Source organism: Salinihabitans flavidus (assembly GCF_900110425.1).
GTDB lineage: Bacteria > Pseudomonadota > Alphaproteobacteria > Rhodobacterales > Rhodobacteraceae > Salinihabitans > Salinihabitans flavidus.
Map to the genome: position 1 here is coordinate 1 of NZ_FODS01000025.1, position 47,906 is coordinate 47,906.

Sequence of the window (47,906 nt, forward strand, 5' to 3'; positions counted from 1 at the left end):
AGACCGCGTGAGATGCGGGATCGTCGGTTGTAGAGCGTAAAGACAGTCGTCCAGCGGCAGCAATGTGTGCCGCCGGAACGCGACGATCATTGCCTCCTCTTCCTCGCTGAGAACGGTTGAACGCGTGGCTCTCGGGCCGGTCTTCTGATCCTCCACCGTCGCACGCTTGCGCCACTTCGCAACGGTCTTGGGGTTGATGCCCAGCTCCTTGCTCAGCTGCGCGAGCGAAGCTTGCGATCGCTGTATTGCAGCTCTGACAGCGTGCGTGGTCGTGGCGCTCCCGTGACGAACTTGTCCCATAATGCTTCCTTCCATTCCCGAGAAAGGATCGCACCATCAAACCATGGGATCAAACACCTAGTGTTCGTACTACAAGACAGCCGGAGAAGATTGTTCATGCGCTTTGTAATCACGTTGACGAGCATCCCATCGCGCTTCGATCTGCTTGCTTCGACCCTTCACCGACTATTGCGTCAGAAAGTGAAGGCGGATCGTATCATCGTCTACATACCGTATACCTATGATCGCTTTCCCGATTGGGACGGGCAATTGCCCGAGGTGCCGGAGGGCGTCGAAATTCGCCGGGTGGAAGAGGATTTCGGCCCGGCGACCAAGCTTCTTCCGGCCCTGCGGGAGTTTGCCGGTACACAGACCGAGATTCTCTATTGTGACGACGACATGGACTATCGTCCGAATTGGACATCAGTGTTTCAAAAGACCCGCAAGAAGCGGCCTGATGACTGTATCGCCATATCCGGCGTTCCACTGGGCATCTTTACCAAAAGCGACGGACCCAGAGAGCATCAACCGCGAACCGTGCGAAGCTGGCGGGTGACAGACGTCGAGTTTCATCTGCGGACACTTTTTTCCGGAGTACGGTCACGCCTGACCGGCGTTCCGACGCGGCTGATCGGGCGGCGGGTCTATCTGCGCTCGGGATATGCCGATGTCTTCGAGGGATTTGGCGGGGTCTTGGTGCGCCCGGAATTTTTTCACAAGGATGTTTTCGAGATTCCCGAGAAGATCCGCCCTGTGGATGACATCTGGCTGTCGGGGATGGCGGCCGCGAACGGATATGGAGTCTGGGCTCCCGCACGGGTGCTGGAGCCGTCACCAGGACCGGCCTGGAAGCGCGACGCGCTGCATGAAGCTGAATTCGACGGCATGAAGCGCAATGCCGCGAACCTTTACGCAATTGAGTATTTGCGGAAGCACTATGGCATCTGGCCCTGATCGCCGCTCAGCCCCTTCAGAATCGGGCAATCGGGGCGGTGATCGCCGGCGCAGGCGGCGATCAGGTCGGTGAGCGTGTCGCGCATGGCGTTGAGATCGGCGATCTTGGCCTCGATCCGGGCCAGATGCTCGCGGGCGATGGCCTTGACGTCGGCACTGGCGCGGCTGTCGTCCTCGTAGAGCGCCAGAAGGGTACGGCAATCCTCTATCGTGAAGCCGAGCGCGCGGGCGCGGCCCAGAAACACCAGCTTGTGCAGATCGCTGTCGCGGAATGCGCGGTATCCGTTGGGATCGCGCCGGGGGGCGACGAGGCCGATCTCCTCGTAGTAGCGGATGGTCTTGGGCGGCAGGCCGGAGCGGGTGGCGACATCACCGATATTCATGGGCGTTCCTCTTGCTATTCGGCCGGGGCGGGCTGCGCGGCGGTCGCCTTGCGGACGGCGGCGGGGCCGGGATCGCCCTTCAGGGCCGGGCGCAGCCTGCGCAGGCGCAGCGCGTTGGCCAGCACGAAGACAGACGACAGTGCCATCGCGCCCGCCGCCAGCATCGGCGACAGCAGCGGCCCGCCGAACGGGTAGAGCGCGCCCGCCGCCACCGGGATCAGCAGCGTGTTGTAGCCAAAGGCCCAGAGCAGGTTCTGTCGGATGTTGCGCATGGTGTGACGCGAGATGCTGAAGGCGTTGACCACGCCGCGCAGGTCGCCGGAGATCAGCACAACGTCGGCGGCCTCGATCGCGACATCGGTGCCGCTTCCGATGGCGATGCCGATATCCGCCTGTGCCAGCGCGGGCGCGTCGTTGATGCCGTCGCCCACAAAGGCGATCTTGCCATGTTCGCTTTGCAGATCCTTGAGACGCGCCACCTTGTCGGCGGGCAGAAGCCCCGCCTCCACCCGGTCGATGCCGAGCTGCCGGGCGATGGCCCGCGCCGTTTCCGGCGTGTCTCCGGTGAGCATGGCCACGCTCAGCCCCATGTCGTGCAGGGCGCGAATCGCCTCGGGCGTGCCGTCCTTGATCGGATCGGCGACCGCGAGAATCGCCGCCGGCTGTCCGTCGATGGCGACGAACAGCGGGGTCTTGCCCTCGGAGGCAAGCGCACCGGCGTCGGCGGAGAAATCTTCCGGCGCGACCGCGTTGTCGCGCATCAGGGCGGCGTTCCCGATCAGAAGGGTGCGGCCCTCCACCCGCGCGGTGAGGCCCTTGCCGGGGATCGCGTCGAACGCCTCGGCGCGCGGCAGATCGAGGCCGCGCCGTTCGGCCTCTGACGCGATAGCGCGGGCGATGGGATGCTCGGAGCCCGCCTCGGCCCCCGCCACAAGGCGCAGAATCGTTGCTTCCTGCGACTTGTCGCAGGGCAGAAGATCGGTCAGCGCGGGACGCCCTTCGGTCAGTGTGCCGGTCTTGTCGAGTGCGACAAGTCGTGCCTCCTGAAGCGTTTGCAGCGCGTCGCCCTTGTGGAACAACACGCCCAGTTCCGCCGCGCGCCCGGTGCCGACCATGATCGAGGTCGGCGTGGCCAGACCCATCGCGCAGGGGCAGGCGATGATCAGCACCGCGACCCCGGCGACAAGCGCCAGCGGCAGCGCGGGCGCAGGCCCGAAGATCAGCCACGCGCCGACCGTCAGGACAGCGGCGGCGATCACGGCCGGCACGAACCAGGCGGTAATGCGGTCCACCACCCCCTGCACGGGCAGTTTCGCGCCCTGTGCCTGTTCCACCAGCTTGATGATCTGCGAGAGCACCGTGTCGGCGCCCACGCGCGTGGCGCGCATTGTCAGGCTCCCGGTGCCGTTGACCGTGCCGCCGACAAGCTCCGCGCCGTCGGTCTTTTCCACCGGCACCGGCTCTCCGGAAATCATGCTTTCGTCGACATAGGAGCGGCCGGACAGCACTGTGCCATCCACGGCGACCTTTTCGCCGGGCCTGATCTGCAGGGTGTCGCCAACTTCAACCTCGGATATGGGCAGCTCCTGCATCTCGCCGCCGCGTTCGACCCGGGCCGTGCGCGGACGCAGCCCGACAAGCCGGGCGATTGCGGCGCCGGTGCGCCCTTTGGCGCGGGCCTCCAGCCAGCGGCCGAGCAGGATCAGCACGACGATCACCGCCGCCGCCTCGAAGTAGACATGCGCCGTGCCTTCGGGCAGAAGCCCGGGCGCGAAGGTCGAGACTGTCGAAAAGCCATAGGCGGCAGAGGTGCCAAGCGCCACCAGCGCGTTCATGTCGGGCTGCCCCTTGAACAGAGACGGGAAGCCGCGAAGATAGAACATGCGCCCCGGCCCGGCCAATACCAGCGTCGTCAGCACGAATTGCAGAAGGCGGCTCGTCTCGTGCCCGAGGGTCGCCATGACCCATTCATGCATTCCGGGGATGAGGTGGCTGCCCATCTCGATCACGAAGACCGGAAGCGCCAGAAGCGCGGCCAGCATCGTCTTGCGTGCCAGAGCGGTGGTTTCGGCGGCCTTGCGATCGGCCACTGTGTCCGGCGCTTCGGCCGGGCTGGCGCGGTAGCCCGCGTTGGTGGAGGCGGCGGCGATCTCCTCGGGCGTGACCGCGCCGGAGAGATAGCGCACATGCGCGCTTTCGCCCGCGAAATTCACCTCTGCCGCGATCACGCCGGGCAGCGCGCCGAGCGCCTTTTCCACCCGCGCCACGCAGGAGGCGCAGCTCATTCCCTCGATCTGGAGGGTGATGTCGTCGCTCTGCGCGGGATAGCCCGCGCCGTCGAGCGCATCGGCGAGCGCACTGACAGGGAGCGTACTGTCATGCGTCACCTGCGCGGTGCCGGAGGCGAGGTTGACCGACACATCCGCCACCCCGTCAAGGCGGGTCAGGGCCTTTTCCACCCGTCCCACGCAGGAGGCGCAGTTCATGCCCGTAATGGCGAGTGTGGTGGTCTTTCTCATGGCGTGTTCCATTTCTGAGGAGTCGCAGGTGTGGCCTTGACCCTCAGATAGGGGTTCCAGTTGCGGGAAGGTCAAGGGGGCGCCGCCTTTTTTCCAGCGTCGCCGGCGTCAGAGCAGCAGCAGGATCGTCACGCCCGTGCCCCAGAGGGCCAGCAACAGATGCGTCGCCAGCGCATTGAAATGGCAGTACCAGTAGCAGAAGTAGTTCCCTCCGGCGAGGAAGGCCGCCCACGTCAGCGTGAAGGCCAGCGTGCCCAGAAGCGCCACGACGCGCGCTGTTTGTGCGTCCGTGACGGCGCAAAGCGTCAGCACAAGCAGCACCGTGCCCGCCAGCAGAAGCAGCGCGGCAAGGGTTTCCCACGCGACCAGCAGAAAAAACAGCGCCCGGATCGTGCGGGGGTTGTCGATCCGGCGGTGTTTCATAAGGGCGTATTCCTCTGGAAATTCGACCCGCATGGCCTCAAGCCCCACCACGGTCGCCATGGCGGATTCGTTCAGCGAGGGATGGCGCCAGTTGTCCAGAACGGCGGTGATCATCCACAGCGCCAGCGCGCCGGTCAGCGTCGTTTGCGCCAGTGTCAGGGCCAGATCGGTCATGCGGTGCCGCCGTCCTGGGGGCGTTTCGCGAGGTCGCGCATCAGGGCGTTGAACCCTTCGGCGACGGCGGCGATGTCGCGGCGCCCGGCCTCGGCGGTGGCGGCGGCGGCGTTGCCGACCGCGCCATCGGGATTGAGGTCGCGCGCCATCCAGGCGATGTTCGCCGCCGCGCCGTGGTAGCCGATTTTTCGCGCCTTTTCAGACAGTTCCGTATGCGCGCTGGGGAAATCACGCGCCTTGCCCATGTCCACCAGATCGGGCCGCAGCGCCAGCATGAGGGAGGTTTCCGCCAGCCCGGCGTGGATGTCGATCATCGGGCCATCGCCATAATCGTAGATCTCCTGCCAGCGGCCAAGGCGGCCCCAACTTGTGGTGAGCACGCGCATTCCGTGGCGAGCGCGCAACTCGCGGGCGGTAATCTCCATTGCCGGAAGGTTACCGCCGTGGCTCGTGACCATCACGAGGGTGCGGGGACCGGCGCGCAGGACGCTTTCGCCGATGGCGATCCATGAGGCGATCACCTCCTTCCATCCGAGGGACAATGTGCCGGGAAAATCGTTGTGTTCCGTGGACTTGCACACCTGCTGCACCGGCAGGAAGGTGACCGGCAGATCGTCGTCGAGCACCTGTTCCGCGGCCTCTGCCATCCCTTCGGCGATGATCGCGTCGACGCCGACGGGCAGGTGCGGGCCGTGCTGCTCGATCGCGGCGAGGGGCAGCACCGCGATCCAGTCGCGGGCCCGCTCCGGGCCGAAGGCATGGCTTGGCATGTCGCGCCAGCGGCGTTTGGGCAGGGAGGCGGTCATGGCGTAACCCTTTGTCTCATTGTTATTTTCCGGCACGGGCGCGCATCTCGGAAAGCCCATCGGCATCGGTCATGGACGAACATATGCTGGTGAGCCGTCGCGGCTGATCATAGGGCCAGGGTGTGCCGCGATGCAAAACCGCGCGTTGGTCCCAGAGCATCACATCACCCACATCCCATTGATGGGAATAGACATATTCCGGCGCGGTGCACTCGGCGATCAGCGCATCGACCAGCGCCATGCCGGCCGCGTCGTCCATGCCGACAACCCCCCGCACATGCGAGGCGACATAGACCGATTCCCGCCCGTTGACGGGGTTGCGCAGCACGGCGGGCCAGACCTGTTCGGGCCATTTGTGGAACATGGGAAGGTCTGCCAGTTCCGGGGAAATGCGCCGGCGCGATTGCGAATAATGGTGGCGAAACAGCAGATTACGCAGGCGTTCCCGGCGGGCCTCGGGCATGTCCGCAAAGGCTGCGCGGGTGCATGCCAGCTCTGTCGCGCCGCCTTCGGTGGTGACGGTTTTCGCGGTCAGGATATTGCACAGCGCGGGCACCGGCATGAAGGTGGAATCGGAATGCCAGAGCATGTTCGATTGCAGGTTGAGCGTGTGAAGATCCATCTCCGTGGTCAGGGTTCCGTCGCCGGTGACATTGGAAACCTCTGGAATTTCAAAGGCTTCTCCCGGTTTCCGCTCATCGGCCTTGCGGTCTTCGATGGGCCCGAACAGCCCGGCGAGCCGCAAGTGCGCGTCGGGCGTGAGGGACTGGCGGCGGAACAGAAGGGCGGAATGGTTCTCGAACAGGGCGCGAAGTTGTGGGAAGAGATGGTCGGCGGTGACGGTGTTGAGGTCCAGCCCAGACACCTCCACGCCGAAGGCCGGGGTCAGGGGCCGGGTTTCCAGATCGGACATTTGTCGTTCCTTTCCAAGACGTTGACCGGGCGGGAGGACGCCGCGATCCGGGTGGATCTGCCCGCCGCGCGGGCCGGAAAGGGAGGGGGATACACTCCGGCCGCCCACGCCGCAGGCGCATGTGCCGGCCCTGAAATCTGTGCCAGAGATAGTTCAGGTTTAGGCAAGCCGGGGCCGCGAGGCAATATCAAACCTTAACGCGGCGCACGGCGGCGGCGCGGCCGGCGGGGCCGAATCGGGGCTAAGGTGCTGGTTAACGGCGAAAAAGCCCATGCTGTAAAACGTCGGTATTACGTCGGTATCGCGTCGGTGGCGGGGTCTGTGAACGGCCCCGTTAACAGGGCGGTCTTCAGGCCGCGTTTACATTTATGAAGATCGGGTTGACGGTCGCCGGACGGATCGGGCGGCGGATGAAGGGTCGGGTTGCACCGTTTGTGGAGGACAAGGCCCGACACGGGGAGCCACATTTCGGGCGGCGGGGCGCGGCCGACCGGGTGGGCGCGAACGCGCCCGCCGTGGGGCGGGCGGACGCGTTCCGTCGCTGGCGCGACGGGAGGTGCTTCGCCGCCGCCCCTACACGTCCAGTTCCGACACGAAGCGGGCATTCTCCTGGATATATTCGAACCGCTTTTCCGGCTTCTTGCCCATGAGCCGCTCGACAAGATCCCGGGTCTCATTGGGTTCGTCGTCGTCTATCGTCACGCGGATGAGCTTGCGGGTGGCCGGGTCCATCGTGGTTTCCTTCAGATCCTTGGCGTCCATCTCGCCCAGACCCTTGAAGCGGCTGAACTCGATCTTGCCTTTGCCGCCCAGACCCTTTTCCAGCCACATGTCGCGTTCCGCCTCGTCGATGCAATAGACCCGTTTGGCCCCCTGCGTCAGCCGGTAAAGCGGCGGGCAGGCCAGATACAAATGCCCCGAGTCGATCAGCGGGCGCATCTGGGTGAAGAAGAAGGTCATCAGCAGCGCCGCGATATGCGCGCCGTCCACGTCGGCGTCGGTCATGATGATGATCCGGTCATAGCGCAGATCGTCGATGTTGAACCTTGGGCCCAGCCCGACGCCGAGCGCCTGCGTCAGATCGCTGATCTCCTGATTGGAGCCCAGTTTCGAGGAGGCCGCGCCCAGCACGTTGAGGATCTTGCCGCGCAGGGGCAGAAGCGCCTGTGTCTTGCGGTCGCGGCCCATCTTGGCCGAGCCGCCGGCCGAGTCGCCCTCCACGATGAAAAGCTCCGTGCCGTCGCGCACGTTGGAGGAACAGTCCACCAGCTTGCCGGGCAGGCGCAGTTTCTTCGTGGCGGTCTTGCGCTGGGTCTCTTTCTCCTGCCGGCGGCGCAGGCGTTCCTCGGCGCGCAGGATCAGGAAATCAAGGATGGCACCGGCCGATTTGGTGTCGGCGGCCAGCCAGTTGTCGAAATGGTCGCGCACCGCGCCCTCGACCAGTTTCGCGGCCTCGGCGGTGGCGAGACGGTCCTTGGTCTGGCCGACGAATTCCGGCTCGCGGATGAAGCAGGACACCAGCGCGCAGCCGCCCGTCATCAGATCCTCGCGGGTGATGTCGCGGGCCTTGCGGTTGCCCGCCAGTTCGCCATACGCCTTGACCCCCTTGAGGATCGCGGCCCAGAAGCCGGCCACATGGGTGCCGCCCTCGGGCGTGGGCACGGTGTTGCAGTACGATTGCAGAAAGCCGTCGCGCGCGGGGGTCCAGTTGATCGCCCATTCCACCTTGCCCGGTGTGCCGAAGCGTTCCTGAAATTCCACCGTGCCGGAGAAGGGGCGGTCGGCATAGGTGGAGGCCCCGCCCAGCGTCTCGCGCAGGTAATCGGAGAGGCCGCCGGGAAAGTGGAAGGTCGCCTCCGTCGGGGTCTCGCCGTCGTCGATGGCCGATTTCCAGCGGATTTCCACGCCGGAGAAGAGATACGCCTTGGAGCGGATGGATTTGAACAGCCGCGCGGGTTTGAACTGGTGGGCGCCGAAAATCTCGGCGTCGGGGTGGAAGGTGAAGGTGGTGCCGCGCCGGTTGGGGGCGGCGCCGATCACCTCGATCGGCCCCTGCGGCACCCCGCGCGAGAATCGCTGCTCGTAAAGCTGGCGGTCGCGGGCGACCTGCACCACCAGCCTATCGGACAGCGCGTTGACCACCGAGGCGCCGACACCGTGCAGCCCGCCGCTGGTCTGATAGGATTTGCCCGAAAACTTGCCGCCCGAATGCAGCGTGCAAAGGATCACCTCGAGCGCGGATTTGCCGGGGAACTTGGGGTGCGGGTCCACCGGGATGCCGCGCCCGTTGTCCTTGATCGTGATGGAACAATCCTCGTGAAGCTCCACCTCTATCCGGTTGGCGTGGCCGGCGACGGCCTCGTCCATGGAGTTGTCGAGCACCTCGGCCACGAGGTGATGCAGCGCCCGGTCGTCGGTGCCGCCGATATACATGCCGGGCCGTTTGCGGACAGGCTCCAGCCCTTCGAGCACCTCGATGGAGGCGGCGTCGTAGCTGTCCGGCGCGGCGGGGGTCAGAAGGTCGTTGGCCATGTGGTCTGCTCAATCTTGCTCTTGGTTTTGGGCATTATGACAGGGCCGGCGGTGCGGGGGAAGTGGTTGCGGGCGGTCTTGCGGCGTGGGTGGTGCGCTCAGCCCTTGCGCAAGGCGCCGTGGCGGTGCCAGTCGAGCGCATCCTCCAGCCGGTCGTCGCCCCAGAAAAGCTCCTCTCCCACGGCGAAGGTGGGCGCGCCGAAGATGCCGCGCGCGCGGGCCTCGTCGGTGGCGGCGCGGTACGCCTCTTCGGTCTCAGCGCTTTCGGCCTTTTTCAGCACGCGGGCCGGGTTCTGCCCGGCGGCGGTCAGGCTCGCGGTCAGGTTCGGTTCGGCCCCGGCCGGGTGGCCCTTTTCGAACCAGGTGCGATAGGTGGCCTGCGCGTAGTCGGCGCACCAGCCTTCGTCGGCGGCGACGATGGCGACACGGTTGGCCAGATCGAAGCCTTCGAGCGGGTAGGGCGCGGGCAGATGGGCATGCAGCCCCAGCCGTTCGGCGCGGCGCGCGATGTCGCGCCACATGTAGGCGGCCTTGGCCGGTTTGGTGGCGAAGGGGATGTTGTCCATCTCGCGCATGATCTCGCGCACCGAGAAGGGGCGCCAGTCGAACGCGATGCCGGTTTGCCGTTCGATGGCGGGCAGGCGGGAGATGGTCAGGTAGCTGTAGGTGCTGCCGACCGAGAACCAGACTTCGATGGCGGGCATGGCGCGCTTCCCTTTCTTGCCGGGCGTCCCCGGTTCAGAATGCGCCAGAACGGGCGGCGAATCAACTCTGGCGGGGAATGGCCGGCACCGGGGCGCGCGCCTTGCGCGGCACAGGCGAAGGCGCTAGCACTTCGGCACGGTATCGGGAGCACAGGGCCATGCGGCATTGCAGTGTCATCGCGCTGGTGGCGGCGCTTCTCGCCTGGGCCGGGCCGGGGTTGACGCACCCCCATGCCTTTGTCGATGTGGGGCTGCGATTCGAGACGGGCGAGGATGGCCGGATCGCGGCGGTCGAGGTGACATGGGCCTATGACGATTTCTTCTCCTTGCTGATCCTGGAGGACATGGCGCTCGATGGCGATGGCGACGGTGCGCTGACGGAGGCGGAGCGGGCGCGGCTGGAGGGGTTCGATCTGGACAACTGGCCCGAGGATTATGCCGGCGATCTCCACCTTGAGAAGGCGGGCGCGCCGGTGGCGCTTGGCCCGCCACGGGCGGATGGGGTGCGGCTTGCCGAAGGGCGGATCGTGTCGCGGCACCGGCGGGCGCTGGAAACGCCGGTGGCGGCGGCCGATCTGGTGATCCGCGCCTATGATCCGACCTATTTCATCGCCTACACGCTCAAGCCCCATGCCATCGAGTTGCCCGGCGCCTGCCTGCCGGAGGTGGAGCCGGCCGACCGGGAGGCCGCGCAGGAACGGTTGCGCGACGCGGTTGAGCAGGAGGAGGTGACGGAGCAAAGCTACGAGATGTTGCAGGTGGGCGCGTGGTATGCCGATACGGTGCGAGTGACATGCGGGGGCTGAGCATGGCGGCGGCGGCGGTGCTTCTGGCGCTGACGGTCTGGCTCTGGGCGTTCGGCGGCGCGCAGGAGGTGGCGCGCTGGGCGGTTGAGGGTCAACGCGAGGCGCAGGGGGCGCTGGCACGGGCCCTGCGGGCGCTGCGCGCCGGAGAGCCGGGGGCGCTGGCGACGCTTTGGGGGATGTGTTTCGCCTATGGCGTGTTTCATGCCGCCGGGCCGGGGCATGGCAAGATCCTGCTGGGCGGTTATGGCGTGGCGCGGCAGGTGGCGGCCGTGCGTCTGGCGGGGCTGGCGCTGGCGGCGTCACTGGCGCAGGCGGGCACGGCGGTGGCGCTGGTGGCGGCGGGCTGGCTCTTGCTGGGCTGGTCGCGGACGCGGCTGACCGACACGGCCGAGACGGTGCTGGCGCCGCTGAGCCATGCGGCGATCGCCGCCATCGGACTTTGGCTGATCTTTCGCGGGGCACGGCGGCTCTGGCTCAGGACGCGGCGGACCGGCGGGCTGCCATCATCGCATGATCACGAAGCGGAGGGGACGTGCGCAAGCTGCGGGCACCGGCACGGGCCGACCGCGCAGGAGGCGGCGCGGGTGCGGGGGCTGCGCGACGCGGTGATGCTCATTGCGGCGGTGGCGGTGCGGCCCTGTTCGGGCGCGCTGCTGCTGCTGGTGCTGACATGGGGGATGGGGCTATACTGGCAGGGCGTGGGCGGCGCGGTGGCCATGGGGCTTGGCACGGCGGTCATCACCACGGGGGCGGCACTGGCCGGGGCGCTGTTCCGGCGCGGCGCGCTGGCCTCGGGCGGGGGGATGTCGCTCTGGCTGGCCGGGGCGCTGGAACTCGTGGCGGGGGCGGTGATCGTGGCGATCTCGGGGCAGCTTCTGGGGATCCCTCTCTGAGGCGCCGGGCGGGCTTGCCAAGGCGGCAAGGCCCCCCTAATCGTTCCGGATGAACCGGCTTCAGATGTCATATCCCGATCATGCCCGCGCCATCTGGCGGCTGGGGCTGCCGCTTGTGGGCGGGCATCTGGCGCAATTCGCCGTCGGGCTGACCGATACGGTGATGCTGGGCTGGTATTCGGTGGAGGCGCTGGCGGCTGTCGTTCTGGGCAGCGGGTTCTTCTTCGTGTTGTTCATCTTCGGATCGGGGTTCGCCATCGCGGTGATGCCGATGGTCGCCTCGGCCGATGCGGCGGGCGATGAGGTGGGTCTGCGCCGGGTGACGCGGATGGGGCTGTGGCTATCCGTCGGGTTCGCCTTTCTGGCGCTGCCGCTGTTCTGGTTCTCCGGGGCGCTCCTGCTCGGGCTGGGGCAGACCCCGGCGCTGGCGGAGGTGGCGCAGGGGTATTTGCGCATTGCGTGGCTTGGTCTTCTGCCCGCGCTTCTGGTGATGGTGCTCAAATCCTATCTCGCCGCGCTGGAGCGCACGCGGGTGGTGTTCTGGGTGACTGTGATCGGGGCGGTGGCCAACGGGCTGGCCAACTACGCGCTCATTTTCGGGAACTGGGGCGCGCCCGAGCTTGGCGTGACCGGGGCGGCCATCGCGTCGATCGTGGTGCATGCGGTCTCGATGGCGGGGGTGGTGCTCTATGCGGTTCTGGTGCTTCCGGAGCATGAGATCTTCCGCCGCCTGTGGCGCCCCGACTGGGTCGAGCTGGGCCGGGTGTTCCGGCTTGGTGTGCCGATCGGGATCACCAACCTTGCCGAGGTGGGGCTTTTCGCGGCCTCGTCGATCATGGTGGGCTGGCTGGGGGCGGTGCCGCTGGCGGCGCATGGAATCGCGCTCAATCTCGCATCTGTGGCCTTCATGGTGCACCTGGGGCTAAGCAACGCGGCCACGGTGCGGGCGGGCAACGCGATCGGGCGCCGGGACGCGGAGCATATGGCGCGCGGGGCGCGGGCGATCATGGCGATGTCGCTTCTGGTGGCGCTGGCGACGGTGGCGGTTTTCGTGGCCGTGCCGGAGGTTTTGGTCGGGCTGTTCATCGCCCCCGATGAGCCGGCGCGGGCCGCGATCCTGGCCACGGGGGCGGCGTTCATGATCGTGGCGGCGCTGTTTCAGGTGGTCGATGGCGCGCAGGTCATGGCTCTGGGGCTGCTGCGCGGGGCGCTCGATACCCGCGTGCCGATGGTGATCGCGGCGATCAGCTATTGGGGGCTGGGGGTGCCGAGCAGCTATGTGCTTGGCTTCGTCTTCGGTCTTGAAGGGGTCGGTGTGTGGCTTGGCATGGTCGTGGGGCTGAGCTTTGCCGGTGTGCTGCTGATGTGGCGGTTCTGGGGACCGACGCTGCGCTCGCTTCGGGCGCGGTTCGGCGCGCACTGAGACGTGGGCGCGGCGTTTCCCAAAAGAGTGCGCTGTCGCGCACGCAGGGGACGCTTTGACCTGCCGTGCGGCCGGTCAAAGCCGGTGGGCGCCTGCCGCGCGGGCCGGTCCCCGCCGATCAGTCGCGGGTGCGGGTCAGGCGTTCGGCCTTCTTGCGCACCAGCACCGAGCGCAGGTCGTGCATCGCCAGCAGCAACTCGTCGGTGATCTCTTCGAGCTGGTCGTCGGTGGCGGTGGATTGCGCCCAGTGGGCGGTGAGGTTGAGGTGATCGACGGCGCGGTGGATGTCGTCCATCGCCCGCGCCTCCAGCACCTGCTGGCGGTCGGCCATCCAGGCGCGGATCGCATCGAGATCGGCCTCTGTCAGGGTACGCTCGCCATGTGGCTTGATCTCGCCGTTTCGGATCTTGACCACCGCGATCTGATCCATGTCGATCCGGCGTTGTCGGTTTTCGGTGTCCACGCGGTAGACCATCGCGCCGTTCTCGCGCACGCGGAAGTAATACTCTGGCAGATCGGTGCTCATGTCGTGCCCCTAGCTCAGCGACGCGCAGAAATCTCGGATGCGGGTGCAGGCCGTTTCCAGCGCGGCGTCGGAGGTAGCGTAGCTGACGCGGAAATTGGGGGAAAGCCCGAAGGCGGCGCCGAAGACCACGGCGACCTGTGCCTCTTCGAGAAGGGCGGTGGCGAAACTCTCGTCGTCTGTGAGGGTTGTGCCGCGCGGGGTGGTCTTGCCGATCAGCCCGGAAATGGAGGGGTAGACATAGAAGGCCCCTTCCGGCGTGGGGCAGGTGATGCCGGGTATGGCGTTGAGCGCGGCGACCACCAGATCGCGGCGGCGTTTGAACACCGCGTTGTTGGCGGCGATGTACTCCTGCGGGCCCTCCAGCGCCTCCAGCGCCGCCCACTGGCTGATGGTGCAGGGGCTGGAGGTGCTTTGCGACTGGATCTTGCGCATGGCGGCGATGAGATCCTCGGGGCCGGCGGCATAGCCGATGCGCCAGCCGGTCATGGCATGGGCCTTGGAGACGCCGTTGCAGGTCAGCGTGCGGTCATACAGGCGCGGCTCCACCTGCGCGGGGGTGCAGAACGCGAACCCGTCGTAGGCGAGGTGCTCATACATGTCGTCGGTCATGATCCGGACGTGGGGGTGGCTCAGGAGCACATCGGTCAGCGCCCCGAGTTCCGCGCGCGAATAGCCCGCGCCGGTGGGATTGGAGGGGGAGTTGAAGATGAACCACTTGGTGCGCGGGGTGATCGCGGCCTCCAGCGTCTCGGGCGTGAGGCGGAAGCGGTCCTCCAGCGTGGTGGGCACGATCACCGGCTCACCGCCCGCGAGCAGCACCATGTCGGGATAGCTGACCCAGTAAGGGGCGGGGATCACCACCTCGTCACCGGGGTTGAGCGTGGCCATCAGCGCGTTGAACAGGATCTGCTTGCCCCCGGTGCCGACGGAGACCTGCGCGGGCCTGTAGTGCAGGGCGTTGTCGCGTTCGAACTTGGCGCAGATCGCCGATTTCAGCTCCGCGATGCCGTCGACGGCGGTGTATTTCGTCTTGCCCGCGGCGATGGCCGCCACGGCGGCATCCTTGATGTTCTGCGGCGTGTCGAAATCCGGCTCTCCGGCGCCGAGGCCGATCACGTCATGGCCGGCGGCCTTCATCTCGGCCGCTTTGGCCGTCACGGCGATGGTGGGCGAGGGTTTTACACGCGAAAGTGTCGCGGACAGGAAAGACATGCGGGACCCTCGTTTGTATTCACTGACGCCATGTCATAGGATGCGCGAGAAAGCCGTTCAAGCGCGAATGGAAAGGGATCACGAATGACGACCACCGAGACGAGCGACGCCGTTCAGCAAACCGACTGGTACGGGCCCGATGTGGCCACCTTCGGGGATCGGCTCGTGGCGGCGCGCGATGCCGCGGGGATGACGCAATCGCAGTTTTCGCGCCGGCTGGGCGTGAAGAAATCCACCGTCGTGGCGTGGGAAGAGGATCTCAGCGAGCCGCGCGCCAACAAGTTGCAGATGATGGCGGGCCTTCTGAGCGTTTCGATCGGCTGGCTTCTGACCGGGCAGGGCGAAGGGGTCGAGGCGCTCGACGAAGGGGGCGATCCGGATTTGCAGGCCGTGCTCAACGAGGTGCGCGACATCAAGGCCAAGCTGAAGCAATCCGAGGATCAGATGGCACGGCTTGAAAAGCGTCTGCGCAAGATGCTTCTGGCGCAGCAGCTGCCCGCCGCATGAGCGAGACACGAGAGCACCGTCTCAAGCGGCTCAGGATGCGCTCCATGCGGCGCGGCATCAAGGAGATGGACATCATCCTGTCGCGGTTTGCCGGGGCGCGGCTGGATGCGATGAACAATGAGGCGCTCGATCTTTACGAGGCGCTTCTGGGCGAATCCGACCACGATCTGTACCAATGGGTGAGCGGGCAGGCATCGCCGCCCCAACCCTATGAGGCGCTGATCGGGCAGATCGCCGCGCAGATATCGCGCGCTCAATAGGATGAATTTTACCGGTTGACGGTTCGTTTAACCGATTGTTCGCCATTTTCCCGCAGTTTCCGGTGCAAGACAGCACGGAGACGAAAATGAGCATTCATTCCCAGGTGGGCGTTGCGCAGGATCAGGGATTCATGGCGGGCTATCTCGAGACGCTGGCGTTGGTCGAGCGCCTGCATCGCCTGCTGCTGGATGTGATCAAGGATGAGTTCGAGCGGGTCGGTGTTCTGGAGATCAACGCGGTGCAGGCGCTCTTGCTGTTCAACATCGGCGACAACGAGGTGACGGCGGGGGAATTGAAGACCCGTGGCTACTATCAGGGCAGCAACGTGAGCTACAACCTCAAGAAGCTGGTGGAAACGGGGTATATGCACCACCAGAGATGCGAGATCGACAGGCGATCCGTGCGGGTGCGGCTGACCGGGCGGGGCCGGGAAATCCGCGACGTGGTGGCGGGCCTGTTCGAACGGCACGCCGAGGGCTTGCAATCGCATGGCGTTCTGGGGGCCGACGGGATCGACGGGATCACGATGACGCTGCGCCGGGTCGAACGCTACTGGACCGACCAGATCCGCTATATCTACTAGGCACCGCCCGCACGGTATCATCGGAGCGGTTCGCAATCGCCTCTCGCAACCGCTGTGTCGGCAAACGGGCATGACTGCGTTGGCCGCGATTGACCCAAGCCTTCGATCCGGCCATCCGCACCGATGCCCCCGGCAGCCCGGAGCTACACCAACGGTTAATCGACCTTGTTTGCAAAGGGTCCGGTTTGCATTCGGCAGGAATATGGGGTGGGGAGGGTGAGAGGCTGGACAACGACCCAAGCGGGACTCGTTACGGCTGCTTCCTTCCGGATCTGACCGGGTTGGCGAGGCGCTTGCCCGCGCCAACCTCTCACCCGGCGATATAGTCGGGTGCAGCCGGGGATGCAAGACCGTGCGGGCGCCCGTTCCGGTCAAGATGCAGGCGAAACCGAACGAACCCCCCGGGTGCGGGGCCGACCTCTTCCAGTGGAAGATGAGGAAGATGGATGCGCCGCTCCCGCGCGATCGGGCCGGTATCGAACAGCACACTTGCGCCCGGCACGGGGCGCAGAGACCAGCCCCCGGGTGCCCCGGCCCAGGTGCTCTCGCCCTTCGCCACCTGGTCGCAGAGCAGATCGCGGATGCGGGCGCGATCACTGAGGATGACATGGCGCCCCCCGGCATGCGGGAAACGCCCCCCGCCCGCGGCGCGAAAGCTGTTGGTGGCCAGGATGAAGATCGCGTCCGGGGCGACCGGGCGACCCTCATGGCGCAGGTTCACCACACGGCGCGCGCCGGGATCGCGCAGGCGGCCGTCCCGCTCGTACCGTGGCGGCGCGGTCACGTCGATTTCGTAGCAAACGCCGTGGATCACGTCGAAATTGTAGCTTGGAAACGCGGGATCGTGCAGCATCTGGTCCGGGCGATCAGGGTAAATCTGGCGAAAGAGCCCGGCCGACATTTCAAGCCAGTCAGCCAGTTCGGCGCCGGTCAGGCGCAGCGCGCTGACCTCGTTGGGAAAATGCTGCATGTCCGCAATGTGCCGCAAGGCGATTTCGCCCGAGGGCACATCGGTGAAATTCTCCGGCCCGCCGCGGCCACCGCATTTCATCGGGGCCGCGGCGGAGAGGATGGGCAGGTCGGCAAGGGGGCTGCCGGCGAGCATCGCCTCGACGTGGCGGCGTTGTGCCTCTGCGATGAGATGGAGGGCGGCATCGTCCGCCACCAGCGAGAAGTAGCTGTGAACCGGGCGCGGCATCGTGCCCACGGGGCGCCGGATGTCGGCAAGCACCGCGCCATGCGTTGCCGCGACCTCTGCGCAGAGGGTCGGGTCTTCCGGGGTTGAGGCCCGGCTGTCGGTTTCGTGGACCGGAAGGGCGTCGGCGCGCGCCTTGCGTATCTGCCAGCCCCGGTCCGGATCATGCGCGAGCAGCAGGTCGATGCGGGCCAGATGCGAACCGCCAAAGCCGGGCATGACCATGGGCACCCCGTGGATCAACCCCGTCGCCGGGTCGATAACATCGCGTTTCGGCCAGTGCGGCCCGGGAAACACGTCGTGCAGGTGGCCCGCGATCACCGCATCGACACCGTCAATCGCGGCAAGCGGCACGGCGGCGTTTTCCATGTCCGCCGCCGGGGTTTCCGGCCCGATCCCGGAATGACACAGCGCGATCACAAGATCGGCGCCCCTGTCGCGCAGTGCGCTCACGGCGTCGCGGGCGGCGGCGAGGATATCGCGGGCCTGAACCTGCCCGCCGAGGATTGCGGCATCCCAATCAAGCACCTGAGGCGGAAGCACGCCGAAGACGCCGATGCGGATATCGTGCATCTTCCCGTCCAGGCCGCAAAGGCGGCGGCGCAGCAACGCGTGTGGCCGCAGGCCCGAAAGCCCACTGCGACCCGGCAGCGGACGTATATTGGCGCAGAGCATCGGAAAGGGGGCGTTTGCGATGAACGCGTCCAGAAGATCGAGGCCGTGGTTGAACTCGTGATTGCCAAGCGCCACCGCGTCATAGCCGAGCACCCGCATCGCCCGCAGCACGGGATGAGGCGCGTGGTCTTCCTGCCTCGCGGCCAGATCCGTGAGCGGTGTGCCCTGAAGAAAATCGCCATTGTCGAAAAGAAGGCTGTTGCGACACCCCGTCCGTTCGCGCCGGATAAGCGTGGCGACGCGGCTCAGCCCCACGGAGAGACTTGGCCGATCGTGGAAATAGTCATACCCCAGCAGGTGCCCGTGGATATCGCTCGTCGCGAGCACCCTCAGATGGACATGAGAAGGATCGGTGGTCGCGTCCTTGAAGGGATGAAGTGTCAATGTCTTACCGCGTTTCACTCAAGACAGTTTCAGGTTGCCGGTGCGGACCGGGGGACAGGACGGGCGCCAGAGGATCATACCGGGCGTGGTTTGCTTGTGCGATGGTAAGCAGATTCTACCTAAAGGCGACAATCCCTTGTGACGTGTTTTCTGGCATTTTCAATGATGTGTGGTTTTCGCGACAGCGATGCGCTCGCGTTGCCTCGCTGCGCCCGGCGTGGCATGAGAGGCGTGCTATCGGGCGAAGGGAGAGGGTGATGCGCCATGCCGAAACGGTCACATTCGGCGGCTCGGCGTTTGACCGGGCCGCGGACCTGCGCGCGGATGCCGAAACGCTGGCGCGGCTGGCGCAGGCACCGCAGACGCGCACGGTGCTGTTGTGGCGCGGCAAACCGCTGGTGACAGGAGCGGGGCGCGATGCGCTGCTGCGGGTGCCGATGGACCATCCGGTGCCCGCGACAGCCCGGCAGGCGCCGATCCTGCTGGGCCGGGAAGAGGGGCGGTTGATCTTTGCCCATGACATCTCTGACTGGGAGCCGGAGGGCGTGGACCTGTCGGGGGTGGGAGGCTTCACTGATCCGTCCGAGCAGATCCATCCCGACCTGCCGAAGGGTGCGGTTTTCTGCGAGTTGCGCCGCATCATGGCGGGGCTGAGCCCGCGCGATGCGGAGCTTGCGGGCACAGCGAAGGCCGTGCTGGGCTGGCATGTGTCGCACAGGTTCTGCGCCGTCTGCGGGCGCGAGAGCGCGGCGGTCATGGCAGGCTGGCAGCGCGTGTGCCGGAGTTGCGGTGCGCATCATTTTCCGCGCACGGACCCGGTTGTCATCATGCTGATCTTACACGGGAATTCGGTTCTGATGGGGCGCAGCCACGGCTGGCCCGAGGGGATGTATTCGCTGCTTGCGGGATTTGTCGAGCCGGGCGAGACGCTGGAGGCGGCGGTGCGGCGCGAGGTGGCCGAGGAGGCGCGCATCGCGGTCGGCACCGTGGCGTATCTCGCCAGCCAGCCGTGGGGGTTTCCGTCCTCGTTGATGATCGGATGCAGGGGGGTGGCGCAGAGCGCCGAAATCGTGGTCGATCCGGTGGAACTGGACGATGCGCGTTGGATCAGCCGGGAGGAGATGATGGCCGCCTTCGCGGGCCAGAACCCGGACCTCAAGCCCGCGCGCAAGGGGTCGATCGCGCAGTTCATCCTGCGCAACTGGCTTGCGGACCGGCTTGATTGAGGCGAGAGTGAAGCCAGCGGAACGAGGTTAGGTAAGGCAGGTGTCATGAATATCACCGCGCGGGAAGATATCGAGGCCCCGATTGAGCATGTCTTTGAAATGCTTTCAGATTTCACTCAACACGAACGTGCCGCGTTGCGCCGCGGGGCAGAGGTGGACCGGCTGGACAGCCTGACAGAGCCGGGGCCGGGGATGGCGTGGGACATGCGGTTTCGCATGCGCGGCAAGAACCGGCAGGTGCGGCTGGAGCTGGTGCGGTACGATCCGCCATTCGAGATGGCCTTCGCGGCACATTCCCCCAATATCGAAGCGGATTTGGTACTCGATCTCGTGGCCCTGTCGAAGGCGCGGACACGGCTGAATCTCGCGCTGGATCTCAAGCCCAGGACGTTGTCGGCGCGTCTTTTCATCCAGTCGATGAAACTGGCGCGCGGCTCTGTCTCCAAACGGCTTGAAAAGGGGCTCGCGGCGCAGGCGCGGGAATGGGAGGACCGCTATGCGCGCCCGGCGTGAGAGAATCAGCCCAACCCCTTGTTAACGCTGAAAAACCCATGTCGGTAAAACGTCGGTATTTTGTCGGTATCGCGTCGGTCTCATTTTCCGAAATCGCGCCGTAAACGGGGCGCTCTTTATGGCTTGTCGATCTGTATTGAGATCGGGTTAACCGAAGCTGGCGTGTGGGGGTTCGGGCCGTTGGCGGCCATTTCTCCCAAGCCGCGCATTGCCGTGCCGGGGGGCGGCCCGGCGATGCGCGGCGGCCTTCGGCCTTGATCCCGCGCGGGAGTAAAAAAGTGACTGTCCGCTCCGTCCGCATAGCGGCCGCAGGACTCTCGCCTCGGCGACTTGCGGAGATCTTGCGAAGAAATCTTCGGGAGCCTTTCGTCGTCGCGGCCCTTTGACCGAACCTGTTCAGCTTGAAGCCCGGTCCGGTCTCCGGCTCACATGTGGCGCGGCTTGGCGGCGGGGTAGACTCCGAGCACCTTCACGTCGGTGGTGAAATACTCCAGCTCGTCCATCGCGCGGCGCACCGCCGGATCGTCGGGGTGGCCCTCGATGTCGGCGTAGAACTGCGTCGCGGTGAAGGAGCCGCCGACCATGTAGCTTTCCAGCTTGGTCATGTTCACACCGTTGGTGGCAAATCCCCCCATCGCCTTGTAGAGCGCGGCGGGAATGTTGCGCACGCGAAACACGAAGCTGGTCATCGTGCCGTGATCGCCGCGCCGTGTGTAATCGGGATCGCGCGACATGATGAGAAAGCGCGTGGTGTTGTTGCCCTCGTCCTCGATATGGCGGGCGAGAATGTCGAGCCCGTAGATTTCCGCCGCCAGATCCCCGGCCAGCGCCGCCAGTTCCGGATCGCCCAGTTCGGCCACATGCTTGGCCGATCCGGCGGTGTCGGCCCCGGTGACGCGGTGGATGTCGTGGCGGGCGAGAAAATCGCGGCACTGGCCGAGCAGGACCGCGTGGCTCATCGCGCGGCGCACGCGGCCGAGCGGCGTTCCCGGCACGGCCAGAAGGTTGATGTGCACACGCACGAACGCCTCGTCCACGATATGCAGGCCGGACAGCGGCAGCAGGTTGTGATTGTCCGGCACGCGCCCGAAGGTGGTGTTTTCCACCGGGAGCATGGCGAGATCGGCGCGCCCCGAGCGCACCGCCTCGATCACGTCCTCGAAGGTGCGGCAGGGCAGGGCCTCCATCTCGGGGCGGGCGTCGCGGCAGGCCTGATGAGAATAGGCGCCGGGTTCCCCCTGAAAGGCGATGCGATTTGTCATGGCGGCGGTTTCCGTTGTTTCCTGTCTTTTCAGCGAATTGGTCAAACTCGGGCGTTTCGTCGCGGTAACTATAACTTGCACTCGCCAAGAGGAAGCGGATAGAACCGCCCGAAAGGCCACGAGACGGAAACGTAGCATGTTTGACACGATGACTTTCACCAAGATCCTGGGCGCGTTTTGCGGCGCGCTTCTGGTTTTCCTGCTGGGCAAGTGGGCGGCGGAGACGCTTTATCATACCGGCGGCGGCCATGGCGACGAGCAGCAGGCCTATGTCATCGAGGTCGATGACGCGGGCGATGGTGACGATGCGGCGGAGGCCGAGGACGAACCGACGTTCGAGGAACTTCTTGCGTCGGCCGATCCGGACAAGGGCCAGCGTGTCTATAACAAGTGCCGGGCCTGCCACAAGATCGAGGATGGCGAGAACGCCACCGGGCCGCATCTCTATGGCGTTGTGGGCCGCGATGTGGGGTCGGTCGACGGGTTCAACTATTCCGGCAGCCTCGTTGCGGTGGCCGATGTGTGGACGCCCGAGAATCTGAGCGCATTTCTGGAAAATCCCAGCGGGTTCGCACCGGGCACGCGGATGTCGTTTGCCGGGCTGCGCAGCGCCGAGGATCGTGCCGACGTGATCGCCTATCTTGAGGGTATTGGCGGCTGATCGGCGGGCGCATGGATTTGCAGGGCCGTTGCCGGAAGGCGGCGGCCCTTTTTCATGTGCGGGGGCAGGGGTGCACACGGGCAATTTATCCCGGCGCGTCCATTGAGCCCTTGAATGTCGCGGCGCGCGGCCTTTAGCTTGACGCAGCAGAATGATTGCCAGCCGGACCTGACCGACGGAAGGAAAACCCCGATGCCCCGCACCCGGACCCTGACCCATTCCGCCCCGAGACTGTTGCTGGCCCTTCTGGGGCTTGTCTGGCTCAGCGCGGCGGCGCTGGCGCAGGAGGAAGGCGGCGAGGAGATCATCCGCTCGCACGGGTATTCCTATTTCGGGGATCTGACATATCCGCCCGATTTCGAGCATTTCGACTATGTGAACCCCGACGCGCCGAAGGGAGGGGAGATCTCTCTCTGGGCGCCGGGGACGTTCGATTCGCTCAACCCCTATTCGCGCAAGGGGCGCGCGGGGCGCTATAGCTGGATGATGTATGAATCGCTTCTGGGCGAGATGCCGACCACCGGCGGGGGGCTGCCGGCGGATGTCTATGGCGAGGGCTACGGGCTTCTGGCCGAGCGGCTGGAATATGACGCGGACAAGACATGGGTGATTTTCCACATGCGGCCCGAGGCGCGGTTTTCCAATGGCACGCCGGTGACGGCGCATGACGTGGTGTTCTCGCACAACCTACTGCTGGAGCAGGGGCTGCCGTCCTATGCGCAGGCGGTGAAGAAACGGGTGCTGAGCGCCGAGGCGCTCGACGATCACCGGGTGAAATTCACCTTTGCGGAGGATATTTCGCGGCGCAGCCTGATCGATCAGGTGGGCGGCGTGCCTGTCTGGTCGAAGGAATGGTTCGAGGAGACGGGCGCGCGGCTGGACGAGCCGCGGATGGAGACATCTCCGGGGTCGGGGCCCTATGTGGTGGACAGCTACGAGGCGAACCGCAGGATCGTCTACAAGCGCAACCCCGACTACTGGGGCCGCGATCTGCCGATCAACCGGGGGCGGCATAATTTCGACCGCATCCGGGTGGAGTATTTCGCCGATGACGGCGCCGCCTTCGAGGCGTTCAAGGCGGGCGAATACACCTTCCGCGCCGAGGACAATTCCAAGAAATGGGCCACCGGATACGAGTTTCCGGGGATCGAGCGCGGTTGGGTGGTCAAGAAGGAGCTTCCCGATGGCACGCCGCCGGTGCCCACGGGGTTCGTGTTCAACCTTGGACGGGAGCATTTGCAGGACCGCCGCGTGCGCGAGGCGCTGTCGCTGGCGTTCAATTTCGAATGGGTGAACGAGTCGCTGCAATACGGGCTTTTCGAGCAGCGGCATTCGTTCGTGCAGGACACCAGATTGCAGGCGAAGGGTCTGCCGGAGGGGCGCGAGCTTGAGATCCTGCAATCGCTGGGCGATCTGGTGCCAGAGGAGATGCTGACCGAGCCGGCGGTGCGCGCGCACAGTTCTGAGGCGGGGCGGCCGACCGATCGCGGCAATCTGCGAGAGGCGATGCGGCTTCTGGATGCAGCGGGCTGGAGCGTGGGCGACGACGGGATTCGGCGCAACGCCGAAGGGGACACGCTGAGCATCGAGATACCGCTGGCGTCCTCGACCTCGTCCACGATGTCGGCGGTGGTGGACGTGCTGACGCAGAACCTGCGGCGCATGGGCGTGGACGCGCGGTTCGAGAAGATCGACCCGGCGCAATACACGCTGATCACGCGGGACCGTGATTACGACATCGTGTTCGACAATTACGCCGCCTTCCTTGGCGCGGGCACGGGGCTCAAGCAGATGTATGGATCCGAAGAGGCGGAGTTCAGCCTGTTCAATCCGGCCGGACTGGCCAGCCCGCTGGTGGACGCGATCATTGATGTCGCGCTTGAGACCGAAACGCGGGAGGATCAGGACGCGGCGCTGATGGCGCTGGACCGGGCGCTACGCTATGAGCGGTTCATGATCCCGGTGTGGTATAACGACAGCAACTGGGTTGCCTATTTCGACCAGTATGAGCATCCCGAGCAATTGCCGCCCTTCTCCCTCGGCACGCTGGATTTCTGGTGGTTCAACGCGGAGCGCGCGGCGGAGCTCAAGGCCGCCGGGGCATTGAGGTAAACCAGCCATGGGCGCCTATATCCTGCGGCGGCTGCTGCTGATCATCCCGACGCTTCTGGGGATCATGATCGTGAATTTCGTGCTGGTGCAATTCGTGCCGGGCGGACCGATCGAGCAGGTCATCGCGCAGGTGCAGGGTCAGGGCGATGTGTTTGAGGGCTTTGCCGGGGGCGGCGCGGACGCGGGGGGCGAAAGTTCCACGGAAGGCAACGATCAGTATATCGGCGCGCGGGGGCTTCCGCCGGAGTTCATCGAGCAGCTTGAGCGGGAATTCGGGTTCGACAAGCCGCCGGTGGAGCGGTTCTTCAACATGCTGTGGAACTACATGCGCCTCGATTTCGGGGAGAGCTATTTCCGCAAGATCGAGGTGATCGACCTGATCATCGAGAAGCTGCCGGTGTCGGTGTCGCTGGGCCTGTGGTCCACGCTGATCGCCTATCTGGTGTCGATCCCGCTGGGTATCCGCAAGGCGGTGGGGGATGGCACGCGGTTCGACACATGGACCTCGGGCGCGATCATCGTGGCCTATGCCATCCCCGGGTTCCTGTTCGCGATCCTGCTTCTGGTGCTGTTCGCCGGCGGGTCCTACTGGAATTTCTTTCCGCTGCGGGGGCTGACGTCGGACAACTGGGAGGAGCTGAGCCTGATCGGCAAGATCGCGGACTATTTCTGGCATATCACGCTTCCGGTGCTGGCCTCGACCATCTCGGCCTTTGCGACGCTCACGCTTCTGACCAAAAACAGCTTTCTCGACGAGATCAAGAAGCATTACGTGATCACCGCGCGGGCCAAGGGGCTCAGCGAGCGGGGCGTGCTTTACGGTCATGTGTTCCGCAATGCGATGCTGATCGTGATCGCCGGGTTTCCGGCGGTGTTCATCGGCGTTTTCTTCGGCGGGTCGGTGATCATCGAGACGATCTTCTCGCTCGACGGGCTGGGGCGCATGGGCTTCGAGGCGGCGGTGGCGCGCGATTATCCGATCATCTTCGGCACGTTGTTCATCTTCGGGCTGATCGGGCTCATCGTCGGCATCCTGTCGGACCTGATGTATGTGCTGGTCGATCCGCGGATCGACTTCGAGAAACGGGAGGGCTAGGGCGTGGTGCGGTCTGATCCCGGTACGAAAGGGGCGATGTGATGGCGCTGTCCCCGATCAATCAGCGCCGCTGGCGCAATTTCCGGCGCAACCGGCGCGCCTACTGGTCGCTGATCGTCTTTTCGGTGTTGTTCGGGCTGAGCCTCTTCGCGGAGTTTCTGGCCAACGACAAGCCGATCCTCGTGCAGTATCGCGGCGAGTATTTCACCCCAGTCGCCAATTTCTATCCCGAAACCCGCTTTGGCGGCGATTTCGAGACCGAGGCTGTCTATACCGATCCCGAGGTGCAATGCCTCATTGCCACCGGCGGGCTGGACCTGTGTTTCGACGATCCCGAAGGCTATATGGCGGATGCCGAAGACGGGATGATCGACGGGCAGCAGATCGAGAAGGGCTGGGCGCTCTGGCCGCCGATCCCCTACAGCTTCGACCGCCCGGTGGACCGGCCCGGCGCCGCGCCGCTGCCGCCCAACAGCCAGAACTGGCTTGGCACCGACGACACCAAGCGCGACGTGCTGGCGCGGGTGATCTATGGCTTTCGGCTGTCGATCCTGTTCACGCTCATCGTGACCACGCTGGCGAGCCTTCTGGGGGTTCTGGCCGGGGCGATACAGGGGTTTTTCGGCGGGCTGACCGACCTGATCTTTCAGCGGTTGATCGAGATCTGGAATTCGACCCCGGCGCTTTACGTGATCATCATCCTGTTCGCGATCCTGGGGCGAAGTTTCTGGCTTCTGGTTCTGGTCACGGTCCTGTTCGGCTGGACCGCGCTTGTCGGGGTGGTGCGGGCCGAGTTCCTGCGCGCGCGCAACCTTGAATACGTGCGGGCGGCCAAGGCGCTTGGCGTGGGCAATCTGACCATCATGTTCCGCCACATGCTGCCCAATGCGATGGTGGCGACGGTCACGATGCTGCCGTTCATCGTGACCGGGACGATCAGCCTTCTGGCGAGCCTCGATTTCCTCGGGTTCGGGCTGCCGTCCTCCTCACCCAGCCTCGGGGAGCTGACGCTTCAGGCCAAGCAGAACCTTCAGGCGCCATGGCTTGGCTTCACCGCGTTTTTCACCTTCGCCATCATGCTGTCGCTGCTGGTCTTCATCTTTGAAGGGGTGCGCGACGCCTTCGACCCGAGAAAGACCTTTCAATGAGCATACTGGAGGTCAAGGACCTGCGCGTCGCCTTCCGGCAGGACGGGCATTTGATCGAGGCGGTCAAGGGCGTGAGCTTCAGCCTCGATCGCGGGGAGACGGTGGCGATCGTGGGCGAGAGCGGATCGGGAAAGTCGGTCACCGCGCTGTCGACAGTCTCTCTTCTGGGATCGTCGGCGGAGGTGTCGGGATCAGTCACCTACGACGGCGATCAGATGATCGGCGCGCCCGAGGCGCGGCTGCGCAAGGTGCGGGGCAACGATATTTCCTTCATCTTCCAGGAGCCGATGACATCGCTCAACCCGCTGCACACGCTGGAAAAACAATTGGCCGAATCGCTGGCGCTGCATCAGGGGCTGGTGGGCGACAAAGCCCGCGCGCGCATCCTGCATCTGCTGGAGCGGGTGGGCATCCGCGACGCGGAAAGCCGGCTGGGCGCCTATCCGCACCAGCTTTCGGGCGGGCAGCGGCAACGCGTGATGATCGCCATGGCGCTGGCCAACAAACCCGACATCCTGATCGCGGATGAGCCGACGACCGCGCTCGACGTGACCATTCAGGCGCAGATCCTCGAACTTCTGGCGGAGTTGAAGGACCGCGAGGGAATGGGGCTTTTGTTCATCACCCACGATCTGGGGCTGGTGCGGCAGATCGCGGACCGGGTCTGCGTGATGAAGGATGGCGAGATTGTCGAAAGCGGCGCGGTGTCGGAGATTTTCGCCAATCCGCAGCATCCCTATACCCGCAAGCTGCTCAGCGCGCGTTCCGCGGGCGGGCCGGACCCGGTGCCCGAGAGCGCGGCAGAGGTGGTGCGCACCGAGGGGCTGCGCGTCTGGTTTCCGATCCTGAAGGGGTTTCTGCGGCGCACGGTGGGCCATGTGAAGGCCGTGAACGATGCGAATATCTCGGTGCGCGCGGGCGAGACTCTGGGCATCGTGGGCGAAAGCGGGTCGGGCAAGACGACGCTGGCGCTTGGCCTGATGCGGCTGATTTCGTCGGAGGGCGAGATCGTCTTTGACGGAGAGGATGTGCGCAAATGGTCCACGAAGCGGCTTCGGGCGCTGCGCAAGGACATGCAGATCGTGTTTCAGGACCCGTTCGGATCGCTCAGCCCGCGAATGAGCTGCATGCAGATCATTGCCGAGGGGCTTGGCGTGCATGGCAATCCCGGCGGGCGCGACGTGCGCACGCTTGTCGCGGAGGTGATGGAGGAGGTCGGCCTGACCCCCGCGACGATGGACCGCTATCCGCACGAGTTTTCCGGCGGGCAGCGGCAACGGATCGCGATCGCGCGGGCGATGATCCTGCGGCCCAAGCTGGTGGTGCTGGATGAGCCGACATCGGCGCTCGACATGACGGTGCAGGTGCAGATCGTGGACCTGTTGCGCAACCTGCAACGCAAATACGGGCTGGCCTATCTCTTCATCAGCCACGATCTGCACGTGGTGCGCGCGATGAGCCACAAGATCATCGTGATGAAGGCCGGTGACGTGGTCGAGGCCGGGGAGGCGCAGTCGCTGTTTTCCAACCCGCGGAGCGATTACACGCGCGAATTGCTGGCGGCGGTGCCGGATCTGGATCTCTCTGCGGGGTAGCGCGGGCGTCTGCCGTCACAGGCCGGGCAGGTCGATGACAAGCGCCGCGTGATCGGAGGCATGCGGGCGGTGATCGCCCACCGGGCCAAGGCGCGGGCCGGTATAGCGCGCGGCCTCGCGGCCCATTCCGTGGCGCAGGATACGCGGGCGGGCCTCGGGAAAGCGGGCCGCCAGCGCGGGCGAGGCGAGCATCGCATCGGGGCGGGTGTAGAAATCGCCGTGGCTGTCGTGATAGCTCCACCGTTCTTGGGCCGGGCAGCGCGCCACCAGATCCTCGGCCATCTCCGCAAGCGGCGCGTTGGCCGGAGCGTCGCCGCGCCGCGCGGTGTTCAGATCGCCCAGAACCATCCACATCGCCCCGGCGTGATCGGCAAAGCGGCGGGCGATCAGGGTGCGCACCGCCGCCGCCTCCAGCCGCCGGATGGCGCGCGTGTCCTCCGCATCCGGATAGGGGGCCTTGAAATGGCACACGAAGAGCGTGAGCGCGGGCAGTGCCACCTCCAGACAATCGCGGCGGAACACCGGCCGGCCCGGCGCGATGCCGGGCGGGGCGCGCAGGCCAAGGGTGTCGGGTGTCTCGGCGGCGTGGCTGTGGACGGCGAGCGGCGCAGGGCGCGACAGGAGCGCCAGATCGAGCCCGCGCCCGTCATTGCCCGGCAGGCAGATCCGGTGCGGATAGGGTTCTAGCCCCGCAGGCCGCAGGAAGTAATCGTAAAAATGATCGAGCGTTTCGGCGTCGAACACCTCTTGTAGGGCGACGACATCGGCATCGGCGCGGGCCAGAACAGCCGCGGTAAGCCGCCGGTCCACCGGGTCGAGCGCCGCCGCGCCGGGGCCGCTGTCATCGGGGGCGTCGCCATCGCGCGCCCCGTCGAGCCGCGCCCACCCGTGGTCCTGGCGCAGGCGCATGTTCTGCACGTTGAATGTGGCGATCCGCATGTGCCCCCCGGGGTCGGGCCGGCGCTCAGATCGCGCTGCTGTGGCCGGCCATGCTCAGGTCATAGGCGTCGAAGGCCCGCGCGATCATCCGGGTGAGAGGCCGGGCCTCGGGGATGATGGCGAATCCCGCCGCGCCGTGGTCCACCATACCGGGAAAGGCGGCGGCCGCATCCGCGAAAATAGCCGTAAGCGCTTCGGGCGCGATGTCGAAATCGCGGCGAATCTCCTCGGCGTCGATACGGAAATCGCACATCAGCGCCTCTATCATCCGTCCGCGCATCCGGTCCTCGCCCTTGAAAAGATGCCCGCGCGAGGTGGAAAACCGCCCCTCGCGGATCGCGGCGGTGTGGACGGAGGTGGCGGGCGCGTTCTGCGCATATCCTTGCGGAAAGCGCGAGATGGACGAAGCCCCCACCCCGATGAGCACATCGGTGGCGTCGTCGGTGTAGCCCTGAAAGTTGCGCTTCAGCCGCCCCTCGCGCTGCGCCCGCGCAAGGCTGTCTTCGGTGGTGGCGAAATGGTCGATGCCGATCTCGGAATACCCGTCCCAGAGGAAAAGCCGGCGCGCGGTCTCGAACAGCTCGAGCCGCTCCTCGGGGGTTGGCAGGGCGTCCGACGGGATCATCTGCTGGCGCTTGGCCATCCAGGGCACATGCGCATAGCCGTAAAGCGCCACCCGGTCGGGTGAGAGCGACAGGAGTTTCTGTACGCTTTCGGTGATTTTCTCGTTTGACTGATTCGGAAGGCCGAACAGGATATCGGCGTTGAGCGAATGAACGCCGTGGCTGCGGATCATATCGACCGCGTCGCGCGTCACCTCATAGCTTTGAATGCGACCGATCACCTGCTGAATCCCGGCATCGAAGTCTTGCACCCCGATGGAGGCGCGGTTCATCCCCATGGCCGAGAGCATCGCAAGACGCGCGTCGTCAATCTCGTTGGGGTCGATCTCGACAGAGAATTCCCCGCCGTCCGCCAGCGGCGCCACGTTGAAGATCGCTCCGGCCAGATCCTCCATCAGGCCGGGATCGAGAAGCGTCGGCGTGCCGCCCCCCCAGTGCAGCCGCGACAGGCGCACCCCGCGCGGAAGATGGGCGGCCAGCAGCGCAAGCTCCTGCCGGAGCATCTCGACATAGGCGGCCACCGGGGCAAGGGTCTGCGTGCCCTGCGTGCGGCAGGCGCAGAACCAGCACAGCCTGCGGCAGAAGGGCACGTGCACGTAGAGCGAAATCTCCGAATCTTCGGGAATCGCCTCGATCCACTGCCCGAACAGGTCCGGCCCCACATCGTTTCTGAACTGCGGGGCGGTGGGATAGCTGGTATAGCGCGGCACCTTCGCGTCAAATAGACCCAGCGTTGCCAGTTGTGTTTTGATCACCATACCATTACCTATAGACGGCACTCAGCAATTGACTTTGACCCAGATCAAGCGCGGCAGGACCATGTTGAAAGATCCCAAAGCCACAGGCCCTCAGTCCTGTGAGGATTGTCCGATCCGCCATCGTGCGGTCTGCGCGCGCTGCGAAACCGATGAACTCGAAAAGCTCGAGGACATCAAGTATTACCGCACCTTCGAGGCTGGCCAGACGGTGATCTGGGCGGGCGATCCGATGGATTTCGTCGGCTCGGTCGTTTCGGGGATCGCCACGCTGACCCAGACGATGGAGGACGGGCGCCGCCAGATGGTCGGCCTTCTGCTTCCGAGCGATTTTGTCGGGCGACCGGGGCGCGACGGGGCGGCCTATGACGTGGTGGCCACGACCGATCTTGTGATGTGCTGTTTTCGCAAGAAACCGTTTGAAAAGATGATGATGGAGACGCCGCACATCGCCCAGCGTCTGCTTGAGATGACGCTGGACGAGCTGGACGCGGCACGCGAATGGATGCTTATTCTGGGCCGCAAGACCGCGCGCGAAAAGATCGCCTCGCTGCTGTCGATCATCGCGCGGCGCGACGCCACGTTGCAGCTTGCGGGGATGCGGGGGCCTTTGGTGTTCGACCTGCCGCTGACCCGCGAGGCGATGTCCGATTACCTCGGCCTGACGCTGGAGACGGTGAGCCGCCAGATGTCGGCCCTCAAGCGTGACGGTGTGATCGAACTGGAAGGCAAGCGCCATGTGACGATCCCCGATCTGCCGCGCCTGCTCGAAGAGGCGGGCGACGATGCCGATGGCGGGATGATGGCCTGATCGCCGCGACTCAGGGTTAACACGCGGACATCACGGAAAAACCCGTTTCGGTATCACGTCGGTATCGCGTCGGTGGTGAAAACTGTGCCGCGCCGTTTCGGGCCGCTGTGATCACGGCGCGCGTTGCTTTTTCGAGTATTTTCGGAACAGAGAAAAGGGCAGGGCGCCTGCCGCATCTTCTCGGGCAAAATATCCCGGGGTCCGGGGCAGAGCCCCGGGGCCTGCGCGGCCCGAGCGCAAATGGGGACAGAGCGCGCGCCGAACGCGCGCACCGCAAGGTCAGTGCGCCATGAAGACCGGGATCTTGGCCTGCTCCAGCATGGAGCGGGTGGCCCCGCCCAGTATGGCCTCGCGAAAGCGCGAATGGCCGTAGGCGCCCATCACCACCATGTCGGCGGCACAGTCCTGGGCGTGACGCATCAGCACGTCGGAGATTCGCGGCATCGTCTTTGACAGCACGTCGATTTCCGACGTCACGCCGTGGCGGGACAGGAACTGCGACAGCATTCCGCCGGGATCGGAGCGGTTCGGCCCGTGCGCCGGCGGGTCGATCACCACGACGCGCACCACATCGGCGGCCATCAGGAAGGGCAGCGCGGCGCGCACGGCCTCCAGCGATTCGGCGCTTTCGTTCCAGCCGATGGTGATCGTGCGCGGATTGGAGACTGGTTCTGCCCCGTCGGGGACCACGAGAACCGGGGCCTGCCCCTCGAAGAGCGCCGCCTCGATCACCGGCTCCAGCTCCGCGCCATGATCGGGGCCATAGGGTTTGGGCAGGATCACCAGATCCGAAAACCGCGCCCGTGCGGCGACATGGCGGCCCAGATCGGCGATCTGCGCCACTCCGGATTCGGTGCCGAAGCGGATGCCGGAGCCGGACAGCAGGTCGGTCGCCTTCTTCTCGATCGCCTCGGCTTCTTCCTGCGCGCGGGTCAGGGTTTCCTGAAGGATCATGGCATTGGCCCCGGCGTAGTAATATCCGGTCTGGCTTCGGTCCACGCCAAGGCAGAGCGCATCGAAATGGGCGTCCTGCGTGCGGGCGAGCGCGATGCCCTGTGCGATCGTCGTGTCCATGAGCTTGGCGTCTGTCAGGACGGTGAGCAGCGTTTTGTATGCCATTGTCGGAGCCTCCGGTTGTTCGCACTGGCGCATCTGCAACATGTCGGGGATGCGTGTTGAGTTCAATAGCGCGTAAAATGTCGCAATGTGCTTTGATGCAGATCAAGGCCGGAATTTCGCCGCGCTTGCAAAAGGCTTGCAGTCTAAAGCAACCGGGTGACGTGCGAGTCGTGGACCGGAAAGACGAGGGGACGCAAAAATGATCAATTATATCAAGCTGATCGCGCTTGGCCTGATCACGCTTCTGGCGATGATCGCGGCGAACTACGCGCGCGATATGGCCTATCAGATTCACGCGCTGATCGTGATGGTGGTGTCGGGCGGGCTGTTTGTCTGGTTCCTGCGGGGAACGGGAGAGCACAAACCCGTGCCGCAGAACGAATATATGGACGATGTGATCCGCGCCGGTGTGATCGCCACCGCCTTCTGGGGTGTGGTGGGCTTTCTCGTGGGGGTTTTCATCGCCTTTCAGCTTGCCTTTCCGATGCTCAATTTCGAATGGGCCGAGGGCTACGCCAATTTCGGCCGCCTGCGTCCGCTGCACACCTCGGCGGTGATCTTCGCCTTCGGGGGCAACGCGCTTATTGCGACATCGTTTCATGTGGTGCAGCGCACCAGCGCGGCGCGGCTCTGGGGCGGGAACGCGGCGTGGTTCGTGTTCTGGGGGTATCAGCTTTTCATCGTGCTGGCGGCCACCGGCTATCTTCTCGGTGTCACGCAGTCCAAGGAATACGCCGAGCCCGAGTGGTATGTGGACCTGTGGCTCACGATCATCTGGCTGGTCTATCTCGCTGTGTTCATGGGCACGATCATCAAACGCAAGGAGCCGCACATCTATGTCGCCAACTGGTTCTACCTGAGCTTCATCGTCACTGTGGCGATGCTGCATGTGGTCAACAACCTGTCGATCCCGGTGTCGATCTGGGGGTCCAAGTCGGTGCAGGTGTTCGCCGGGGTGCAGGACGCGATGACGCAATGGTGGTATGGCCACAACGCGGTGGGCTTTTTCCTGACCGCCGGGTTCCTGGGCATGATGTATTACTACATCCCCAAACAGGCCGAGCGTCCGGTCTACAGCTACAAGCTGTCGATCATCCACTTCTGGGCGCTGATCTTCATCTACATCTGGGCCGGACCGCACCACCTGCATTACACGGCGCTGCCCGACTGGGCCTCGACGCTGGGCATGGTGTTCTCGATCGTGCTGTGGATGCCGTCCTGGGGCGGGATGATCAACGGTCTGATGACGCTTTCGGGGGCATGGGACAAGCTGCGCACCGATCCGGTGATCCGGATGATGGTGATCGCGGTGGGCTTTTACGGCATGTCCACCTTCGAGGGGCCGATGATGTCGATCCGCGCGGTTAACTCTCTGAGCCATTACACCGACTGGACCATCGGACACGTCCATTCCGGCGCGCTTGGCTGGAACGGGATGATCACCTTCGGGGCGCTCTACTATCTCGTGCCGGTGCTGTGGAAGCGCGAGCGGCTCTACAGCCTGAGTCTCGTGTCATGGCACTTCTGGCTCGCCACGATCGGGATCGTTCTTTACGCCGCGTCGATGTGGGTGACGGGGATCATGGAAGGCCTGATGTGGCGCGAAGTCGATGCCAACGGGTTCCTTGTGAATTCCTTTGCCGACACGGTGGGCGCGAAGTTCCCGATGTATGTGGTGCGCGGTCTGGGCGGGGTCATGTTCCTGCTTGGTGCGATCATCATGTGCTACAACCTGTGGATGACCGTCCGGTCCGCCCCGGCCCGCGAGGGTCTCGGCACCGCGGTTCCGGCTGAATAAGGAGGGTCCTGGATATGGCTATTCTCGACAAGCACAAGATCATCGAGACCAACGCGACCCTTCTGCTGGTCCTCAGCTTTCTGGTGGTGACGGTTGGCGGCATCGTGCAGATCGCACCGCTGTTCTGGCTGGAAAACACCATCGAGGAGGTGGACGGCATGCGCCCCTACACCCCGCTGGAGCTGACCGGGCGCGACATCTATGTTCGCGAGGGCTGCTATGTGTGTCACAGCCAGATGATCCGGCCCATGCGGGACGAGGTCGAACGCTATGGTCACTACAGCCTTGCGGCGGAGTCGATGTATGATCACCCGTTCCAGTGGGGGTCCAAGCGGACCGGGCCCGATCTGGCCCGGGTCGGCGGGCGCTATAGCGACGAGTGGCATGTGGACCACCTGCGCGATCCGCAATCGGTGGTGCCGGAATCGGTGATGCCGAAATACGGGTTTCTTGAGAGGCGACTTCTCGACGGGGACTATGTCGCCGACGTGATGGCCACCAACCGTTTCGTGGGCGTGCCCTACAGCGACGGGATGATCGAGAACGCGCGGCTGGATTTCCGGGCGCAGGCGGACCCCGACAGCGACTATGACGGGCTGTTGGAACGCTATGGCGAGGATAGTGTGAACGTGCGCAATTTCGACGGGCGCCCCGGTGTGTCGGAGATGGATGCGCTGGTCGCCTATCTTCAGATGCTGGGCACGCTGGTCGATTTTTCGACCTTCACGCCGGTGGCATCGCGGTAGGGGGCAGGCAGATGGAAACCTATTCTCTTCTAAGGCAATTCGCCGACAGCTGGATGCTTCTGTTCCTGTTCCTGTTCTTCATCGCGGTGATCATCTGGGTGTTTCGCCCCGGATCCCGCAAGACCCATCAGGACAGTGCGGATATCCCGTTCCGGCATGAACACAAACCCGCCTCGGACGACGATGACGACGAGGAGGCGCGGAAATCCAAACCCGCCACGGACGAGGAGGCGAGGAAATGAGCAAGAAACCCGTTAAGAAGCAAGAGCCCGAGACCACCGGCCACGAGTGGGACGGCATCCGGGAATACAACAACCCGCTGCCGCGCTGGTGGGTCTGGGTGTTCTATGCGACGATCGTCTGGGGTGTGGGATACTCCATCGCCTATCCGGCATGGCCGGGGATCACCAAGGCGACCTCCGGTCTTCTGGGGTATTCCACCCGCGCCGAGGTGGCCGAGGATATCGACCGCGTCGAGCAGGCCAATTCGGAGATCAATACCCGGCTGGCCTCGGTCGAGCTGGACGAGATTTCTGAAAACCCCGAGCTTGAGGGCTATGCCAACTCTGCGGGCGCGGCGGTCTATCGCACATGGTGCGCGCAGTGCCACGGGTCCGGCGCGGCGGGGGCCAAGGGCTACCCGAACCTTCAGGACGATGCCTGGCTCTGGGGTGGGGATATCGAGGAGATCCACTATACCGTCAGCCACGGGATCCGCAACGAGACCGACCCGGATGCGCGCTGGTCGCAGATGCCGGCCTTCGGGCGCGACGGGCTTCTGTCCGGGGAGGAGATCGAACAGGTCGTGAATTTCGTCATGACGTTGTCGGGCCGCGAGCCGCGGGACAGCGCCATGGTCGAGGCGGGCGCGGAACTCTTTGAGTATGAGTGCGCGGCCTGCCATGGCCCGGAGGGCGGCGGCGACCGGATGCAGGGCGCCCCGGCGCTCAACGATGCGATCTGGCTCTTTGGCGGGGATTACGACACGCTTGTGGAGACGGTGACGAACAGCCGTTTCGGTGTCATGCCCGCATGGAACGACCGGCTGTCGGAGGCGGAGATCCGCGCTGTCGCCACCTATGTTCACGGGTTGGGCGGCGGCGAATAGCCCGTCCCATGCGACCGGACAGAGCAACACCGGCCCCTGCGGGGCCGGTGTTTTTCATGGTGGACTTGATCTCTGTCAAAGGCGCGGGCGCGCGAATCTGTCAGATATGAGTCATCGGGCGGCCAATGCCCGATCAGCTTACCCCAAGGGGTCGTTCACGACGCTTTGGGGGGTGGGGTGTCGGTTTTCCGTCCTGTTCGCGCGTTTCCTGGAAAGCCGGCACCCTATATTTCCTGACATAGCATGAATCCCTGCGGCGGCAAGCCGGGCCTGTCGTCAAACCGCACGAAAAAAGCCCCATGCCGAAGCACGGGGCCATTCCGACCTGCAACGGGGAGTTGCGTCAGGCCGGTGTTCCTTTGGTGTGCGCCGGGCGCGGCGCCGGCGGCGCGGCTTTGGGCGCGGGCGCGTTCGAGCGCGCGGCGGTGAAGAAAGTTTTAGCGTAGATACCGAGCATGGGGCGACCTCTTGGGACAGGGTGAATATCCCCCAATGTAGGGAATTCATGCTAGGATCGCGACTCAGGAATATTTCGGATCTGTAAGGTGGACTTACACATGGACTGGCACAGGTTTCCCCCGCTCAACGCGCTTCGGGCCTTTGCGGCAGTGGCCGAGGCCGGAACGACGACGCGCGCGGGCGCGCGGCTCAACGTCAGTCACGCGGCGGTGAGCCAGCAGTTGCGCAGCCTTGAGACCCATCTGGGCGTTGCGCTGGTGGATCGCAGCGGGCGCAGCCTGACGCTGACCGATGACGGGGAGCGGCTCGCGCAGGTGCTTCTGAGCGGGTTCGGCGAGATTGACGCGGTGATCGCGGAGATCACCGGGCAGGAGGACCGGCGCCCGCTTCAGGTCTCGCTCACCCCGACGTTCGCGGCCAACTGGCTCATGCCGCGGCTCGCGTCTTTCCGGCAGGGGCACCGGCAGGTGGACATACTGCTCAACCCGACGCCTTCGGTGGTGCGGCTGGTGCCCGGCGGGATTGACCTTGCGATCCGCTATGGACAAGGGCACTGGCCGGGGCTGGAGGCGCAACTTCTGTTCGAAACGACTCTGGCGGTGGTGGCCGCACCCGAACTGGTGGGGGACCGGGTGTTCGACAGCCCGTCGGACCTTGCGGCCTATCCTTGGTTGCAGGAACTGGGCACCACGGAGGCGAGCGATTTTCTGGCGCAATATGGCGGGGAGCACCTTCGGGGCGTCGGCTGGACGGAGGTGCCGGGCAACCTGATGCTCGACGGGGCGCGGGGCGGGCAGGGGATCGCCATGACCGCGCGGCGGTTCGTGGCGCCCGACATCGCGGCGGGGCGTCTGCGGCTTCTGTTCGAAATCGACCTTGGCAAAGGGTACTATCTGGTCATGCGCCCCGGTGTGCCGCGCCCCGCCCTGCGACAGTTTTGCGCATGGCTTTCGGAGCAGGCAAGGCAGGATGTGAAGGCAGGGGTCTTGTAAAGATACCTCGTGGATACACAATTTGATACAGGTCAAGGCCCCCGCGACCGGGGAGTGGGACAAGGCCCCGGACCGATCTTAACATGACGGGTGAGTCCCTTGAGCAGCACCAACACAGACCAACCGCTCTACCAGGCGCGCGAACCTATTTTTCCGCGGCGGGTATCGGGCAAGTTCCGCAATCTCAAATGGGTGATCATGGCGGTGACGCTGGGCATCTATTACCTGGCGCCGTGGATTCGCTGGGACCGGGGGCCGAGCCTTCCCGATCAGGCAATCCTGATTGATCTGGCGAACAGGCGGTTCTTCTTCTTCTGGATCGAGATCTGGCCGCACGAGTTCTATTTCATCGCGGGGCTTCTGATCATGGCGGGGCTGGGGCTGTTTCTGTTCACCTCGGCGCTGGGGCGGGTCTGGTGCGGCTATGCCTGCCCGCAGACGGTCTGGACCGATCTGTTCATCCTCGTAGAGCGGTGGATCGAGGGTGACCGCAACGCGCGCCTGCGCCTGCACCGGCAGAAGAAATGGGATCTGCGCAAGATCCGCCTGCGGCTGACGAAATACCTGTCGTGGGTTCTGATCGGTCTGGCGACCGGCGGGGCCTGGGTGTTCTATTTCGCGGATGCGCCGACGCTGCTGCGCGATCTGGTGACGCTCAACGCGCATCCGGTGGCCTATACGACGATGGCGATCCTGACCGGCACGACCGTCTTTTTCGGCGGGATCGCGCGCGAGCAGATCTGCATCTATGCCTGCCCGTGGCCGCGGATTCAGGCGGCGATGATGGACGAGGACACGCTGACCGTCGCCTATCGCGAATGGCGCGGGGAGCCGCGCGGCAAGCTTAAGAAAGGGCATCTCGACCCCGATCAGGGAGATTGCATCGACTGCATGGCCTGCGTCAATGTCTGCCCGATGGGTATCGATATCCGCGACGGTCAGCAGCTTGAGTGCATCACCTGCGCGCTGTGTATCGATGCCTGCGACGACGTGATGGCAAAGATCGGCAAGCCGCGCGGCCTGATCGATTACATGGCGCTGTCCGACGAAGATCAGGAGCGCAAGGGTGCGCCGCCGCGCCCGATATGGGAACACGTGCTGCGACCGCGCACGATGCTTTATACCGGGCTCTGGACGCTGGTGGGCGTTCTTCTGGTGGTGGCGCTGTTCATCCGGTCGGATATCGAAGTGACGGTTGCGCCGGTGCGCAACCCCACGTTTGTCACGCTGTCGGATGGCACGATCCGCAACACCTACGAGGTGCGGTTGCTCAACAAGCATGGCGAGGACCGGCCCTTCCGCATCTCTGTCACCGGGGACTCGGCGCTGCGGGTGCAGCTTGAGGGCACGCCGTATGAAATGGTGACGGTGCCGGCCGATTCCATGCTCAATCAGCGGGTCTATGTGCTGGCGCCGCGCGGGTCGGAACCGGCCTCGAGCGAGGTCACGCCCTTCCGCTTCTGGGTGGAGGATCTGGGCAATGGCGATCGGGTCTACAAGGACACGATCTTTAACGGGAGTGCGAACTGATGGCGAAACGCGAGTTTACGGGGCGCCATGCGGCGATGGTCTTTATCGGCGCCTTCACGGTGATCATCGGGGTCAACCTTGCGCTGGCGTGGAACGCGGTGGCGACCTTTCCGGGGCTGGAGGTGAAGAACTCCTATGTCGCCAGTCAGGAGTTCGACGTGCGCCGCGACGCGCAGGAGGCGCTTGGCTGGGATGTGCGGGCGCGGGCGGAGGGCGGTTTTGTGTCGCTCGCGATCACCGGCGCGGACGGGCAGCCGGTCGAGGTGGAGCGCCTGCACGCGGTGGTCGGGCGGGCGACCCATGTGAAGGATGATGTGGAGCCGGAGTTCCGGTTCGACGGGCGCGCCTATGTCGCGCCGCTGGAGCTTGGCGCGGGCAACTGGAACATCCGCATGACGGCGCTGGCGTCCGATGGCACGGAGTTCGCGCAGCGCGTTGTTCTGCGAGTGGTGCGCTGAGATGACGACGGCGATGCGGCCCTCCGTCTCGGCCTGCCCGGCCTGCGAGGCCGCGCCGGGCGCGGTTGCGCTGGCGCAGAAGGCGGAGGCCGAGAGGGGCGCACGGCTGGCGCTGTCGGTGCCGGGCGTGCATTGCGGCGCCTGCATCGGCGCGGTGGAACGGGCGCTGTCGGCGCATCCGGGGGTGCGTTCGGCGCGGGTGAACCTGACGCTGAAACGCGCGAGCGTGGAGGCGGACCCGGAGGTGAGCGCCGACGATCTGGTGCGCGTTCTGGACGGGATCGGATACGAAGCGCATGAGCTGGATGCCGGGGCGCTGCGCGCGACGGCGACGGACCGGGCCGGGCGCGATTTCCTGATGCGGCTGGCGGTGGCCGGGTTTGCCGCGATGAATGTCATGCTGCTGTCGATCTCGGTCTGGTCGGGGGCGCAGGACGCGACGCGCGACCTGTTCCACTGGATTTCCGCCGCCATCGCCTTTCCGGCGATCCTTTTCGCGGGCAAGCCGTTCTATGTCAGCGCATGGGGCGCGCTGCGGCATTGGCGGCTGAACATGGATGTGCCGATCGTGCTGGCGATCGTGCTGGCGATGCTCACCTCGCTCTGGGAGACATCGCTTTCGGGCGAGCACGCCTATTTCGACGCGGCGCTGGCACTGGTGTTCTTCCTGCTGGCGGGGCGCTATCTCGATCACCGGACGCGGGCGGTGGCGCGCTCGGCGGCCGAGGAGCTTGCCGCGCTGGAGGTGCCGCGCGCGGTGCGGGTGACGGCGCAGGGCGAGGAAACGGTGCCCGTGGCGGCGCTTGCGGTGGGCGACGTGGTGCTGGTGCGGCCGGGCGGGCGGATGTCCGTTGATGGCGAAATCGTGGCCGGGCGGTCGGAACTGGATCGCTCGCTTCTGACCGGGGAGACGGTGCCCGTCTTTGCCGGGCCGGGGCAGGCGGTGAGCGCCGGGGAGGTCAACCTGACCGGACCGCTGCGCGTGCGTGCCAGCGCGGTGGGCGAGGAGACGAGCCTGCACCGCATGGCCGATCTGGTGGCCATCGCGGAATCGGGGCGCTCGCGCTACACCTCGCTGGCGGACAGCGCGGCGAAGCTCTATGCGCCGGGGGTGCATATCCTGTCGGCGCTGGCATTCATCGGCTGGTATCTGTTCACCTTCGACATGCGGATTGCGCTCAATATCGCGGCGGCGGTGCTGATCATCACCTGCCCCTGCGCGCTTGGTCTCGCGGTGCCGGCGGTGACGACGGCCGCCTCGGGGCGGCTGTTCCGCAAGGGGATGCTGATCAAGCATGCCACCGCGCTGGAGCGGCTGGCGCAGGTGGACACGGTGGTGTTCGACAAGACCGGCACGCTGACCGAAGGGGTGCCGCAGGTCACGAACCTCGATGAGATTCCGCAGGAGGCGCTTGGCGTGGCGCGGGCGCTGGCGGAAGGATCGTCGCATCCGCTGTCGCAATCCATCGCGCGCGCGGCGCGTGCGGCGGGTGTGGCGGCGGCGCGGATCATGGACGCCGAGGAAATTCCCGGCTATGGCACGCAGGCGCGCTGGAACGGGCAGCGTGTGCGGCTTGGCCGGGGCGCATGGGTCGGTGCGGCGCCGGAGCCGGGCACGGCGGCGTTTCTGGCGATCGGAGAGGGACCGGCGCGGGCCTTCCGCTTTGCCGATGCGCTGCGGCCCGGCGCGGAGGAAGCGGTGCGGGCCCTGCGTGAGAGCGGGCGCGCGGTGCTGCTTTTGTCGGGCGACAGCGAGGGGGCGGTGCGCGATCTGGCCGGCCGGCTTGGCATCGAGGACTGGATCGCCGGGGCGCTGCCTGCCGAGAAGGCGGAGAAGGTTCAGGCGCTCGGGCAGGCGGGACGCAAGGTTCTGATGGTGGGCGACGGGCTCAACGATACGGCGGCGCTCGCGGCGGCGCATGTGTCGATTTCCCCCGCCTCGGCGCTCGATGCGGCGCGGGTGGCGAGCGACATTGTGCTTCTGGGCAAGGATCTGTCCCCGATTGCCGAAGCTGTCAGCGTGGCGCAGAAGGCGACCCGGCGCATTCGCGAGAATTTCCGTATCGCCACGCTTTACAACGTGATTGCCGTGCCGCTCGCGGTGGCGGGGCTGGCCACGCCGTTGATTGCGGCATTGGCGATGTCGGCCAGTTCGATTACAGTGTCGCTGAACGCGCTACGACTGAGGTGATCCGATGTCTGTTCTGAGCTATCTTATTCCGATTTCCCTGATCCTTGGCGGGGTTGGTCTTCTGGGCTTCATCTACACGGTGAAGTCGAACCAGTATGACGATCCCGAAGGGGACGCCCGGCGCATCCTGAGCGGGGAATGGGACGACCACCCCAAGCCGTGATCAGGCGGAAAACCGCACCTCGGCCGGGCTGAGACCCTCAATCTCCACGACGCACGATTGCCCCGCCGTGATCGGGCCGACGCCGGCGGGCGTGCCGGTCATGATCAGATCGCCCGGCGCCAGCGTGACCAGCCGCGACAGGAATGCGATCACGTCGGCGGTGGGCCAGATCATCTCGGACAGATCGGCGGTCTGGCGCAATGCGCCATCCACATGGGCTGTGATGCGGCCGTGGATCATCGGCCCGGTTTCCGCGATGGGGTGCAGCGCGCCGATGATCGCCGAATTGTCGAAACCCTTGGACATGTCCCACGGGCGGCGCAGCGATTTTGCCTCTGCCTGCAGATCGCGGCGTGTCAGGTCATTGCCGGCCGCAAACCCCCAGACATGCGACAGCGCCTCGTCGGCGTCGATACCGGCGCCGCCCGTACCGATGGCGACCACAAGCTCCGCCTCGTGGTGGAGATCCTGTGTGGCCACGGGAAACGGCAGGTCGCGCCCCGACGGGGTGGCGGCATCGCCCGGCTTGGTGAAGAAAAACGGCGGATCGCGGTCCGGATCATGGCCCATTTCGCGGGCATGCTCGGCGTAATTGCGTCCGACGCAGAAGATCCGGCGGACCGGGAAAGATGCATCGCGCCCCGCAACGGGCAGCAACGTGGGGCCAGGTGGGGCGAAAACGGTGTCACTCATGCGCTTTTCATGCCCGGCAGGGCGCGCGGGCGCAAGCCCGTTCGGTCAGGAAGAGGGGCCGATCATGAAACAGGCGATCTGCCGGGCCTGTAGCCTGCGGCAGGCCAGATCGGCGCTTTCGCGGGTCAGGCCATGAAAGTTGGCATCATAGCCACGGCTCGATTTGACCACCTTGCGCAGGGAACCTTCGAGAGTGGTCATTTCCGCCAGCGCGGTCTTGAGCAGCACCTTCTCGGCGGCATAGCGGTTCGGGTAACGACCGATATTGATCCCCCACTGGCGTCCGCCGGAGGTGGACAGGCGGGTGACGACCTCGGGTTCGGGTTCTGTTTCGGGAGACTGGGTGCTGGCGACCGTCACCTCGATGTCGCGGACGACGGGCCGGACGTCCGGCACTTCGGTCTGGTTCTCGGTCTGCGCCTCGCTCAGGGCTTGGCGAATGTCGTCCTCGATCACGTCTGCGCTGGCGACCTCGAGCGTCGGGGTGTCATCCGCGCGGGGGCGGGGAACCGGGCGCAGGCTTCGCGTCACGGCGGTGGCGACACGCAGCGATTTGCCCCTGTCCTGTCCGCTGCCATCATAGCGGGGCGGTTCCGGCTTGCGCACGGCGACGCGGGCGGGCGAGCGGCTGAATCCCAGATCGAGAAGTTCCGCCACCTTGGCGTTGCGCGACACGGTGGAGCGCCCGCCGAACACCGTGGCGATCACCCGCTTGCCGCCGCGCTCCGCGCTGGCCACGAGGTTGAACCCGGCGGCGTTGGTAAAGCCGGTCTTGATCCCGTCGGCGCCCTTGTAGGCGGCCAGAAAGCGCCGGTTCGTGTTATAGACGGTCTTCATCCCGGCGTCGGTCGAGCGCCGCGAGAAGAGGTTGTAATATTGCGGAAAGTCGAAGAAGAGCTGCCGGCCCAGAAGGGTCATGTCCCGCGCGGTGGACAGGTGCCCCGAGGCTGTCAGCCCGTGCGCGTTCTTGAAGGTGGTGCGCGTCATCCCCATGGCCTTGGCGGTGCGGGTCATGCGGCGGGCAAAGGCGGCCTCTGACCCTGCGATCGCCTCGCCAAGGGCGGTGGCGGCGTCGTTGGCCGAACGCACAGACGCGGCGCGGATGAGATAGCGCAACTTGATCTTCTGGCCGGTGCGCAGGCCGAGCTTGGAGGGCGGCTCGGCGGCGGCATTGCGTGAAATGGTAACCACCGTGTCGAGGGTGATTTCACCGTTCTTGATGGCCTCGAACACGATGTAAAGCGTCATCATCTTGGTGAGGGAGGCGGGATGCAGCCTGGTGTCGGCATTATGCGAATGCAGCACCTCGCCGGAGCGCGCGTCGATCACCATCGCGGCATAGGGGGCGGCCTGCGCCGGGGGCGGCACGAGCGCCACCACCAGAATGAACGTCGATAGAAGTGCGCCCAAGAGAGCCGGGCCAATACGCCGCGTCTTCACTGTTTCCGCCTTTGCCTGCCTCTTGACCGCCGGTTATCCGGCTGGCCTCATTCTTTGGAAAAAGGCTAGCACAGAGGGATCAATGAATAAACCCTTATAGTTGAGTGGGATGCTGTCCATTTTTCGTCACACGTGTCAAGATTTAGGGGCTGTGAAGGCGGCAGCCGCAAGACCGGCGAATTGTGAGAAAATATGTCAGAATGTGGCAACAATCAGGTGCGGCGCTCAGTCAATTTCAGCCACCAGATCGGGCAAGCCGGCCAGCGAGTCGATCCTGCGGTAGCGGGGCGCCTCTTCGGGCGCGTCGGCCCGTTCGATTTCCCAAGTGAGGCCATGGGGCACGTGGACACCCCATCCGCCGGCCTCGATCGCCGGAACCACGTCCGAGCGCAACGAATTGCCGATCATCATGGCGTGGGTTGCGCCTTCGCCATGGCGGGAGAAGATCCGCTCATAGACGGGGCGGGTCTTGTGCGACACGATTTCCACCGCGTCGAACAGATCGCCAAGGCCGGATTGTGCCAGCTTGCGTTCCTGATCGAGCAGGTCGCCCTTGGTGATCAGCAGTATCCGGTGGTCCCGGGCCATGTCCTCGACCGTTTCGCGGGCATGGGGCAGAAGATCGATGGGGTGTTCGAGCATCTCGCGCCCGGCGGCCAACAGTTCGGAAATCACGGCGGCGGGCACCTTCTCGCCGGTCACTTCGATCGCGGTTTCGATCATGGAGAGCACGAAACCCTTGATGCCAAATCCGTAGTGCCCGAGATTGCGCTTCTCGGCGGCCAGAAGCCGCTCCATCAGGTGATCGGGATCGGTGAAATCTGTCAGAAGGGCTGCGAATCGCTCTTGGGTGATGCGGAAAAACCGCTCATTGTGCCAGAGCGTATCATCCGCATCGAAGGCGATTATCGTGAGATTTTTTGCCATGAATCCCGTCTCGGCTCCGGTGCGCCCCTTTTCTATCCCCCGCAAGAGGTTATATAAACCCGAGATATAACACGGGACGATCAAAAGACCGCAATGACACTGAAACCGCTGCTCATGTCGGACAAGAAAGACGACGACGACGGCGAGTCCGGCGTCGCCGTCAAGACCCGCACGCGCACCAAGCGGCCTCCGCTTTACAAGGTGCTGCTGCTCAATGACGATTTCACGCCCATGGAATTCGTCGTTCATATTCTGGAGCGGTTTTTCGGAATGAGCCACGCACAGGCGTTCGAGATCATGCTGACCGTTCACAAGCGGGGGGTTGCGGTGGTTGGTGTCTTCAGCCACGAGATCGCGGAGACGAAGGTGACGCAGGTGATGGATTTCGCACGGCGCCATCAGCACCCGCTGCAATGCACCATGGAGAAGGAATGATCCGCGCCACGTCGCGGGCCGGGTGCGATGTCTGAGCCGAGACTTTCCCTTGCGCTGAAGGATGGCACGCTGCATTTGCCCGATACGGGGCGGATCGCTGTGATCGGTCCGCGCGCGGATCAGGATCTGTCGGCGTTGCCGCAGGGCCGGGTTCAGGTGATCACGCCGATCAAGCCCGATTTCGACGTATTCTTCGACGCCGGCTATGACTGCGCGGTGTCGGCGGATGGCGGCGGGCCCTATGCAGTAGCGCTTGTCTGCCTTCCGCGTGTGAAGGTGCTGGCGCATGCGCGGATTGCGCAAGCGGCGGCCCTTGCCCCGCTGGTGATCGTAGACGGGCAGAAGACCGACGGCGCGGATAGCCTTCTGCGCGATTGCCGCAAAAGGGCGGAGGTCGGCGGTGTGCTGTCCAAGGCACATGGCAAACTGTTCTGGTTTCAGGGCGGAGATTTCGCCGATTGGGCCGCGCCCGGCCCGGCGCGCGGAGCGCATGGCTATGTCACCGCGCCGGGAGTGTTTTCCGCGGACGGTCCGGACCCGGCCTCCGTCGCGCTGGCCGCGGCGTTGCCGGCAAAGCTGGGGCGGAAGGTGGCCGATCTGGGCGCGGGCTGGGGGTTTCTTTCGGCGGCCGTGCTGGAGCGGTCGGGTGTTGAGATCCTGCATCTGGTGGAGGCGGATCATACGGCACTGGAGTGCGCGCGGCAGAATGTAACCGATGCGCGGGCGCGGTTTCACTGGGCCGATGCGACCCGGTGGAGGCCCGAAGAGCGCCTTGATACGGTCGTGATGAACCCGCCGTTTCATTCCGGCCGCAGCGCCGACCCTGAGTTGGGCCGCGCCTTCATCGCCGCCGCCGCGCAGATGCTCACCCCGTCGGGGGCGCTCTGGCTTGTCGCCAACCGGCATTTGCCCTATGAGGCGGCACTGCGCGCGGCGTTCGAACGGGTTGAGGAGGTTGCCGGTGATACCCGGTTCAAGATCCTGCACGGGGAAAGACCTTCTCGCCCCGCGCGGTAGTCTCGCTTAACCTGCGTCAGAAACATGGGGATTGTGCATGTCTTTTTCTATCGCGGGTAAAACCGCCATCGTGACCGGGGCGGCAAACGGGATCGGCCTTGCCGTGGGGCGGCATTTCGCGGATCGGGGCGCAAACGTCATGTTTGCCGATATGGATGAAAAGCGTCTTGCCAAGGAGTTGGGCACGCTGCCCGATGACGGCAACATGCGGTATTTCGCGGGCGATCTGCGCGAGCGTCTGACCATTGCGAACCTGATATCCGCCACGCTCGACGCCTTTGACAGCGTGGATATTCTGGTCAATGGCAGCCGTCAGGTGGTGCCGTCCGATCCGCTCGACCCCGAGGACGACAGTGTCGAGCAGCTTTTGCAGCAGAACCTGATGACGGGCCTGCGCCTGTCGCAGATTGTCGCGCGGCGGATGATCAAGCAATCCGAAGGCCGGAGCGAGGGGCAGGCGGGGGCGATCGTCAACCTCAGTTCCATCGCGGCGCGGCTGACGCAGCCAGAGCTTCTGGGGTATTCGGTCTCCACCGCGGCGCTCGATCAGATGACGCGCTCGATGGCGCTGGCGCTGGCGCCCTACAGGATCCGGGTGAACGCGGTGGCCTTCGGCTCTGTCATGAGCGCGAGCCTGAAGGACACGCTGCGCGAAAACCGCGAGTATCGTAGCGACATCGAGGAGCACACGCCCTTGGGCCGGATCGCGGCACCGGGAGAGTTGGCCGAGACGGTGCAGTTTCTGGCCTGCGAGGGGTCGGGGTTCATGACCGGGCAGATCGTGACGCTGGATGGTGGGCGCACCCTGCTTGACCCCGTGGGAGCGCCCGCGCATTGAGACGCGCACAGGGTTTTCCAAGCCGGTTCCGGCAATGCGTGGCGCAACGGCGGGCAACGACGGGGTAGTATTATGAGCGAGATGATGGAGAGCGAAAAGGCGCGTGCGAGCGCTTGGTTCCACGGCCTGCGCGATGACATCGTGGCGGCCTTCGAAGGGCTTGAGGACAGCCACGAGACCGGCCCTTTTGTCGATGAGCCGGCGGGCCGTTTCGTCGTGAGCGAGACAAAGCGCGCCTCGGACGACGGGACGGACGCGGGCGGCGGCCTGATGAGCGTGATGCGCGGGGGGCGTGTCTTCGAGAAGGTGGGGGTCAATGTCTCGGCCGTCTACGGACAGCTCGGTGAGCGGGCGCAGGCCGCGATGGCGTCGCGCAAGGGACTGCCGGGAATGCGGGAAGATCCGCGGTTCTGGGCGTCCGGCATCAGTCTGGTCGCCCATATGCGCAACCCGCATGTGCCAGCCGTTCACATGAACACACGGATGTTCTGGACGCCGCATGGCTGGTGGTTCGGGGGCGGGTCCGACCTGAACCCCTGTATCGAATACGAAGAGGACACCGCGCATTTCCACGCCACGCAGAAGGCGTATTGCGACCGGCACGATGCGGCGCATTATCCGCGCTTCAAGACGTGGGCGGACGAGTACTTCTTTATCCCGCATCGCGGGCGCGCGCGCGGGGTCGGCGGGATCTTTCTTGACGATTACTGCACCGGCGACTGGCAGGCCGATTTCGCCTTTGTTCAGGATGTGGGCCGCGCGTTTCTGCCCGCCTTCGTGCCGCTGGTGGAAAAGCGGCGCGCGCAGGCGTTCACCGAGACAGAGAAGGACGCGCAGCTTATCCATCGCGGCCTCTATGCGGAATACAATCTGGTCTATGACCGGGGCACAAAATTCGGCCTGGAAACCGGACATGACGCCAACGCGGTGCTGATGAGTCTGCCGCCGCTGGCAAAATGGGTGTGAGCTGCGCGCCGGTGGATTGACCGCCGCGGCGGAACATGCTCAAGAGAGCGGCATGCGGCCCCGTAGCTCAACCGGATAGAGCAAGCGCCTTCTAAGCGCTAGGTTGGGGGTTCAAGTCCTCCCGGGGTCGCCA

45 protein-coding genes, 1 tRNA gene, 1 other RNA gene and 1 pseudogene are annotated in these 47,906 nt (G+C 65.3%); 29 read left to right on the forward strand and 19 right to left on the reverse strand.

The features are described 5' to 3' along the window. Positions 1 to 300, reverse strand: a pseudogene (locus BMW66_RS16040) (IS481 family transposase); the annotation flags it as partial. A gap of 180 nt (positions 301 to 480) precedes the next feature. Here BMW66_RS16040 and BMW66_RS20405 point away from each other — a divergent pair. After that, on the forward strand, positions 481 to 1,233 hold the full coding sequence (locus BMW66_RS20405; RefSeq protein WP_175483278.1) for a glycosyltransferase family 2 protein: 753 nt from the start codon (positions 481 to 483) through the stop codon (positions 1,231 to 1,233). Here BMW66_RS20405 and cueR read toward each other — a convergent pair. From cueR to BMW66_RS16080, 7 genes are all read right to left on the reverse strand, one after another. After that, positions 1,215 to 1,616 carry a Cu(I)-responsive transcriptional regulator gene (gene cueR / locus BMW66_RS16050; protein ID WP_093119964.1) on the reverse strand — a complete coding sequence of 134 codons (402 nt, stop codon included), beginning with the start codon at positions 1,614 to 1,616 and terminating at the stop codon, positions 1,215 to 1,217. The two genes, BMW66_RS20405 and cueR, sit on opposite strands and share 19 nt — an antisense overlap. Positions 1,617 to 1,630: 14 nt before the next feature. Continuing rightward, on the reverse strand, positions 1,631 to 4,135 hold the full coding sequence (locus BMW66_RS16055; RefSeq protein WP_093119966.1) for a heavy metal translocating P-type ATPase: 2,505 nt from the start codon (positions 4,133 to 4,135) through the stop codon (positions 1,631 to 1,633). Between the two features lie 108 nt (positions 4,136 to 4,243). Next, positions 4,244 to 4,732 carry a DUF2165 family protein gene (locus tag BMW66_RS16060; RefSeq protein ID WP_093119967.1) on the reverse strand — a complete coding sequence of 163 codons (489 nt, stop codon included), beginning with the start codon at positions 4,730 to 4,732 and terminating at the stop codon, positions 4,244 to 4,246. Continuing rightward, on the reverse strand, positions 4,729 to 5,538 hold the full coding sequence (locus BMW66_RS16065) for a creatininase family protein (RefSeq protein ID WP_093119968.1): 810 nt from the start codon (positions 5,536 to 5,538) through the stop codon (positions 4,729 to 4,731). Before BMW66_RS16065 ends, BMW66_RS16060 begins: the two co-directional genes overlap by 4 nt. Before the next feature lie 22 nt (positions 5,539 to 5,560). After that, a complete protein-coding gene (locus tag BMW66_RS16070) occupies positions 5,561 to 6,451 on the reverse strand; it encodes a TauD/TfdA dioxygenase family protein (RefSeq protein WP_093119969.1) in 891 nt (296 codons plus the stop codon). Positions 6,452 to 7,024: 573 nt separating this feature from the next. Next, positions 7,025 to 8,983 carry a DNA topoisomerase IV subunit B gene (gene parE, locus BMW66_RS16075; protein ID WP_093119970.1) on the reverse strand — a complete coding sequence of 653 codons (1,959 nt, stop codon included), beginning with the start codon at positions 8,981 to 8,983 and terminating at the stop codon, positions 7,025 to 7,027. A gap of 98 nt (positions 8,984 to 9,081) precedes the next feature. Then, entirely contained in the window at positions 9,082 to 9,687 is a 606-nt protein-coding gene (locus BMW66_RS16080; protein ID WP_093119971.1) for a 2-hydroxychromene-2-carboxylate isomerase, read from the reverse strand. 158 nt (positions 9,688 to 9,845) lie between these two features. Here BMW66_RS16080 and BMW66_RS16085 point away from each other — a divergent pair, with 158 nt between their 5' ends. The 3 genes from BMW66_RS16085 to BMW66_RS16095 are packed head-to-tail and all read left to right on the forward strand — an operon-like array spanning position 9,846 to position 12,809. After that, positions 9,846 to 10,493 carry a DUF1007 family protein gene (locus BMW66_RS16085; RefSeq protein WP_093119972.1) on the forward strand — a complete coding sequence of 216 codons (648 nt, stop codon included), beginning with the start codon at positions 9,846 to 9,848 and terminating at the stop codon, positions 10,491 to 10,493. After that, complete coding sequence (locus BMW66_RS16090) at positions 10,481 to 11,386, forward strand: nickel/cobalt transporter (protein WP_093119973.1); 906 nt, start codon at positions 10,481 to 10,483, stop codon at positions 11,384 to 11,386. The genes BMW66_RS16085 and BMW66_RS16090 overlap by 13 nt, the downstream gene beginning before the upstream one ends. Positions 11,387 to 11,435: 49 nt before the next feature. Next, a complete protein-coding gene (locus tag BMW66_RS16095) occupies positions 11,436 to 12,809 on the forward strand; it encodes an MATE family efflux transporter (protein ID WP_093119975.1) in 1,374 nt (457 codons plus the stop codon). 118 nt (positions 12,810 to 12,927) lie between these two features. On the opposite strand, the gene BMW66_RS16100 is transcribed toward BMW66_RS16095, so the two are convergent. Both BMW66_RS16100 and BMW66_RS16105 read right to left on the reverse strand, forming a co-directional pair. After that, complete coding sequence (locus BMW66_RS16100; protein WP_093119976.1) at positions 12,928 to 13,335, reverse strand: hypothetical protein; 408 nt, start codon at positions 13,333 to 13,335, stop codon at positions 12,928 to 12,930. 9 nt (positions 13,336 to 13,344) lie between these two features. After that, positions 13,345 to 14,547, reverse strand: coding sequence for a pyridoxal phosphate-dependent aminotransferase (locus tag BMW66_RS16105; protein ID WP_093119977.1), 1,203 nt, complete (start codon positions 14,545 to 14,547; stop codon positions 13,345 to 13,347). Positions 14,548 to 14,631: 84 nt separating this feature from the next. Here BMW66_RS16105 and BMW66_RS16110 point away from each other — a divergent pair, with 84 nt between their 5' ends. The 3 genes from BMW66_RS16110 to BMW66_RS16120 all read left to right on the forward strand — a co-directional run bounded on the left by BMW66_RS16110 (position 14,632) and on the right by BMW66_RS16120 (position 15,898). Further along, positions 14,632 to 15,054: a helix-turn-helix domain-containing protein gene (locus BMW66_RS16110; protein WP_093119978.1), complete on the forward strand. Its 423-nt coding sequence runs from the start codon at positions 14,632 to 14,634 to the stop codon at positions 15,052 to 15,054. Next, positions 15,051 to 15,314 (forward strand): succinate dehydrogenase assembly factor 2, encoded by a 264-nt coding sequence (locus tag BMW66_RS16115; RefSeq protein WP_093119979.1) that lies wholly within the window; start codon positions 15,051 to 15,053, stop codon positions 15,312 to 15,314. Before BMW66_RS16110 ends, BMW66_RS16115 begins: the two co-directional genes overlap by 4 nt. Positions 15,315 to 15,400: 86 nt before the next feature. Further along, on the forward strand, positions 15,401 to 15,898 hold the full coding sequence (locus BMW66_RS16120; protein WP_093120019.1) for a MarR family winged helix-turn-helix transcriptional regulator: 498 nt from the start codon (positions 15,401 to 15,403) through the stop codon (positions 15,896 to 15,898). Between the two features lie 215 nt (positions 15,899 to 16,113). Here the strand turns inward: BMW66_RS16120 and ffs are convergent. Together ffs and BMW66_RS16130 are read right to left on the reverse strand one after the other, a co-directional pair. Further along, positions 16,114 to 16,210: signal recognition particle sRNA small type (ffs, locus tag BMW66_RS16125), an RNA gene on the reverse strand. Then, complete coding sequence (locus BMW66_RS16130; protein WP_245729516.1) at positions 16,209 to 18,170, reverse strand: bifunctional 2',3'-cyclic-nucleotide 2'-phosphodiesterase/3'-nucleotidase; 1,962 nt, start codon at positions 18,168 to 18,170, stop codon at positions 16,209 to 16,211. The genes ffs and BMW66_RS16130 overlap by 2 nt, the downstream gene beginning before the upstream one ends. A 239-nt stretch (positions 18,171 to 18,409) precedes the next feature. Between BMW66_RS16130 and nudC the strand changes: the two genes are divergently transcribed. Together nudC and BMW66_RS16140 are read left to right on the forward strand one after the other, a co-directional pair. Then, entirely contained in the window at positions 18,410 to 19,378 is a 969-nt protein-coding gene (nudC, locus tag BMW66_RS16135) for an NAD(+) diphosphatase (RefSeq protein WP_093119981.1), read from the forward strand. Positions 19,379 to 19,423: 45 nt separating this feature from the next. Beyond that, positions 19,424 to 19,891: an SRPBCC family protein gene (locus tag BMW66_RS16140; RefSeq protein WP_093119983.1), complete on the forward strand. Its 468-nt coding sequence runs from the start codon at positions 19,424 to 19,426 to the stop codon at positions 19,889 to 19,891. Between the two features lie 425 nt (positions 19,892 to 20,316). Here BMW66_RS16140 and BMW66_RS16145 read toward each other — a convergent pair whose 3' ends face one another. After that, entirely contained in the window at positions 20,317 to 21,153 is an 837-nt protein-coding gene (locus tag BMW66_RS16145; protein ID WP_093119984.1) for a prephenate dehydratase, read from the reverse strand. A gap of 136 nt (positions 21,154 to 21,289) precedes the next feature. Here BMW66_RS16145 and BMW66_RS16150 point away from each other — a divergent pair, with 136 nt between their 5' ends. The 5 genes from BMW66_RS16150 (at position 21,290) to BMW66_RS16170 (ending at position 27,765) form a co-directional block, all read left to right on the forward strand. Continuing rightward, complete coding sequence (locus BMW66_RS16150; RefSeq protein WP_093119985.1) at positions 21,290 to 21,814, forward strand: c-type cytochrome; 525 nt, start codon at positions 21,290 to 21,292, stop codon at positions 21,812 to 21,814. Positions 21,815 to 22,006: 192 nt separating this feature from the next. Continuing rightward, entirely contained in the window at positions 22,007 to 23,926 is a 1,920-nt protein-coding gene (locus BMW66_RS16155) for an extracellular solute-binding protein (RefSeq protein ID WP_093119986.1), read from the forward strand. A 7-nt stretch (positions 23,927 to 23,933) separates the two neighbouring features. Next, positions 23,934 to 25,022 carry a microcin C ABC transporter permease YejB gene (locus tag BMW66_RS16160; RefSeq protein ID WP_093119988.1) on the forward strand — a complete coding sequence of 363 codons (1,089 nt, stop codon included), beginning with the start codon at positions 23,934 to 23,936 and terminating at the stop codon, positions 25,020 to 25,022. Between the two features lie 41 nt (positions 25,023 to 25,063). Continuing rightward, a complete protein-coding gene (locus BMW66_RS16165; protein WP_093119990.1) occupies positions 25,064 to 26,170 on the forward strand; it encodes an ABC transporter permease in 1,107 nt (368 codons plus the stop codon). Next, positions 26,167 to 27,765: an ABC transporter ATP-binding protein gene (locus BMW66_RS16170; protein WP_093119991.1), complete on the forward strand. Its 1,599-nt coding sequence runs from the start codon at positions 26,167 to 26,169 to the stop codon at positions 27,763 to 27,765. Before BMW66_RS16165 ends, BMW66_RS16170 begins: the two co-directional genes overlap by 4 nt. Positions 27,766 to 27,780: 15 nt before the next feature. On the opposite strand, the gene BMW66_RS16175 is transcribed toward BMW66_RS16170, so the two are convergent. Together BMW66_RS16175 and hemN are read right to left on the reverse strand one after the other, a co-directional pair. Beyond that, entirely contained in the window at positions 27,781 to 28,704 is a 924-nt protein-coding gene (locus BMW66_RS16175) for an endonuclease/exonuclease/phosphatase family protein (RefSeq protein ID WP_093119993.1), read from the reverse strand. Between the two features lie 25 nt (positions 28,705 to 28,729). After that, positions 28,730 to 30,085, reverse strand: a complete 1,356-nt coding sequence (hemN, locus tag BMW66_RS16180) for an oxygen-independent coproporphyrinogen III oxidase (protein ID WP_093119994.1) — start codon at positions 30,083 to 30,085, stop codon at positions 28,730 to 28,732. A 61-nt stretch (positions 30,086 to 30,146) separates the two neighbouring features. On the opposite strand from hemN, the gene fnrL reads away from it, so the two are divergent. After that, positions 30,147 to 30,893, forward strand: a complete 747-nt coding sequence (gene fnrL / locus BMW66_RS16185) for a transcriptional regulator FnrL (protein ID WP_093119996.1) — start codon at positions 30,147 to 30,149, stop codon at positions 30,891 to 30,893. Between the two features lie 279 nt (positions 30,894 to 31,172). Here fnrL and BMW66_RS16190 read toward each other — a convergent pair whose 3' ends face one another. Further along, positions 31,173 to 32,012 (reverse strand): universal stress protein, encoded by an 840-nt coding sequence (locus tag BMW66_RS16190; protein ID WP_093119997.1) that lies wholly within the window; start codon positions 32,010 to 32,012, stop codon positions 31,173 to 31,175. A gap of 199 nt (positions 32,013 to 32,211) precedes the next feature. Here BMW66_RS16190 and ccoN point away from each other — a divergent pair, with 199 nt between their 5' ends. The 9 genes from ccoN (at position 32,212) to ccoS (ending at position 41,457) form a co-directional block, all read left to right on the forward strand. After that, on the forward strand, positions 32,212 to 33,810 hold the full coding sequence (gene ccoN, locus BMW66_RS16195; protein ID WP_093119999.1) for a cytochrome-c oxidase, cbb3-type subunit I: 1,599 nt from the start codon (positions 32,212 to 32,214) through the stop codon (positions 33,808 to 33,810). Between the two features lie 14 nt (positions 33,811 to 33,824). After that, complete coding sequence (gene ccoO / locus BMW66_RS16200) at positions 33,825 to 34,556, forward strand: cytochrome-c oxidase, cbb3-type subunit II (RefSeq protein WP_093120000.1); 732 nt, start codon at positions 33,825 to 33,827, stop codon at positions 34,554 to 34,556. A gap of 11 nt (positions 34,557 to 34,567) precedes the next feature. Then, complete coding sequence (locus BMW66_RS16205) at positions 34,568 to 34,798, forward strand: cbb3-type cytochrome c oxidase subunit 3 (RefSeq protein ID WP_093120002.1); 231 nt, start codon at positions 34,568 to 34,570, stop codon at positions 34,796 to 34,798. Next, the gene (gene ccoP, locus BMW66_RS16210) at positions 34,795 to 35,664 is read left to right on the forward strand and encodes a cytochrome-c oxidase, cbb3-type subunit III (RefSeq protein ID WP_093120003.1); all 870 of its coding nucleotides are present in this window, start codon (positions 34,795 to 34,797) and stop codon (positions 35,662 to 35,664) included. Before BMW66_RS16205 ends, ccoP begins: the two co-directional genes overlap by 4 nt. A 557-nt stretch (positions 35,665 to 36,221) precedes the next feature. Continuing rightward, on the forward strand, positions 36,222 to 37,115 hold the full coding sequence (locus tag BMW66_RS16215; protein WP_093120004.1) for a LysR family transcriptional regulator: 894 nt from the start codon (positions 36,222 to 36,224) through the stop codon (positions 37,113 to 37,115). 99 nt (positions 37,116 to 37,214) lie between these two features. Continuing rightward, entirely contained in the window at positions 37,215 to 38,645 is a 1,431-nt protein-coding gene (ccoG, locus tag BMW66_RS16220; RefSeq protein ID WP_093120005.1) for a cytochrome c oxidase accessory protein CcoG, read from the forward strand. Next, positions 38,645 to 39,103 carry a FixH family protein gene (locus BMW66_RS16225; RefSeq protein ID WP_093120006.1) on the forward strand — a complete coding sequence of 153 codons (459 nt, stop codon included), beginning with the start codon at positions 38,645 to 38,647 and terminating at the stop codon, positions 39,101 to 39,103. The genes ccoG and BMW66_RS16225 overlap by 1 nt, the downstream gene beginning before the upstream one ends. 1 nt (position 39,104) lies before the next feature. Beyond that, positions 39,105 to 41,294: a heavy metal translocating P-type ATPase gene (locus BMW66_RS16230; RefSeq protein ID WP_093120007.1), complete on the forward strand. Its 2,190-nt coding sequence runs from the start codon at positions 39,105 to 39,107 to the stop codon at positions 41,292 to 41,294. 4 nt (positions 41,295 to 41,298) lie between these two features. Continuing rightward, entirely contained in the window at positions 41,299 to 41,457 is a 159-nt protein-coding gene (gene ccoS, locus BMW66_RS16235) for a cbb3-type cytochrome oxidase assembly protein CcoS (RefSeq protein ID WP_093120008.1), read from the forward strand. On the opposite strand, the gene BMW66_RS16240 is transcribed toward ccoS, so the two are convergent. From BMW66_RS16240 to BMW66_RS16250, 3 genes are all read right to left on the reverse strand, one after another. Further along, entirely contained in the window at positions 41,458 to 42,150 is a 693-nt protein-coding gene (locus BMW66_RS16240) for a fumarylacetoacetate hydrolase family protein (RefSeq protein WP_093120010.1), read from the reverse strand. It abuts the gene before it with no gap. A 45-nt stretch (positions 42,151 to 42,195) separates the two neighbouring features. After that, positions 42,196 to 43,590 (reverse strand): D-alanyl-D-alanine carboxypeptidase family protein, encoded by a 1,395-nt coding sequence (locus tag BMW66_RS16245; RefSeq protein WP_281242643.1) that lies wholly within the window; start codon positions 43,588 to 43,590, stop codon positions 42,196 to 42,198. A gap of 225 nt (positions 43,591 to 43,815) precedes the next feature. After that, positions 43,816 to 44,517, reverse strand: coding sequence for an HAD family hydrolase (locus BMW66_RS16250; protein WP_093120011.1), 702 nt, complete (start codon positions 44,515 to 44,517; stop codon positions 43,816 to 43,818). Between the two features lie 93 nt (positions 44,518 to 44,610). Between BMW66_RS16250 and clpS the strand changes: the two genes are divergently transcribed. The 5 genes from clpS to BMW66_RS16275 all read left to right on the forward strand — a co-directional run bounded on the left by clpS (position 44,611) and on the right by BMW66_RS16275 (position 47,906). Beyond that, positions 44,611 to 44,952, forward strand: coding sequence for an ATP-dependent Clp protease adapter ClpS (clpS, locus tag BMW66_RS16255; RefSeq protein WP_093120013.1), 342 nt, complete (start codon positions 44,611 to 44,613; stop codon positions 44,950 to 44,952). Positions 44,953 to 44,979: 27 nt separating this feature from the next. Then, entirely contained in the window at positions 44,980 to 45,969 is a 990-nt protein-coding gene (locus tag BMW66_RS16260; RefSeq protein WP_093120014.1) for a class I SAM-dependent methyltransferase, read from the forward strand. Positions 45,970 to 46,006: 37 nt separating this feature from the next. Then, a complete protein-coding gene (locus BMW66_RS16265) occupies positions 46,007 to 46,807 on the forward strand; it encodes an SDR family NAD(P)-dependent oxidoreductase (protein ID WP_093120016.1) in 801 nt (266 codons plus the stop codon). An 81-nt stretch (positions 46,808 to 46,888) separates the two neighbouring features. After that, positions 46,889 to 47,773: an oxygen-dependent coproporphyrinogen oxidase gene (hemF, locus tag BMW66_RS16270; protein WP_425441337.1), complete on the forward strand. Its 885-nt coding sequence runs from the start codon at positions 46,889 to 46,891 to the stop codon at positions 47,771 to 47,773. 56 nt (positions 47,774 to 47,829) lie between these two features. Continuing rightward, positions 47,830 to 47,906: transfer RNA gene (locus BMW66_RS16275), tRNA-Arg, on the forward strand.

What these genes read in the sequence shown, in the direction of transcription:
- cueR (WP_093119964.1), bottom strand. Translation starts at nt 1,616, where the DNA reads ATGAATATCGGTGATGTCGCCACCCGCTCCGGCCTGCCGCCCAAGACC.
- BMW66_RS16055 (WP_093119966.1), bottom strand. Translation starts at nt 4,135, where the DNA reads ATGAGAAAGACCACCACACTCGCCATTACGGGCATGAACTGCGCCTCC.
- BMW66_RS16060 (WP_093119967.1), bottom strand. Translation starts at nt 4,732, where the DNA reads ATGACCGATCTGGCCCTGACACTGGCGCAAACGACGCTGACCGGCGCG.
- BMW66_RS16065 (WP_093119968.1), bottom strand. Translation starts at nt 5,538, where the DNA reads ATGACCGCCTCCCTGCCCAAACGCCGCTGGCGCGACATGCCAAGCCAT.
- BMW66_RS16070 (WP_093119969.1), bottom strand. Translation starts at nt 6,451, where the DNA reads ATGTCCGATCTGGAAACCCGGCCCCTGACCCCGGCCTTCGGCGTGGAG.
- parE (WP_093119970.1), bottom strand. Translation starts at nt 8,983, where the DNA reads ATGGCCAACGACCTTCTGACCCCCGCCGCGCCGGACAGCTACGACGCC.
- BMW66_RS16080 (WP_093119971.1), bottom strand. Translation starts at nt 9,687, where the DNA reads ATGCCCGCCATCGAAGTCTGGTTCTCGGTCGGCAGCACCTACAGCTAC.
- BMW66_RS16085 (WP_093119972.1), top strand. Translation starts at nt 9,846, where the DNA reads ATGCGGCATTGCAGTGTCATCGCGCTGGTGGCGGCGCTTCTCGCCTGG.
- BMW66_RS16090 (WP_093119973.1), top strand. Translation starts at nt 10,481, where the DNA reads ATGCGGGGGCTGAGCATGGCGGCGGCGGCGGTGCTTCTGGCGCTGACG.
- BMW66_RS16095 (WP_093119975.1), top strand. Translation starts at nt 11,436, where the DNA reads ATGAACCGGCTTCAGATGTCATATCCCGATCATGCCCGCGCCATCTGG.
- BMW66_RS16100 (WP_093119976.1), bottom strand. Translation starts at nt 13,335, where the DNA reads ATGAGCACCGATCTGCCAGAGTATTACTTCCGCGTGCGCGAGAACGGC.
- BMW66_RS16105 (WP_093119977.1), bottom strand. Translation starts at nt 14,547, where the DNA reads ATGTCTTTCCTGTCCGCGACACTTTCGCGTGTAAAACCCTCGCCCACC.
- BMW66_RS16110 (WP_093119978.1), top strand. Translation starts at nt 14,632, where the DNA reads ATGACGACCACCGAGACGAGCGACGCCGTTCAGCAAACCGACTGGTAC.
- BMW66_RS16115 (WP_093119979.1), top strand. Translation starts at nt 15,051, where the DNA reads ATGAGCGAGACACGAGAGCACCGTCTCAAGCGGCTCAGGATGCGCTCC.
- BMW66_RS16120 (WP_093120019.1), top strand. Translation starts at nt 15,401, where the DNA reads ATGAGCATTCATTCCCAGGTGGGCGTTGCGCAGGATCAGGGATTCATG.
- nudC (WP_093119981.1), top strand. Translation starts at nt 18,410, where the DNA reads ATGCGCCATGCCGAAACGGTCACATTCGGCGGCTCGGCGTTTGACCGG.
- BMW66_RS16140 (WP_093119983.1), top strand. Translation starts at nt 19,424, where the DNA reads ATGAATATCACCGCGCGGGAAGATATCGAGGCCCCGATTGAGCATGTC.
- BMW66_RS16145 (WP_093119984.1), bottom strand. Translation starts at nt 21,153, where the DNA reads ATGACAAATCGCATCGCCTTTCAGGGGGAACCCGGCGCCTATTCTCAT.
- BMW66_RS16150 (WP_093119985.1), top strand. Translation starts at nt 21,290, where the DNA reads ATGTTTGACACGATGACTTTCACCAAGATCCTGGGCGCGTTTTGCGGC.
- BMW66_RS16155 (WP_093119986.1), top strand. Translation starts at nt 22,007, where the DNA reads ATGCCCCGCACCCGGACCCTGACCCATTCCGCCCCGAGACTGTTGCTG.
- BMW66_RS16160 (WP_093119988.1), top strand. Translation starts at nt 23,934, where the DNA reads ATGGGCGCCTATATCCTGCGGCGGCTGCTGCTGATCATCCCGACGCTT.
- BMW66_RS16165 (WP_093119990.1), top strand. Translation starts at nt 25,064, where the DNA reads ATGGCGCTGTCCCCGATCAATCAGCGCCGCTGGCGCAATTTCCGGCGC.
- BMW66_RS16170 (WP_093119991.1), top strand. Translation starts at nt 26,167, where the DNA reads ATGAGCATACTGGAGGTCAAGGACCTGCGCGTCGCCTTCCGGCAGGAC.
- BMW66_RS16175 (WP_093119993.1), bottom strand. Translation starts at nt 28,704, where the DNA reads ATGCGGATCGCCACATTCAACGTGCAGAACATGCGCCTGCGCCAGGAC.
- hemN (WP_093119994.1), bottom strand. Translation starts at nt 30,085, where the DNA reads ATGGTGATCAAAACACAACTGGCAACGCTGGGTCTATTTGACGCGAAG.
- fnrL (WP_093119996.1), top strand. Translation starts at nt 30,147, where the DNA reads ATGTTGAAAGATCCCAAAGCCACAGGCCCTCAGTCCTGTGAGGATTGT.
- BMW66_RS16190 (WP_093119997.1), bottom strand. Translation starts at nt 32,012, where the DNA reads ATGGCATACAAAACGCTGCTCACCGTCCTGACAGACGCCAAGCTCATG.
- ccoN (WP_093119999.1), top strand. Translation starts at nt 32,212, where the DNA reads ATGATCAATTATATCAAGCTGATCGCGCTTGGCCTGATCACGCTTCTG.
- ccoO (WP_093120000.1), top strand. Translation starts at nt 33,825, where the DNA reads ATGGCTATTCTCGACAAGCACAAGATCATCGAGACCAACGCGACCCTT.
- BMW66_RS16205 (WP_093120002.1), top strand. Translation starts at nt 34,568, where the DNA reads ATGGAAACCTATTCTCTTCTAAGGCAATTCGCCGACAGCTGGATGCTT.
- ccoP (WP_093120003.1), top strand. Translation starts at nt 34,795, where the DNA reads ATGAGCAAGAAACCCGTTAAGAAGCAAGAGCCCGAGACCACCGGCCAC.
- BMW66_RS16215 (WP_093120004.1), top strand. Translation starts at nt 36,222, where the DNA reads ATGGACTGGCACAGGTTTCCCCCGCTCAACGCGCTTCGGGCCTTTGCG.
- BMW66_RS16225 (WP_093120006.1), top strand. Translation starts at nt 38,645, where the DNA reads ATGGCGAAACGCGAGTTTACGGGGCGCCATGCGGCGATGGTCTTTATC.
- BMW66_RS16230 (WP_093120007.1), top strand. Translation starts at nt 39,105, where the DNA reads ATGACGACGGCGATGCGGCCCTCCGTCTCGGCCTGCCCGGCCTGCGAG.
- ccoS (WP_093120008.1), top strand. Translation starts at nt 41,299, where the DNA reads ATGTCTGTTCTGAGCTATCTTATTCCGATTTCCCTGATCCTTGGCGGG.
- BMW66_RS16240 (WP_093120010.1), bottom strand. Translation starts at nt 42,150, where the DNA reads ATGAGTGACACCGTTTTCGCCCCACCTGGCCCCACGTTGCTGCCCGTT.
- BMW66_RS16250 (WP_093120011.1), bottom strand. Translation starts at nt 44,517, where the DNA reads ATGGCAAAAAATCTCACGATAATCGCCTTCGATGCGGATGATACGCTC.
- clpS (WP_093120013.1), top strand. Translation starts at nt 44,611, where the DNA reads ATGACACTGAAACCGCTGCTCATGTCGGACAAGAAAGACGACGACGAC.
- BMW66_RS16260 (WP_093120014.1), top strand. Translation starts at nt 44,980, where the DNA reads ATGTCTGAGCCGAGACTTTCCCTTGCGCTGAAGGATGGCACGCTGCAT.
- BMW66_RS16265 (WP_093120016.1), top strand. Translation starts at nt 46,007, where the DNA reads ATGTCTTTTTCTATCGCGGGTAAAACCGCCATCGTGACCGGGGCGGCA.
- hemF (WP_425441337.1), top strand. Translation starts at nt 46,889, where the DNA reads ATGATGGAGAGCGAAAAGGCGCGTGCGAGCGCTTGGTTCCACGGCCTG.